The sequence below is a fragment of the Micromonospora sp. NPDC049101 genome (assembly GCF_040648675.1).
Classification (GTDB): domain Bacteria; phylum Actinomycetota; class Actinomycetes; order Mycobacteriales; family Micromonosporaceae; genus Micromonospora.
The window spans coordinates 224,122-273,773 of sequence record NZ_JBEZED010000007.1 but is presented as its reverse complement, the minus strand read 5'-3'; the positions used below and the strand labels follow the sequence as shown (position 1 = coordinate 273,773).

Annotated in this window: 45 protein-coding genes (1 of these 45 running past the window's edge); 19 read left to right on the top strand and 26 right to left on the bottom strand. The window is 72.3% G+C overall.

The features are described from left to right. The first annotated feature begins 326 nt into the window (after window positions 1-326). On the top strand, window positions 327-1,052 hold the full coding sequence (locus AB0B57_RS12700) for a methyltransferase domain-containing protein (RefSeq protein ID WP_357068363.1): 726 nt from the start codon (window positions 327-329) through the stop codon (window positions 1,050-1,052). A gap of 107 nt (window positions 1,053-1,159) precedes the next feature. On the opposite strand, the gene AB0B57_RS12695 is transcribed toward AB0B57_RS12700, so the two are convergent. Further along, window positions 1,160-2,773 carry an amino acid permease gene (locus AB0B57_RS12695; protein ID WP_357068361.1) on the bottom strand — a complete coding sequence of 538 codons (1,614 nt, stop codon included), beginning with the start codon at window positions 2,771-2,773 and terminating at the stop codon, window positions 1,160-1,162. 200 nt (window positions 2,774-2,973) lie between these two features. Here AB0B57_RS12695 and AB0B57_RS12690 point away from each other — a divergent pair, with 200 nt between their 5' ends. Together AB0B57_RS12690 and AB0B57_RS12685 are read left to right on the top strand one after the other, a co-directional pair. Next, window positions 2,974-4,629 carry a family 10 glycosylhydrolase gene (locus AB0B57_RS12690; RefSeq protein WP_357068359.1) on the top strand — a complete coding sequence of 552 codons (1,656 nt, stop codon included), beginning with the start codon at window positions 2,974-2,976 and terminating at the stop codon, window positions 4,627-4,629. Between the two features lie 181 nt (window positions 4,630-4,810). Continuing rightward, window positions 4,811-5,344, top strand: a complete 534-nt coding sequence (locus AB0B57_RS12685; RefSeq protein ID WP_357068357.1) for a phospholipase — start codon at window positions 4,811-4,813, stop codon at window positions 5,342-5,344. Between the two features lie 152 nt (window positions 5,345-5,496). On the opposite strand, the gene AB0B57_RS12680 is transcribed toward AB0B57_RS12685, so the two are convergent. Next, window positions 5,497-8,337 (bottom strand): adenylate/guanylate cyclase domain-containing protein, encoded by a 2,841-nt coding sequence (locus tag AB0B57_RS12680; protein WP_357068355.1) that lies wholly within the window; start codon window positions 8,335-8,337, stop codon window positions 5,497-5,499. A 152-nt stretch (window positions 8,338-8,489) separates the two neighbouring features. After that, window positions 8,490-8,702, bottom strand: a complete 213-nt coding sequence (locus tag AB0B57_RS12675) for a zinc ribbon domain-containing protein (RefSeq protein ID WP_357068353.1) — start codon at window positions 8,700-8,702, stop codon at window positions 8,490-8,492. A 54-nt stretch (window positions 8,703-8,756) separates the two neighbouring features. Between AB0B57_RS12675 and AB0B57_RS12670 the strand changes: the two genes are divergently transcribed. The 3 genes from AB0B57_RS12670 to AB0B57_RS12660 all read left to right on the top strand — a co-directional run bounded on the left by AB0B57_RS12670 (window position 8,757) and on the right by AB0B57_RS12660 (window position 14,879). Continuing rightward, window positions 8,757-10,418, top strand: coding sequence for a lytic murein transglycosylase (locus AB0B57_RS12670; RefSeq protein WP_357068351.1), 1,662 nt, complete (start codon window positions 8,757-8,759; stop codon window positions 10,416-10,418). A gap of 72 nt (window positions 10,419-10,490) precedes the next feature. Beyond that, entirely contained in the window at window positions 10,491-11,507 is a 1,017-nt protein-coding gene (locus tag AB0B57_RS12665; RefSeq protein ID WP_357068459.1) for a GNAT family N-acetyltransferase, read from the top strand. A 93-nt stretch (window positions 11,508-11,600) separates the two neighbouring features. Continuing rightward, entirely contained in the window at window positions 11,601-14,879 is a 3,279-nt protein-coding gene (locus AB0B57_RS12660) for a lamin tail domain-containing protein (protein WP_357068349.1), read from the top strand. A 69-nt stretch (window positions 14,880-14,948) separates the two neighbouring features. Here AB0B57_RS12660 and AB0B57_RS12655 read toward each other — a convergent pair whose 3' ends face one another. Both AB0B57_RS12655 and AB0B57_RS12650 read right to left on the bottom strand, forming a co-directional pair. Further along, the gene (locus AB0B57_RS12655; RefSeq protein ID WP_357068347.1) at window positions 14,949-15,524 is read right to left on the bottom strand and encodes a helix-turn-helix transcriptional regulator; all 576 of its coding nucleotides are present in this window, start codon (window positions 15,522-15,524) and stop codon (window positions 14,949-14,951) included. A gap of 407 nt (window positions 15,525-15,931) precedes the next feature. Then, on the bottom strand, window positions 15,932-16,279 hold the full coding sequence (locus tag AB0B57_RS12650) for a MerR family transcriptional regulator (RefSeq protein ID WP_357068345.1): 348 nt from the start codon (window positions 16,277-16,279) through the stop codon (window positions 15,932-15,934). 57 nt (window positions 16,280-16,336) lie between these two features. On the opposite strand from AB0B57_RS12650, the gene AB0B57_RS12645 reads away from it, so the two are divergent. Further along, window positions 16,337-16,912 (top strand): NAD(P)H-dependent oxidoreductase, encoded by a 576-nt coding sequence (locus AB0B57_RS12645; RefSeq protein WP_357068343.1) that lies wholly within the window; start codon window positions 16,337-16,339, stop codon window positions 16,910-16,912. An 8-nt stretch (window positions 16,913-16,920) separates the two neighbouring features. Next, window positions 16,921-18,447 (top strand): DHA2 family efflux MFS transporter permease subunit, encoded by a 1,527-nt coding sequence (locus tag AB0B57_RS12640; protein ID WP_357068341.1) that lies wholly within the window; start codon window positions 16,921-16,923, stop codon window positions 18,445-18,447. On the opposite strand, the gene hemB is transcribed toward AB0B57_RS12640, so the two are convergent. The 5 genes from hemB to AB0B57_RS12615 are packed head-to-tail and all read right to left on the bottom strand — an operon-like array spanning window position 18,398 to window position 24,109. Beyond that, on the bottom strand, window positions 18,398-19,381 hold the full coding sequence (gene hemB / locus AB0B57_RS12635; RefSeq protein ID WP_357068339.1) for a porphobilinogen synthase: 984 nt from the start codon (window positions 19,379-19,381) through the stop codon (window positions 18,398-18,400). The genes AB0B57_RS12640 and hemB overlap by 50 nt on opposite strands. Window positions 19,382-19,402: 21 nt before the next feature. Further along, window positions 19,403-20,983: a uroporphyrinogen-III synthase gene (locus tag AB0B57_RS12630; protein WP_357068337.1), complete on the bottom strand. Its 1,581-nt coding sequence runs from the start codon at window positions 20,981-20,983 to the stop codon at window positions 19,403-19,405. Then, window positions 20,980-21,948 (bottom strand): hydroxymethylbilane synthase, encoded by a 969-nt coding sequence (gene hemC / locus AB0B57_RS12625; RefSeq protein ID WP_357068335.1) that lies wholly within the window; start codon window positions 21,946-21,948, stop codon window positions 20,980-20,982. Before hemC ends, AB0B57_RS12630 begins: the two co-directional genes overlap by 4 nt. Then, complete coding sequence (locus tag AB0B57_RS12620; RefSeq protein WP_357068333.1) at window positions 21,945-23,342, bottom strand: glutamyl-tRNA reductase; 1,398 nt, start codon at window positions 23,340-23,342, stop codon at window positions 21,945-21,947. Before AB0B57_RS12620 ends, hemC begins: the two co-directional genes overlap by 4 nt. Beyond that, window positions 23,339-24,109 carry a redox-sensing transcriptional repressor Rex gene (locus tag AB0B57_RS12615; protein ID WP_357068331.1) on the bottom strand — a complete coding sequence of 257 codons (771 nt, stop codon included), beginning with the start codon at window positions 24,107-24,109 and terminating at the stop codon, window positions 23,339-23,341. Before AB0B57_RS12615 ends, AB0B57_RS12620 begins: the two co-directional genes overlap by 4 nt. 358 nt (window positions 24,110-24,467) lie before the next feature. On the opposite strand from AB0B57_RS12615, the gene AB0B57_RS12610 reads away from it, so the two are divergent. Both AB0B57_RS12610 and AB0B57_RS12605 read left to right on the top strand, forming a co-directional pair. Further along, on the top strand, window positions 24,468-25,769 hold the full coding sequence (locus tag AB0B57_RS12610) for a sensor domain-containing protein (RefSeq protein WP_357068329.1): 1,302 nt from the start codon (window positions 24,468-24,470) through the stop codon (window positions 25,767-25,769). A 58-nt stretch (window positions 25,770-25,827) separates the two neighbouring features. Then, window positions 25,828-26,478 (top strand): response regulator transcription factor, encoded by a 651-nt coding sequence (locus tag AB0B57_RS12605; RefSeq protein WP_357068327.1) that lies wholly within the window; start codon window positions 25,828-25,830, stop codon window positions 26,476-26,478. On the opposite strand, the gene AB0B57_RS12600 is transcribed toward AB0B57_RS12605, so the two are convergent. Then, window positions 26,459-27,121, bottom strand: a complete 663-nt coding sequence (locus AB0B57_RS12600; protein WP_357068325.1) for an HAD hydrolase-like protein — start codon at window positions 27,119-27,121, stop codon at window positions 26,459-26,461. The genes AB0B57_RS12605 and AB0B57_RS12600 overlap by 20 nt on opposite strands. Before the next feature lie 20 nt (window positions 27,122-27,141). Further along, window positions 27,142-27,396: a glutaredoxin family protein gene (locus AB0B57_RS12595; protein ID WP_357068457.1), complete on the bottom strand. Its 255-nt coding sequence runs from the start codon at window positions 27,394-27,396 to the stop codon at window positions 27,142-27,144. Between the two features lie 714 nt (window positions 27,397-28,110). Between AB0B57_RS12595 and AB0B57_RS12590 the strand changes: the two genes are divergently transcribed. From AB0B57_RS12590 to AB0B57_RS12580, 3 genes are all read left to right on the top strand, one after another. Then, window positions 28,111-29,067 (top strand): ECF subfamily RNA polymerase sigma factor, BldN family, encoded by a 957-nt coding sequence (locus AB0B57_RS12590; RefSeq protein ID WP_357068323.1) that lies wholly within the window; start codon window positions 28,111-28,113, stop codon window positions 29,065-29,067. A 281-nt stretch (window positions 29,068-29,348) separates the two neighbouring features. Then, a complete protein-coding gene (locus tag AB0B57_RS12585) occupies window positions 29,349-30,221 on the top strand; it encodes a DUF5667 domain-containing protein (RefSeq protein ID WP_357068455.1) in 873 nt (290 codons plus the stop codon). A gap of 127 nt (window positions 30,222-30,348) precedes the next feature. Continuing rightward, the gene (locus AB0B57_RS12580; RefSeq protein ID WP_357068321.1) at window positions 30,349-31,224 is read left to right on the top strand and encodes an HAD-IB family hydrolase; all 876 of its coding nucleotides are present in this window, start codon (window positions 30,349-30,351) and stop codon (window positions 31,222-31,224) included. 27 nt (window positions 31,225-31,251) lie between these two features. Here the strand turns inward: AB0B57_RS12580 and AB0B57_RS12575 are convergent, their stop codons facing one another. The 9 genes from AB0B57_RS12575 to AB0B57_RS12535 form a co-directional block, all read right to left on the bottom strand. Beyond that, on the bottom strand, window positions 31,252-32,109 hold the full coding sequence (locus AB0B57_RS12575) for a lysophospholipid acyltransferase family protein (protein WP_357068453.1): 858 nt from the start codon (window positions 32,107-32,109) through the stop codon (window positions 31,252-31,254). A gap of 224 nt (window positions 32,110-32,333) precedes the next feature. Continuing rightward, window positions 32,334-33,410, bottom strand: a complete 1,077-nt coding sequence (locus AB0B57_RS12570; RefSeq protein WP_357068319.1) for an NAD-dependent epimerase/dehydratase family protein — start codon at window positions 33,408-33,410, stop codon at window positions 32,334-32,336. 115 nt (window positions 33,411-33,525) lie between these two features. Continuing rightward, a complete protein-coding gene (locus AB0B57_RS12565) occupies window positions 33,526-33,627 on the bottom strand; it encodes an AURKAIP1/COX24 domain-containing protein (RefSeq protein WP_007465623.1) in 102 nt (33 codons plus the stop codon). Between the two features lie 215 nt (window positions 33,628-33,842). After that, on the bottom strand, window positions 33,843-34,052 hold the full coding sequence (locus AB0B57_RS12560; RefSeq protein WP_110563213.1) for a helix-turn-helix domain-containing protein: 210 nt from the start codon (window positions 34,050-34,052) through the stop codon (window positions 33,843-33,845). Window positions 34,053-34,282: 230 nt separating this feature from the next. Next, window positions 34,283-35,467: an ABC transporter permease gene (locus tag AB0B57_RS12555; protein ID WP_357068317.1), complete on the bottom strand. Its 1,185-nt coding sequence runs from the start codon at window positions 35,465-35,467 to the stop codon at window positions 34,283-34,285. Further along, window positions 35,464-36,390 (bottom strand): ABC transporter ATP-binding protein, encoded by a 927-nt coding sequence (locus tag AB0B57_RS12550; protein ID WP_357068315.1) that lies wholly within the window; start codon window positions 36,388-36,390, stop codon window positions 35,464-35,466. Before AB0B57_RS12550 ends, AB0B57_RS12555 begins: the two co-directional genes overlap by 4 nt. Next, window positions 36,387-37,778: an efflux RND transporter periplasmic adaptor subunit gene (locus AB0B57_RS12545; RefSeq protein WP_357068313.1), complete on the bottom strand. Its 1,392-nt coding sequence runs from the start codon at window positions 37,776-37,778 to the stop codon at window positions 36,387-36,389. Before AB0B57_RS12545 ends, AB0B57_RS12550 begins: the two co-directional genes overlap by 4 nt. Before the next feature lie 42 nt (window positions 37,779-37,820). Next, complete coding sequence (locus tag AB0B57_RS12540) at window positions 37,821-39,113, bottom strand: hypothetical protein (RefSeq protein WP_357068311.1); 1,293 nt, start codon at window positions 39,111-39,113, stop codon at window positions 37,821-37,823. Between the two features lie 101 nt (window positions 39,114-39,214). Further along, window positions 39,215-40,135 (bottom strand): proline dehydrogenase family protein, encoded by a 921-nt coding sequence (locus AB0B57_RS12535; protein WP_357068309.1) that lies wholly within the window; start codon window positions 40,133-40,135, stop codon window positions 39,215-39,217. Between the two features lie 107 nt (window positions 40,136-40,242). Between AB0B57_RS12535 and AB0B57_RS12530 the strand changes: the two genes are divergently transcribed. Genes AB0B57_RS12530 through AB0B57_RS12520 form a run of 3 tightly spaced genes read left to right on the top strand, consistent with a single transcriptional unit; the run spans window position 40,243 to window position 42,290 of the window. Next, window positions 40,243-40,515 carry a hypothetical protein gene (locus AB0B57_RS12530; RefSeq protein WP_357068307.1) on the top strand — a complete coding sequence of 91 codons (273 nt, stop codon included), beginning with the start codon at window positions 40,243-40,245 and terminating at the stop codon, window positions 40,513-40,515. 1 nt (window position 40,516) lies between these two features. Next, window positions 40,517-41,683 (top strand): glutathionylspermidine synthase family protein, encoded by a 1,167-nt coding sequence (locus AB0B57_RS12525; RefSeq protein WP_357068305.1) that lies wholly within the window; start codon window positions 40,517-40,519, stop codon window positions 41,681-41,683. 19 nt (window positions 41,684-41,702) lie between these two features. Beyond that, window positions 41,703-42,290 carry a CGNR zinc finger domain-containing protein gene (locus AB0B57_RS12520; RefSeq protein ID WP_357068303.1) on the top strand — a complete coding sequence of 196 codons (588 nt, stop codon included), beginning with the start codon at window positions 41,703-41,705 and terminating at the stop codon, window positions 42,288-42,290. Between the two features lie 31 nt (window positions 42,291-42,321). On the opposite strand, the gene AB0B57_RS12515 is transcribed toward AB0B57_RS12520, so the two are convergent. Both AB0B57_RS12515 and AB0B57_RS12510 read right to left on the bottom strand, forming a co-directional pair. After that, entirely contained in the window at window positions 42,322-43,128 is an 807-nt protein-coding gene (locus tag AB0B57_RS12515) for a sugar phosphate isomerase/epimerase (RefSeq protein ID WP_357068301.1), read from the bottom strand. A 75-nt stretch (window positions 43,129-43,203) separates the two neighbouring features. Next, a complete protein-coding gene (locus AB0B57_RS12510; protein ID WP_357068299.1) occupies window positions 43,204-44,148 on the bottom strand; it encodes a Ppx/GppA phosphatase family protein in 945 nt (314 codons plus the stop codon). Window positions 44,149-44,228: 80 nt separating this feature from the next. Here AB0B57_RS12510 and AB0B57_RS12505 point away from each other — a divergent pair, with 80 nt between their 5' ends. After that, window positions 44,229-45,026 carry a hypothetical protein gene (locus AB0B57_RS12505; protein WP_357068451.1) on the top strand — a complete coding sequence of 266 codons (798 nt, stop codon included), beginning with the start codon at window positions 44,229-44,231 and terminating at the stop codon, window positions 45,024-45,026. A 107-nt stretch (window positions 45,027-45,133) separates the two neighbouring features. On the opposite strand, the gene AB0B57_RS12500 is transcribed toward AB0B57_RS12505, so the two are convergent. Both AB0B57_RS12500 and AB0B57_RS12495 read right to left on the bottom strand, forming a co-directional pair. Continuing rightward, the gene (locus tag AB0B57_RS12500; protein WP_039906992.1) at window positions 45,134-45,817 is read right to left on the bottom strand and encodes a response regulator transcription factor; all 684 of its coding nucleotides are present in this window, start codon (window positions 45,815-45,817) and stop codon (window positions 45,134-45,136) included. A 23-nt stretch (window positions 45,818-45,840) separates the two neighbouring features. Continuing rightward, on the bottom strand, window positions 45,841-47,124 hold the full coding sequence (locus AB0B57_RS12495; protein ID WP_357068296.1) for an ATP-binding protein: 1,284 nt from the start codon (window positions 47,122-47,124) through the stop codon (window positions 45,841-45,843). Between the two features lie 206 nt (window positions 47,125-47,330). Between AB0B57_RS12495 and phoU the strand changes: the two genes are divergently transcribed. Beyond that, entirely contained in the window at window positions 47,331-47,984 is a 654-nt protein-coding gene (phoU, locus tag AB0B57_RS12490; protein WP_357068294.1) for a phosphate signaling complex protein PhoU, read from the top strand. 51 nt (window positions 47,985-48,035) lie between these two features. On the opposite strand, the gene AB0B57_RS12485 is transcribed toward phoU, so the two are convergent. After that, a complete protein-coding gene (locus tag AB0B57_RS12485; protein WP_357068292.1) occupies window positions 48,036-48,803 on the bottom strand; it encodes a phosphoglyceromutase in 768 nt (255 codons plus the stop codon). A gap of 152 nt (window positions 48,804-48,955) precedes the next feature. On the opposite strand from AB0B57_RS12485, the gene AB0B57_RS12480 reads away from it, so the two are divergent. Next, a protein-coding gene (locus AB0B57_RS12480) for an MFS transporter (RefSeq protein ID WP_357068290.1) crosses the window boundary here: on the top strand, window positions 48,956-49,652 show its 5' portion. Its footprint extends 581 nt past the window's final position; only the first 697 of its 1,278 coding nucleotides appear in the window; it begins with the start codon at window positions 48,956-48,958; the stop codon falls past the right edge of the window.

Sequence of the window (49,652 nt, the reverse complement as noted above, 5' to 3'; positions counted from 1 at the left end):
CACGGCGCGGCCCGGTGCCCGGCGCGGCCCGGTGCCCGGCGCGGCCCGGTGCCCGGCGCGGCCCGGTGCCCGGCGCGGCCCGGTGCCCGGCGCGGCCCGGTGCCCGGCGCGGCCCGTCGGTCGCGGTTCGGCTCGTGACGGCGGTGTCTCCTGCGAGCGTGATGCCCCTGAGTCATCTTGATGCCTGTGTGGCATCAAGACGATTGCCCTCCTGCCCCGCATCCTGCGACACGCCCAAGGGCCGCCGCGCCGGAGCAGGCGACGACGCGGACGAGCGGGGCATACCGGGCGCGATTGCGGGTAACGCGCGGCGGGAGGTGGCCCGAATGGTCGCTTTGGCACAGACTCCGCCCTCGGCCGACCGGCTGCGGGCGATCGACGAATCCCTCACCCAGGCATGGGCGGACCAGGCTCGACACGATGACCGGCTGCGGGGCTTGGCGGTCGAGGTGCGGTTCGACCGGGGGGTGGCCCATCTCAGCGGAGACGTGGCCGAGCCGGCCGAGCTGCGGTTGGTGCGTGACCTGGTGGGCCGGCTGGCCGGCGTCTACGGCGTCTGGTGCCGGGTCGGCATCGGCGGGCGGGCACCGGTGGTCGTGGACCTCGGCTGTGGTCCGACCAAGCAGTGGTCGAGCAACCTGGGGCTGGACATCTATCCGGCGCCCGGGGTGGACGCGGTCGCGGATCTTTCCGGTTCGCTGCCGCTGGCCGACAACTCGGTGGACGTCCTCTTCGCGGTGCACATCCTGGAACACCTGATCGACTTCCTGCCGCTGGTGGACGAGTGCCACCGCGTACTCCGTCCGGGTGGTGTGCTGCACGTAATGAGCCCCTGGTGGGGGCACGTGAACGCGGTGGCCGACCCGACGCACGTCCGGTTGATGGACGTGCAGACGTTCAAAGGAATCTGCCAGCTCCGGCCGCCGGGCGCCCCACGGTGGTACCCACTGCACGCGGGCTGCGACGGCGCCTCGATCTTCGCCGACCTGACCCCCCTCCCCGAAACCGCCGACCCAGCCCCCCACTCCCACCTAGCCCGCTTCTTCGACTAACCCCCCCTCCCACCCCACCCCACCCCCACCCCCACCCCACCCCCACCCCGCGTTGATCATGGAGTTATAGCGGCGACACACCGTCATCCATGGCAATAACTCCATGATCAACGAGGAGGTCGGGGGAGGGGCCGGGGGGCCGGGGGGCGGGGGGCCGGGGGCGGGGGGGCTGGGGCGGGGGGACTGGGGGCGGGAAGGGGGGCGTGGGGCGGGGGAGGGTTAGCTTTCGGTGGTTGGGGTGCGGGGGTTGGGGTGACCGCTGGTTCGTGTTGGGCCAGGCGGTTGCGGCGGTAGCCGTAGCCGAAGTAGATGATCGCGCCGAGCAGCATCCAGGCCAGGAACCGCAGCCAGGTCTCCACCGACAGGTTGAGCATCAGGTAGAAGCAGGCCAGCGCCGAGACGATCGGCAGCACCGGGGAGAACGGCACCCGGAACGGGCGCTCCAGGTCCGGGCGCTTGCGGCGCAGGATCGGCACCGCGATCGACACCAGCACGAACGCGCAGAGCGCGCCGATGCTGACCAGGTCGGCGAGCGCGGACAGCGGCAGGAAGCCGGCCAGCAACGCGACTGCCACCGTCATGATCGCCGAGATCCGGTACGGGGTGCCCCAGCGCGGGTGAACCGCCGCGATCGACGGTGGGATCAGCCCGTCCCGGGCGATGGCGAAGCCGATCCGGCCCATCGCCACCAGGTCGACCAGGATGACGCTGGTCAGGCCGGCGACGGCGGCGATGGAGACCAGCACCGCCGCCCAGCCCGCGCCGACCGCCTCGAACGCCGACGCGATCGGGGCACCCCTGTCGATCTCGGTGTACGGCACCATTCCGACCACCACCAGCGAGACGCCGATGTAGAGCAGGGTGGAGATCAGCAACGTGCCGAGCAGGCCCAGGGTGAGGTCCCGCTTGGGCTTCTTCGTCTCCTCACCCAGGTTCGCGACGGCCTCGAAGCCGGTGTACGCGAAGAAAACCACAGCGGCGGCGCTGAGCACCCCGACGAAGCCGAAGACCGACGGTTCCAGCCCGAAGAGCGCCTGCGTGACAGGTTGCTTGATGCCGTCGTCGCCGCCGCCCGCGGGCTCGGCCGGCGGGATGAACGGGCTGAGGTTGGTGGCCTTGACGAAGAACAGACCGGCCACCACCACGAACACGCAGATGGCGACCTTGACCAGCACCAGCAGGTTGGTGATCCGGGAGGACTCCCGGATGCCGACGATCGCCACGACACCCAGGATCAGCACGATGGCGATGGCGCCGATGTTGACGGTGCTGCCCTCCTCGCCGAACCAGCGGGTCGGCAGGTCGAGCAGTTCGGCCAGGTAGCCGGACCAGCCTCGGGCCACCACGGCGGCGCCGAGCGCGAACTCCAGCAGCAGGTCCCAGCCGATGATCCAGGCGACGATCTCGCCCATCGTCGCGTACGCGTAGGTGTAGGCGCTGCCGGCGGTCGGCACGCTGGAGGCCAACTCGGCGTAGCAGAGCGCGGCGAGCAGGGCGACCACGCCGGCGATGGCGAAGGAGATCACCACGCCCGGGCCGGCGCTGTCCCGCGCCTCGATGCCGGTGAGCGTGAAGATGCCGGTGCCGATCACGATGCCGATGCCGAAGCCGGTGAGGTCGACGGCGCCAAGCCGTCTCTTCAGCCCGAGCGTGCCGTCACTGCCGTCCGCCTCACCCTGGGCTATCACGTCCTTGATTGGTTTTGTGCGCAGCACGGACACCCGGTCACCCCTCCCGCCGTGCGACCACCTTCGTGGCGGTCGGTAACCGGCGTTGCTACCCAGCGGCGCGATTGGTCAACCACGAACCCTTGCGGCAACGGCCAGACTGTGAAAATTTCCTACCAGCAACGCGGACATCCAAGGCGATTCTTGCCGTGTGCCGCGAACCATCCGGGAGCCCCAACGGAGGGACACACCGCATGAGAGCCACCCGACTCGGAGTCGTTGGGCTGGTCGCAGCCCTGCTCGGCACGTCTGTCACCGCCACCCCCGCGAGCGCCGCGACCGATGCCGCCGCTCCCACCACCACCTGCGTCACCGACCCGGCCACGCCGAAGCGTCAGTTCCGGGCCATGTGGATCTCGTCGGTGGTCAACATCGACTGGCCCAGCAAGGCGTCCCAGAGCAGCCCGGACCGGGTCGCCACCCAGCAGGCGGAGTACCGGGAGCTGCTCGACCTCGCCGAACGGCTGCACCACAACGCCGTCGTGGTGCAGATCCGGCCCACCGCCGACGCGCTCTGGCCCTCACCACACGAGCCCTGGTCGGAGTACCTGACCGGCGTACGTGGCCAGGACCCCGGCTGGGACCCACTGGCCTTCCTGGTGGACGAGTCGCACCGGCGCAACCTCGAGTTCCACGCCTGGTTCAACCCGTACCGCGTCTCCATGCCGGCCCCCGGCGGCGCCGGCGCCGACCCGACCCAGCTCGCCCCGGGCCACCCGGCCCGGCAGCACCCCGACTGGACCTTCGCCTACCCGCCGGCCGGCGTCGCCGGCAGCCGGCTCTACTACAACCCCGGCATTCCCGAGGTACGCGAGTTCGTGCAGACCGCGATGATGGACGCGGTCAGCCGGTACGACATCGACGGCGTGCACTTCGACGACTACTTCTACCCGTATCCCAGCGGCACCTACCAGGTGCCCGACGATGCCACCTTCGCCACGTACCACCGGGGCTTCACCGACCGGGCCGACTGGCGGCGGGACAACATCAACCTGTTGATCCAGGAGATGAGCACGAAGATCAAGGCGGCGAAGCCGTGGGTGAAGTTCGGCGTGAGCCCGTTCGGCATCTGGCGCAACAGGGCCGTCGACCCGCTCGGCTCGGACACCACCGGCAGCCAGTCGTACGACATCATCTCCGCGGACACCCGCACGTGGATCAAGCAGGAGTGGATCGACTACGTGGTGCCGCAGCTCTACTGGTACATCGGCCAGTACCCGGCCGCCGACTACGCGCGCCTGGTGCCGTGGTGGGCCGAGACGGTGCGCGGCACCCGCGTGCAGCTCTACATCGGTCAGGCCGACTACAAGAGCGGCGACCCGGCGTACGGGCCGTACTGGCAGAAACCACGGGAGCTGTCCGACCACCTGACGCTCAACCGGTCGTACCCGGAGGTGCAGGGCAATGTGCACTTCTCGGCCGTCCAGGTGCGGGCCAACCGGCTCGGTGCCACCGACAACTACGCGGCCGAGCACTACTCGCGCCCGGCGCTGGTGCCGGCCATGCCGCACCTGCCGGCCAGGCCGCTGCTCTTTCCGGTGGTCACCGCGGCGGCCCGACAGACTGACGGGGTACGGCTCACCTGGCGTCAGCCCGCCGACGGCGTCGGCCCACTCGGCACCGCCACCTCGTACGCGATCTACCGGTTCGACGGCACCACGCTGCCCGGCCGGTGCGCCACGGCCGACGCCGCGCACCTGGTCGACACCGTCCGGGCCACGCCCGGCGGCACCCAGTCCTGGGTGGACACCTCGGCCGAGCCCGGCCAGCGCTACACCTACCAGCTGACCGCCCTGGACCGGTCGGCCAACGAGAGCCCCACCAGCCCGCCGGTGTTCGTCCTGCGCTGACCCGCTCTCGTCGAATGCCCCGGGTGCCCCTGGCAGCCGGGGCATTCGCCTGTTTCGACACATGTCACCAATAGTTTGCGAGGCGCATTCCCGCTGGTCGACCCCTTGATCGAAACTTATCGACATCCGGTAACCCGCCGGTAACTTCCGGCCCACCCGCTCACCCCCGCGGAGGTAACCCGTGCCCCGACGTCTCGCCACCCTGCTCGCCTCGGGCGCGTTAGCGCTGCTCGCCACCCTCACCATCGCCTCCCCCGCCGCCGCCGTCACCCCCGCCCAACGGCTCTCCGTGCTGTCCAGTTGGACCCAGACAAGCGCATCCAGCTACAACTCGTGGAACAGCGCCCGGCTCAACCGGGCACCCTGGGCCGAGTACAACTTCACCTGGTCCACCGACTACTGCTCGTCCAGCCCGGACAACCCGCTCGGCTTCACCTTCAACCTGGGCTGCTACCGGCACGACTTCGGCTACCGCAACTACAAGGCGGTTGGCCAGTTCTCCGCCAACAAGTCCCGCCTCGACAGCGCCTTTTACGAGGACCTGAAGCGCGTCTGCACCACGTACAACTCGGTCGTCCGGCCGGCCTGCTACAGCCTGGCCTGGACCTACTACCAGGCGGTCAGCATCTTCGGTTCGGTAGCGGCCGTCCAGCAGGCCGACATCGACCGCGCCGCCCGAATGAAGGCCCAAGCCGAAGCCCAAGCCCGCACCTAACCCCCTCTCCCCCACCCCACCCACCCCACCCCCCACCCCACCCCCCACCCCCCTCTCGCCCGTTGATCATGGGGTTATTGCCCGTCCGCCCGGCGTGTCGCAGCTATAACCTCATGATCAACCGCGGTGGGGGTGGGGGTTCGGGGGTTTGGTTAGGCGCGTTCGGTGCGGGTTGCTGGGTGGCGGTCGGGGTCCAGCGGGCGGCGGGGGGTGGGCTGGGACAGGCCGGTGCTGAAGCGGGTCGAATCCGCTGCCAGGTCCGGATGTTCCACGTCCAGTGCCAGCGCTGCCGCCTCGTCCAACCCCAACTCGGCGCCCTCGCCGTACGCGTCGTCGAAGACCGTGTCGCCCAACACCGCGCGCAACTCCGCCTGCTGTTCGGCCCAGTAGCCGCCGAAGATGCCCGGGGTCGCACGCATGCTCGCCCGGGTGGCCTGCGCTGCTCCGAACAGGCGCGCCGCAGTCAGCCGGTCCCCGCCGATCGCACAGCGCACCGCGATGGCGTTCAACGTGTCGCAGGCGCGGCCGTGGTAGCCGTGACCCATCCGCGAACGCAGCGCCACCAGCAGGTGCTCGTGTGCCGCGATCACGTCGCCCCGGGCCAGCGCGACCATCCCGAGCAGCATGTCCACCGACCGCCGGCCCCGCTCCACCGGGCGGGCCGCCTCCACCGGACGCACCGCCCCCAGCAGGTCCGCCGCCTCCTCCAGGGCACCGCGCCGCCAGAGCAACTCGGCCAGGCTGAACACCGCCAACAGCGCCTCGCCGACCACGTCCTGCCCGTGCGCCCAGTCGATGACCTCCCGGCACACCCGCTCGGCCTCGACGAACTGCCCCATGTCGACAAGCGGTGCGGCTCTGCCGGCGAGCACCCGGGCCAGCAGCCCGGCATCACCGGCCTGTCGGGCGGCGGCCTCGGCCCGCTGGGAGTAGCGCAGCTCCTCGGCGAACTCACCGTCCGCGCCGGCATGCAACGAGTGCATGTGGTAGACCGCCGCCAGCTCCGCCTCCGGGATCCGCTCACCCGTCTCGGCGATCCGCCCGTACAGCCGGAACAGCCACAGCCGCCCCTCCCGGGCCAGGCCCCGCTCGAGCCACCACTGGTCCAGGCCGCCGGCCAGACCGAGACCGGCACGGGCACTGCCGCCGGTGGCGCACCACCGCAGCGCGGCGCGTACCTCCCCGGCCAGGGGGTCGAGGGCGTACAGCGACAGGGTCACCGGGCGGCCGTCCTGGCCCAGGTGCGCCCGGTCCACCGCATGGGCCGACCAGGCCACGTGCCGGTCCCGGGCGGCCTGTGCCTCACCCGCCTCGGCCAGCCGCCGCGCCGCGTACGCCCGGATGGGGTCGAGCATCCGGTAGGTGCTGCCGGTGGCTCGCGGCTCGGCCAACACCATCGACTTGTCCACGAGCACCGAGAGCGGATCCAGCGGGTCGTCACCCAGCAGCCACTCCACAGTCGCCAGGTCCACCGGCCCGGCGAAGACCGACAGCCACCGCAGCAGGCGGGCGGCCCGGGGCCCCAGCGTCCGGTACGACCAGGTGACGGTGGCCTGCATGGTCAGGTGCCGCTCGGTGGCCGAGCGCTGCACCGCCCTGCTCGCCGGAGTGGGCGGCGACGCCCCGGACGCCGCGGCCACCAGGTCCACGGTGTCCTGCTGGTTGCCCGACCACCCGCGCTCCACCGGCGGCGGGTCCGGGTCCTGACGACCGGCGTCCAAGGTGCCGAGAACGTCGTCCAGGCGCTCCGCGAGCTGGCCGACGGAGAGCACCCGCAGCCGGGCGGCGGCCAACTCGATGGCGAGCGGCAACCCGTCCAGGCGCTGCACCACCCGGCGGAGGTCGGCCGACTCGGCTGGGTCCGGTCGTCGGCCGCCGCGCGCCGCCGCCGTACGGTCCAGCAGCAGCGCCACCGCGTCGCTCTCCGTGCCGTCCGCCCGTGGGTCGACCGAGAGCGGCGGGATCCGCCACACCACCTCGCCCGGCAGGCTGAACGACTCACGGCTGGTCGCCAGCACCCGCACGCCACTCCCGCCGGACAGCAACCGCGCGATCACCTCCGCGCAGGCGGCCGGCTGGGTGTCACAGGTGTCCAGGACGACAAGCATGCGGCGGGCCGCCGCGTACTCGACGAGGGTGTCCAGCATCGGCCGGCCCGGCTCGGGTCGCAGGCCGAGCACCGCGGCGATTGCGAACGCCACCAGACCCGGGTCGGTCACCGCGGCGATGTCGACGAACCAAACCCCATCCGGGTACGCCTCGACGACCCCGCTGGCCAACTCCACCGCGAGCCGGGTCTTGCCCGCCCCGCCCGCGCCCAGCACCGTGATCAGGCGATGCTGCTTGACCAGCAGGCCCAACTCGACGCGCTCGGCCTGCCGGCCGACGAACGACGTCACCTGGGTCGGCAGGTTGTGCGCCACCGCGTCCGCGGTGCGGGGCCGGGGGAACTGCCGCTCCAGGCCCGGCGCGACCAGTTGGAAGAGTCGTTCCCGGTCGTCGAAGCCACGCAACCGGTGCAGGCCCAGGTCGAGCAGGGTCGCACCGGGCGGCAACGGCTCGGCGCGACGGGCGGTGGACGCCGAGCAGAGCACCTGCCCACCGTGCGCGGCGGCGGCCACCCGGGCGGCCCGATGCACCTCGGGGCTGGCGTAGTCGCCGTCGCGCGGCTCGGCGTAACCGGTGTGCAGGCCCATGCGTACCCGGGGTGCGGCTTCGGCGGTGGGCCAGTCGTGGTTGGACAGCGCCCGCTGGGCGGTCAGGCAGGCGGTCAGCGCCGAGGCCGCGTCCTCGAAGGCGAGGAAGAACGAGTCGCCCTCGGTCAGCAACTCCGCGCCACCCGTGCTGGCCAGCGTCCGACGCAGCAGCCGTCGGTGCTCGGCGAGCACCGGCCGGTAGTCCGGGCCGAGCAACTGGGCCAGCCGGGTCGAGCCCTCGATGTCGGTGAACACGAAGGTCACCCAACCGCTCGGGAGCTGGATCCGTGGCGACATGCGTGGAACCTCCGCCCGTAACGTCGGGTTCATGCTGCCTGAGTCCGAGCGGTAACGCATCGTGAGAACGGCCGGGCAGATGCCGCCTCAAAGTGCCACTCGAACCCGCTCACGGCAAGGCCAGCCCACCAGGTGGCGGAGAATGGGTCCGATCAGCAGCCGCAAGCGCCGCCGCAACACCCGCCACCGGCGGACGTCGGAGCACTGCCGGCCCCACCCCGGCCGGTGACCGCGACCGCGGAGAGCAGCTTGACCGTGTCGGCGTGCCCCTCTGGGCAGGTGGCCGGGTCAGCGGCCGCCGCCATCGAACGGTTGACCTCGAAAGTGTCGCCGCAGGCGCGGCAGCGGAACTCGTACCGGGGCATGTGCCCAGGGTACGTGGATCTGACGTTCGGCGGAGGATGGGTGATACTCGACGGGTGGTGGACGGCGAGGACGACACGCGTGTGCAACCGTTACGACCGGCCGCGCCGCTGGACGGGCCACTTGAGGGCTCCGGGGCCGCGCCCGACCCGGTGCCCGCGGTGCCCCGCCCCCGCCGGCCCTGGCTGAATGGCCGGATCGGGGGTACCCCGACCACACCCCCCACCAAGGCCAGCCCCGCCGACCCCACCGGGTCCAGCCCGACCGCGAGCGCCACCGGGTCCAGCCCGGACGCGAGCGTCACCGCTCCGGGCGCGAAGCCGTCGGCCGCGTCCGATCCGGTCGCCGACGGCAACGCCGACAGGCAGGTCGAGGCACTCAAGTCCGAAGCGAAGGCCGAAGGGTCGAAAGGCGAAGACCCGACGGCCGCCAGCTCGGAAACCGGAGGCCCGGAGGCGACCGGTGGCGCCGGTGACCCGACCGCGTCGAAGTCCGCCACCGAGCCGAAGACCGACAGCGCGAAGACCAACGCGCCGGCCGACAGCGCGAAGACCGACGTGCCCGCCAACAGCGCGAAGACCGAGGCGCTGGCCGACGGCGCGAAGACCGACGTGCCCGCCGACAGCGCGAAGACCGACGCCTCGGCCGACGGCGCGAAGGCCGTGACCGTGGTTGGCGCCGGGGATCCGGCGAAGACCAGTGTGGACGAGTTGCCCGTCGTGGCGGCCTCCGGCACCGCCCGGCGACGGCGGGTGCCGTTCGCGCACGCGGTACGGCTGCCACCGCGCCAGGCGGCAGCCTCCGCCGCCCGTGCGACCCGAGCCTGGGCTCGCCGGCCGAGTGGTCGGCTCACACTGCCTGGCCTCTTCCTGCTGGCGCTTGTGGGCGCGACCGCTGCGGCGGGCGCCCTGCTCGTGCCGGCCACGATCCGCGCACCCCGTCCGGTCGCGGCCGACGCTTCCGGCACACCCACCGTGCCGCCGGGGGCCCCGTCCGGCCTGCCCACCGGGCTGGTCCCGACCGGCCCCGGCCTGCCCGGAGGCGGACTGCCCAGCGGCGGGCTACCGAGCGGCGGACTACCGAGTGGCGGGCTGCCGAGCGGCGGGCTGCCCAGCGGGCCCGCCATCGGGCCGGGGGTCGGCGGGCGTCCGTCGGACGCCCTGGCGGGCTGGGCGCAGCAGATCGCCGGCAAGGTGGGCATTCCGGCCGTGGCCATGCAGGCGTACGGCTACGCCGAGCTGATGCTCGCCCAGACCAACCGCAGCTGCGCGCTGAGCTGGACCACGCTGGCCGCGATCGGTCAGGTCGAGTCGGGGCACGGCTCGGCCAACGGTGCCCGGCTGGGGCAGGACGGCAAGGCGCTGCCGAAGATCATCGGGTTGCCGTTGGACGGTAACGGCGGTCGGATGCGGATCATCGACACCGACCGTGGGGTGCTCGACGGGGACCTGACCCTCGACCGCGCCATCGGGCCGATGCAGTTCATCCCGACCACCTGGCAGGAGATCGGCGCGGACGCCGACAACGACGGGGTCAAGGATCCGCACGACCTGGACGACGCGGCGCTGGCGGCGGGCAACTACCTCTGTAAGGGTGGTCGCAACCTGAGCATCCCCGGCGACTGGTGGAACGCGATCCTCTCCTACAACGACGTACGGCGGTACGCCCAGGACGTCTACGACACCGCCAACCGGTACGGACGGGCCAGTCGCCTGTGAAGTGATCGTCTCGATACGTTGGAGAACTGGACACTTCCCCCCGGCCTCTGTTAGCGGCAAGCTAGACAGGTGATGGTGCGCGAGTGGGACCCCAGGACCGCGTCGTCCGCCGAGATCGCGTCGCTGCTGGTCACGCTGAACGCGGTGCTGGCGGCCGATCTTCCGCAGGACCCGCCGTGGCGGGAGACCTCACTGCGGGAATACCTCGCCGAGGTGATGCCCGGCGAACGGCGGATCTCGTGGATCGCCCAGGCCGAGCCGACCGGCCCCGATGACCCGGGCGCGGTGCTCGGCCAGGTCCACGTGCTGCTCCTCGGTGACATCGGTGTGCTCGAGGTGCTGGTGCACCCGTCCGTGCGACGCGGCGGCCTCGGTCGTGACCTGGTGTTGCGTGCCGCCCGCCGGGTCTACCAGGAGGGTTTCCAGTCGATCGGGGTCGAGGTGGTCGGCGACACGCCCGCGGTCGGGTTCTTCGAGTCGCTCGGCTTCACCCGGGAGTACGTGGAGACGCGCAGCGTGCTCGACCTGACCGCGGTCGACTGGGCCGAGCTGGCCGAGATGGCCACCGGCGTCGCCGCGGGCTACCACCTGGAGTTCTTCCCCGGCGGGCCACCGGACGACCTGATCGAGGCGTACGCGCGGGCGAAGGCCGAGGTCCGCGACGTCGACGACGGTGAGCTGCGCCCCAGCTCCTACGATCCGGAGCGGCTGCGCGACAGCATCGACACCCTGCACCGGCGAGGCATGAAACCGTACATCGTGCTCGCTCGGCACGAGCAGAGCGGCGAGGTGGCCGGCCTGACCGAGGTGGTGGTCCCCGCACAGCACCCCACCCGTGCCGACCAGTACGACACGATCGTCGCGCAGGACCACCGGGGCTACGGCATCGACCGGGCGATCAAGGCCCGGATGCTGCTGGAGCTGCGCTCCGCCGAGCCGGAGCTGATCGAGGTGCAGACCTGGAACGCGCAGGCCAACGAGGCGATGCTGAAGGTCAACGCGGAGCTGGGCTACCGGACCGACCGGGACTGGTGCGAATACAGCGTCGACGTCGCCGAGCTGGTGCACCGACTCGATCCGCCGCGCTGAGGGAATTCACGCAACTGTCCACTAGGGGATGGACGGTGGACAGTCGGGCACCTTAACGTGCGTTGACTCTCATCCACCCATCGTGGAGGCCCTATGCGCCCGCGCCGCTCGTTCGCCGCGCTCGCGACCGCCACCGCCGCCGTGACGGTGGCGGCGCTCGGCGTCGTACCCACCGCGGCCAGCGCCGCGCCCACCGACCTGTTCATCTCGGAGTACGTCGAGGGCTCGTCGAACAACAAGGCGATCGAGCTGTTCAACGGCACCGGCGCCCCGGTCGACCTCACCGCCGGCGGCTACCAGCTCCAGCTCTCCTTCAACGGCTCCACCACGGCCACCACGATCGCGCTGGCCGGAACGGTGGCTGCCGGAGACACGTTCGTGTTCGCCAGCGCCTCGGCCGGGGCCGCCATCCTCGCCCAGGCCGACCAGACCACCGGGGCCAGCCTGTTCAACGGCGACGACGCGATCGTGTTGCGCCGGGGCACCACCGTGCTCGACTCGATCGGGCAGGTGGGCGTCGACCCGGGCACCGAGTGGGGTGCCGGTGCCACCAGCACCGCGGACAACACCCTGCGCCGGTTGTCGACAGTCACCACCGGCGACACCGATCCGACCGACGCGTTCGACCCCGCCACACAGTGGGCCGGTTTCCCGGTCGACACCTTCGACGGCCTCGGCACGCACACGGTCGACGGCGGCGGCCCGGTCGACGTCCCGGCCACGCTGACCTGTGGCGCCCCGCTGGTCACCAGCGCGGGCACGGCGGCGAGCCGGGAGGTCACCGCCACCGACCCCGATGACACGATCGTCGACCTGACGGTGGGCTCGGTCAGCCCGACGCCGTCGGCCGGTTCGATCACCCGCACCGCGTTCACTCCCGCCGAGGGCCTGGGCGGCACCGCCCGCGCCACGATCGGCGCGAGCGCCGACCTCGCCGCCGGGGCGTACACCGTCGCAGTGACCGCGACCGACGCGGGCGGTGGCACCGCCACCTGCGCGCTGGCCGTGCAGGTGACCCGGGAGTTGACCGTCGGCGAGGTGCAGGGCCCGACCACCGACGCCGAGTCCGGCCCCGCCGACCGGTCACCGCTCGCACCGGCGAGCGGCAACGGCACGAGCAGCACGCTGTACGACGTGCGCGGCGTGATCACCCAGTTGACCCTCGCCCGCACCTCGGCCGGCGCGGAGCAGCACGGGTTCTTCCTGCAGAGCCGTGTCGGGGACACCGACGGTGATCCGACCAGCTCCGACGGCATCTTCGTGTTCATGGGCGCGTTCACGTCGCTGATCGGCGGCTACGTGCCGACCGTCGGCGACGAGGTCGTGCTGCGGGCCCGGGTGTCGGAGTACTACAGCTTCACCCAGCTCTCCGGTGCCTCGCTGGTCCGTCGGATCGCCGGTGGCCTGGCCGTGGACAGCGCGGTCGCGGTGACCGACGCGGTGCCACCGGCCGAGCTGACCGACGCGCAGCGCTTCTGGGAGCGCCACGAGGGTTCCCGGATGCGGGTCCGCGCCGGCAGTGGCGCGGTGAGCGGCCGGGACGTCTTCTCCTCCACCGCCGACGCCGAGTTGTGGGTGGTCGACCGCGACGACCCGCTGCTGGACCGCGCCGACCCGTACTCCCGGCGGGTCTTCCGCGACTCGCACCCGCTGGACAACGACCCGACCCGCCGCTTCGACGACGGCAACGGCCAACGGACGCTGCTCGGCAGCATGGGCGTGAAGGCGACCGCCGGGGACAGCGCCGCGCTGCTCCCACCGGCGCACACCTTCGACACGCTGCGCGCCGACGCGGTGGGCGGGGTCTACTACTCGTTCGAGAAGTACGGCGTCCAGGTCGAGCGGGCGGAGTTCGACGCCGGGGCCGACCCGTCGAAGAACAACCCGCCCACGCCGGCCGACCGGTCGCAGGAGGTGGCCGTGGCCACCTACAACGTGGAGAACCTGTACGACTACCGCGACGACCCGTTCGACGGCTGCGACTTCACCGGTAACACCGGCTGCCCGGGTGTCGACCCGCCGTTCGACTACGTGCCGAGCAGCGAGGCGGACTACCGCGAGCAGTTGGCCGCGCTCGCCGACCAGATCGTGAAGGATCTGCACGCACCGGACCTGATCCTGGTGCAGGAGGCCGAGGACCAGGACATCTGCACGGTCTCCGGCGCCGCGCTGAGCTGCGGTGACACCAACAACGCCGACGGCGCTCCGGACAGCATCCAGGAGTTGGCGCTCAGCGTGGCGGCAGCGGGCGGGCCCGCGTACGCCGCCGCCTATGACCGCACCGGCGCGGACGCCCGCGGCATCACCGCGGCGTTCCTGTACCGCACGGACCGGTTGTCGTTGGCTGCCGCGACGGCGGACGACCCGCTGCTCGGCTCGGCACCGACCGTCCAGTACCGGGCTGCCGGGCTGCCGGCCAACGCCGACGTGCAGAACCCGAAGGCGCTCAACGCGGTGCTGCCGCCGGATGTGGACACCTCGACCGGTCGGGACGGCACCAACGTCTTCACCCGTGCTCCGCAGTTGGGCAAGTTCAGCGTGGCCGCGGCACCCGGCGCGTCCGAGCGGTTCACCCTGTACGCGCTCAGCAACCACTACTCCTCCGGCCCGGACGGCCGGGTCGGGCAGCGGCGGGAGCAGGCACGGTACGGTGCGGCCATCGTCACCGCGATCGAGGCGGCCGACCGGAGCGCCCGGGTGGTCTACGGCGGGGACCTGAACGTGTTCCCCCGCCCGGACGATCCCATCGCCACTGGCGACCAGCCCACGCCGTCGGATCAGCTCGCGCCGCTCTACGAGGCTGGTCTGCACAACCTGTGGGACAACCTGGTCGCGGACGTGCCGTCCTCCGCCTACTCGTACAGCTTCGAGGGGCACGCGCAGACACTCGACCACCTGTTCGTCAACGACGCGCTCTACGGCGATCTGGTACGGGTGCGGGCGGCGCACATCAACGCCGACTGGCCGGCCGAGTTCACCGGCGACGGGTCGCGCGGTTCCAGCGACCACGATCCGCAGGTGGCGAGGTTCCGGTCCCGGGCGTCGCTGACCGTGGCCGACACGACGGTTGTCGAGGGCAGCCAGGGCACCCGTCAGCTCGCCTTCACCGCCACGGTGTCCCGGCCGCTGTCACAGCCGGTGTTGCTGTGCGCCGCCGCCGTCGGCCTCACCGCGCAGGTGGGCTCGGACTTCGATCCGTACGCCGGCTGCCGGGTGCTGGCCGCCGGGCAGACGTCTGTGGCGTTCCCGGTGACCGTTCGGGGTGACCGCAGGCGGGAGGCGGACGAGAGGCTGACGCTGCTGGTGGCCGGTGTGCCCGGCCTGCGGCTGGCCGACCCGCTCGCAGTCGGCACGATCACCGACGACGACTGATCCCGGAGTCTGGTCGATGATGGCCCGCCACCCCCGAGTGGGGTCGGCGGGCCGTCGTCGATCGAGGCGTCAGCGGTATCGCCAGAGCTGTGGCGGTGGCGGATCGCCCCGGTGCTGAGCTACCCGCACCTCCCACTGGCTGCGCCGACGCATCGCGTCCCGAACCTCCCGATTGCGGTAGAACGTCTCGGGCGGGCGGGCCAGCCCGTAGATGTCCGCCCACCACTCCCCCGGCTCGGGGTCGAGGATGGTGTCCAGGTGCGACGGATAGCGGCGACCCGCACCGTCGCGCGTGTCGTCCCAGTCCCGCATCGGTCTGAGCACCCGGCCGAACTCGTCGACGACGGCCAGCCGACACCCGACGACCGCGAGGATCCGGCGGAGCAGGTCGATGCTCGGAACAGTCCGACCGGCCTCGATGCGGCCGATGGTCGCATGGTGCACCCCCGCCCACCGGGCCAGCTCACGTTGGCTCAGGTCGGCGTGCCGACGGATCGCCCGGACGATGCCAACGACCGGCCATGGTGTGTCGGAGGGCTCGCTGAGTATGACTTTCCGGTGCGCGGTGCTGGGGCTCGTGCCGTTGGGAATCCCACTGTCGGCGCTGGCTGCTCCCGCATCCGGAGGTATCGGTGAGTCGTCCATGCCGCCACCGTTCCGGCTCGCGCCGTTCCTCGCAGCCCTGTTCGGTGAGCCTGTGGACAACGAAGGGACCTGTGGATAACCGGGCGCTCATTGCGGCACGGAGGTGGCTCCCGCCCGACCGGCGAACCCGTGAACCGCGAACTGCGTGTCCTCGCCGCCAAGGGGCAGGGACCGACCCCCACCCTCCCCTTCTCCTCCCTTTGCTCTGCACCCCAATATGCGCCGGTCACGGACCGTAGCCGTCGCATCCGCGGGTGCAGAGCAAAGGCCGGCATGGAGACGTCGGGGGCCGGGGGCCGGCACGCCCGGTCGATCCAGCCGTTCGCGGCAGCGGCTGGCACCTTCGAGCCACGGCGCTGCCTGGCCGGCATGAAGGTGTCAGGGGCCCGGGACCCGCGCGGGCGGCGTCAGAGGTCGCAGAGGCGGCGACCGGAGCGGATGTCGTCAAGTGCCGCGTGCAGGTCGCGGATGCGCCGCTCGGCCTCGGCGGTCAGCCGATCGTGCAGACCCTCCCAGTCGGTCAGCTCGGGGTCGGGCGGCAGGGACGCGAGCAGGTCCCGGATGTCGTTGACGGTCAGGCCGATGCGCTGGGCCACTCGCGCCACCCTGATCCGGCAGGCCGCGTCGGAGTCGAAGCGCCGCTGGTTGCCGCCGGTGCGGGCAGCCGAAATCAGGCCCTGCCGCTCGTAGAAGCGCACGGCTGAGCCGCTGACCCCACTCTCCCGGGCCACCTCGCCGACCGTCAACGTGCCCATCGCCACTCCCCCGTCGCCATTGACTTCACCATTACTTCAAGTCCTAGCGTCCGGGGCATGACTATGCAAGAGGACACCGCTCCGCCGACCGTCGCCGTGCTCGTCGGGAGCGTCCGTCAGCCTCGGGTGGGCCGCTCGATCGCCGACTGGTTCGTCGCCCACGCGGGCCGCCGCGCGGACCTCGGCCTGGACCTCGTCGACCTCGCCGAGGTGCCGCTGCCCTTCGCCGACACCCCGCCCGGGGGCAATGCGGCCAGCCCGATCAGTGCCCGGTTGGCCGCCGCCGACGCGTTCGTGGTGGTGACACCCGAGTACAACCACAGCTTCCCGGCCGCGCTGAAGAATGCCATCGACTGGCACTACCGGGAGTGGGCCCGCAAGCCGGTGGCCTTCGTGTCGTACGGCGCCGGTTCCGGCGGCATCCGCGCGGTCGAGCAGCTCCGGCTGGTCTTCGCCGAGGTGCAGGCCGCCACGACCCGTTCCGGGGTGGTGCTGCGGGCACCCTGGGAGCGGCTCGACGACACCGGTCGGCTGGTCGACGACGAGCCGCTGCGGCAGGCTGCCGACGCCACGCTGAGCGAGCTGGCCTGGTGGGCCGAGGCGCTGCGCGCCGCCCGCCGGGCCCGGCCCTGAGCCGCCACATGGACGCGTCCGCGCGGCGACTCGGCTGGTATCTCACCCTGGGTGGTCTGCTCGCGGTGATCGACACCACGGTCACCGTGGTGGCCCTGCCGAAACTGGTCGACGACCTCGACACCAACCTCACCACGATCGGCTGGGTCACCAGCGGCTACGCGCTCGCCCTGGTCGCGGTGATGCCCACCGCCGCCTGGGCGGTCGGCCGCTTCGGTGCCCGTCGCACCTACCTGACCGCGCTGCTGTTGTTCACCGCCGGCTCCGTGCTGGCCGGGGCCGCCTGGAACGTCGGGTCGCTGATCGCGTTCCGGGTGCTCCAGGGGCTGGGTGGCGGGCTGCTCAACCCGGTCGGGATGGCCGTCGCGCTCGCCGCGGTGCCACCGGGGCGGCGCGGACGGATGATGAGCCTGCTCGGCCTTCCGGTGCTGGTCGGGCCCCTGATCGGGCCGGTGCTGGGCGGGCTGCTGCTCGATCACGCGTCCTGGCGGTGGATCTTCTGGATCAACCTGCCGGTGGGGTTGTTGGCGGTGTTGCTCGGTCGGTCGGTGCTGCCCGCCGCCGACCTGCGACGGCCACCGGTCCGGCTGGACGTCGTCGGGCTGCTGCTGCTCTGCCCCGGCCTGGCGCTGGCGGTCTACGGGCTCAGCGTCACCGGCGAGCGGGGCGGAGTCGGCACCGCTGCCGTGCTGCTGCCGCTCGCGCTCGGCGCCATGCTGGTGGTCACCTTCGCGTGGCGGGCCGGCCGGATCCGGCAGCCACTGCTGAACCTGGCCGTGCTGCGCGCGCCGGGAATGGCTCCAGGCGCCGCGACGGTGGCGTTCTTCGCCGCCGGATACTTCGGCTCGTTCCTGATCATCCCGGCCTACGTGCAGGTGGTACGCGGTGACTCGGCCACCCTGGCCGGGGTGATCGGCATCCCACAGGCGCTGACCACCGGGCTGATGCTCCAGGTCGCGACCCGGCTCGTCGACCACGTCTCCGCGCGGCGGGTCGTCGGGCTCGGCATCGCCACCGCGGTGGCCGGCACGGTGGCCCGGGTACTGGTGCTCGACGCCGACACGTCGTACCCGCTGCTGGCCGCGCTGGGTGCGGTCATCGGCCTGGGCATGGGCGCGACGCTGATGCCGACGATGACCGCGGCCAGCCGGTCGCTCCCGCCCGACGACCTGCCCGCCGGCTCCACGCTGCTCACCACGGTGTCGCACACCTCGGTCGCGGCCGGCACCGCGCTGATCGCCGCCGCGCTGTCCTGGCTGGCGGGCCGGCTCGCCCCGGGCCTGGGCGGCGGGGGCATCACGGCCGCCAACCGACTCGACCCGCTGAGCCGGCTGGACCTCGCGCCGGAACTGGCGCAGGCCACCCGGCTCGCGCTGGCGGTATCGGCCGTGCTGTTGGCGCTCGCCTGGCTGACCAGCCGGCGACTTCCGGCCGCCGCCGCGGGTGCCGACGAGGTGGCCACCCCGGCGGAACCCGGGGAGTCGGTCAGTAGCGCTGGCGCAGCAGCCCGGCGGCCTCGACCGCCCAGTAGGTGAGGATGACCTGCGCACCGGCCCGCTTGATCGAGGTGAGCGTCTCCAGCATCACACGCTCCCGGTCGATCCAGCCGTTCGCGGCGGCGGCCTCGACCATCGCGTACTCACCGGAGACCTGGTAGGCGGCGACCGGGACGTCCACCGCGGCCCGCACCGCCGACACCACGTCGAGGTAGGGCAGCGCCGGCTTGACCATCACCAGGTCGGCACCCTCGGCGACGTCGAGCGCCACCTCCCGCAGCGACTCCCGCAGGTTGGCCGGGTCCTGCTGGTAGGTGCGCCGGTCCCCCTCCAGCGCCGACTCCACGGCGTCGCGGAACGGGCCGAAGAACGCCGAAGCGTACTTCACGGCGTACGCCAGCACGGCCACGTCCTGGTGCCCGGCGGCGTCGAGGGCCCGGCGTACCACGCCGACCTGGCCGTCCATCATCCCGGACGGCCCGACCATGCCGACCCCGGCGGCGGCCTGGGCCACCGCCATCTCGGCGTACGCGGCCAGGGTGGCGTCGTTGTCGACCTCGCCGTCTCCGGTGAGCAGCCCGCAGTGCCCGTGCGAGGTGAACTCGTCCAGGCACAGGTCGCTCATCACCACCGTGGCGTCGCCCACCTCGGCGACCACGTCGCGGATGGCGACGTTCAGGATGCCGTTCGGGTCGATGCCGGCGGAGCCGGTCGGGTCCCGCCGTTCCGGCACACCGAAGAGCATGATCCCGCCGACCCCGGCCTGGACCGCCTCGGCGGCGGCCTTGCGCAGCGAGTCCCGGGAGTGCTGGAGCACCCCCGGCATCGACGCGATGGCGCGCGGCTCGGTCAGCCCCTCTTTGACGAACATCGGCACGACCAGCTCGGCCGGGTCGACGCGGGTCTCGGAGACCAGCCGCCGCACGGCCGCGTTACGGCGCAGCCGGCGGGGCCGGATCTCGGGGTACGACATGAGGGGCCTCCTCGGAGACGACTACCGGAAGCGGAGGGCGGTCGGCCCCTGCACCTTCGAGCCGCGGCGCTGCTTGGCCGGCATGGCGGCCAGCTTCTCGCGCAGCTCGACGGCGTAGGCGGCGAGCGCCTCCACCAGGTCGGGCACCGAGGCGTGCGGTGGCTGCACGTCGACCCGCAGGCCGAACTCCGTCGCGGTCTCCGCCGTCTTGGGCCCGATGACGGCAACAACGGTACGCGCGTGCGGCTTCCCGGCGATGCCGACCAGGTTCCGGACGGTGGAGGATGACGTGAACAGGACAGCGTCGAACCCGCCCGACTTGATCGCGTCCCGGATCTCGGCGGGCGGCGGCGCGGCCCGCACCGTCCGGTACGCGGTCACGTCGTCGACCTCCCAGCCGCGCTCGGTGAGCCCGGCGGCGAGCGTCTCGGTGGCGATGTCGGCACGCGGCAGCAGCACCCGGCCCACCGGGTCGAGGATCTCGTCGTGCGGGGAGAACTCGGCCAGCAGCCCCTCGGACGACTGCTCCCCGGCGGGGATCAGCTCCGGCTGGATGCCGAACGCGCGGACCGCGTCCGCGGTCGCCTCACCGATGCAGGCGATCTTGACGCCGCCGAAGTGCCGGGCGTCCAGCCCGTGCTCGGCGAACTTCTCCCACACCGCGCGGACCGCGTTGACCGACGTGAAGATCACCCAGGCGTACCGGCCGTCGACCAGGCCCTTGACGGCCCGCTCCATCTGCGCCGGAGTGCGCGGCGGCTCGACCGCGATCGTCGGCACCTCGCACGGGATCGCCCCGTACGCGCGCAGCCGCGCGCTCATCGCGCCGGCCTGCTCCTTGGTGCGGGGTACGAGCACCTTCCAGCCGTACAGCGGGCGGTTTTCCCACCAGCTCAGCTTGTCGCGCTGGCCCACCCCGACGCCGACGGTGAGCACCACCCGGCCGGTGAAGCCGAGCGCGGCGGCCACGAAGCTGTCCACGGTCGACGTGGTCGTGTACTGGGTCTCGCCGGTGCCGTCGCCGGTCACACCGACGCCGGTGGTGCCGTCGACCCCGGCGGCGAGCAGCCCGTCCCGGACGGCGGCGAGGTCACCGGCGTCCACGGCGAGCGCGAGCGAACCCCGGCCGACGGCCGCGGCCAACGCCTCGAAGTCCAGGGCACTGACGTCCTCGACGTCCGCGGCGGTACGCACGCCCGGCAGCGGAACACCCGCGTAGGTGGCCACACCCTCGGCCTGGCCGACACCGGGCACCACCTCGAAGTGCGCGGCGGTACGGGCCACCGCCTGCACCTCCTTGACCACCGAGTCGTGGCCGAACGGGTCGCCGGCGACCAGGTGCACCGCGTTCAGCCCGGAGCGGGCCGCGGAGATCAGCACCTTCGCCACGTCCCCGGGCGCGCCTTCGGCGGGGGTGAACTCGGCATCGTCGGAGGCCTCGGCGCGTACGACGGCGAGCAACGACTCCGGGACTCCCCGGTCGTAGATCACCTGGTCGGCGTCGACCAGGGCGTCGTGGGCCCGACGGGTCAGCAGGCCCGGGTCACCGGGGCCAGCCCCGACGAACGCGATACGGCCGACGGGCTTACGGGTGCGGGTCATTCTGTGCTCCCAAATTGCTGGGTCCCCGGGCCGGTGTGTCCTTCGTGGCCGAGGATCGAGTCGGCGCCGAGGTCGAGGAGTTCGGCGGCGAGTGCCTTACCGATCTCCGCCGCGTCGGCGGGCGTTCCGGTGCGGGACAGCCGGAGGTCACGAGTGCCGTCCGGGCTGATCACCGCCCCGCGCAGGTAGATCTCATCGCCGTCGTCGCCCTCGGCGAGTTCGGCATAGGCGGCGACGGGTGCGGTGCACCCGGCCTCCAGGGTTGCCAGCAACGCGCGTTCCGCGGTGACCGCGGCGCGCGACGGTGCATGGTCCAGCACCGTGAGCAGCTCGACCAGGTCCTGGTCGTCGACCCGGCACTCCACAGCCAGCGCACCCTGAGCGGGCGCGGGCAGCATCAGCATCGGGTCCAGTGCCTCGGTGACGACGTCGAGCCGGCCGAGCCGGGCCAGCCCGGCCCGGGCGACGACGACGGCGTCGAGGTCGGCGTCGGGGCCGAGCACCCGCGCCAGGCGGGTGTCCACGTTGCCGCGGATCGGGGTGACCTCCAACTGCAGGCCGAGGGCGTGCAGTTGGGCGATACGGCGCAGCGCGCCGGTGCCCACGGTGGCACCGGGCGGCAACTCGGCGAGCGTCCGGCCACCTCGGGCGATCAGCGCGTCGCGCGGGTCCTGCCGGGGCGGCACCGCCGCGATGTGCAGCCCGCCGGCGGCAGCCGTGGGCAGATCCTTGTAGGAGTGCACCGCGAAGTCGATCGTCCCGGCGGTCAGCGCGTCGCGCAGCGCGGAGACGAACACCCCGACGCCGAGCCGGTGCACCGGCGCGTGGGAGCGGTCGCCAGCGGTGACCACCTCGACCAACTCGACCGGGCGGCCGGTGGCGGCGGTCAACGCCTCGGCGATCTGGCCGGACTGGGCCATCGCCAGGGCGCTGCCCCGGGTGCCGAGACGCAGGGGGGCGGTCATCGCGCTCCTCCAGTGGGTGGGGTCGGCTCGACGGTGTCGGCACCGGACACCGGGTCGATGCCGGGGAACGCCATGCCGAGGTCGGGGGCCAGCACCTCCGGGACGGTGTCCACCGGAGAGGTCTGCGGCACCTCGAGGTCGAACAGCTCGCGCAGCAGGGCCGCGTACTGGTCGCCGCCCGGCTCCGCGGCCAACTGGCGGACCTTGACCGTGGGCTGGTGCAGCAGCCGCTGCACGACCCGGTGCACCGTACGGGCCACCTCGGCACGCAGGTCGTCGCCGAGGTCGGGGCGACGTTGAGCCAGCCGGCGCAGCTCGGCGGTGACCACGTCGTCGGCCCGGCCGCGCAGCGCGGCCACGGTGGGTGCCACGTCGGCGCCGCGCAGCCAGGTGAGGAAGCCCTCCACCTCGCCCAGCACGATCCGTTCGACGGCGGCGGCGTCCGCGGCGGCCGGACCGTCGGCGAGCAGCGCCGCCATCCGGTCGATGTCGATCACCTCGACGCCGGGAAGCTCCGCGACGCCATCCTCGACGTCGCGGGGGACGGCCAGGTCGAGCAGGACCAGCGGGCCCCGGACCGGGTCCCGGTCGGCCAGGGCCGCGCCGACCACCGCCCGGGTGAGGACCGGTTCGGTGGACGCGGTGGCGGCCACTACGATGTCCACTGTGGAGAGGGTGTCGGCCAGCTCGGTCATCGGCGCGGCACTCGCCCCGTACGACTCGGCCAGCCGGACGGCCCGGTCGGCGCCCCGGTTGCTGACGGTGAGCGGGCCGGCGCCCAGTCGGGAGAGCGTGGCCACCCCGAGCGAGCCCATCGCGCCGGCACCGACCACCAGGGCCGGGTGGCCGGCGAGCTCGCCGTCGAGGTGCCCGGCGGCCAACTCCAGCGCGGCGGTGACGACACTCTGGCCGGCCCGGTCGATGCCGGTCTCGGCGTGGGCCCGCTTGCCGACCCGCAGCGCCTGCTGCATCAGCTCGTGCAGCAGCCGGCCGGCCGAGTCGGCGCCGGTGGCCCAGTGGTACGCGTCGCGCAGCTGGCCGAGGATCTGCGCCTCGCCGACCACCATCGAGTCCAGACCGGTGGCGACCCGGAACACGTGGTCCACGGCGGCGGTGTCGTAGTGCACGTACAGGTGGCTGGCGAGCGCCGCCGGCGAGCTGCCGGCCTGCTCGGCCAGGACGGCGCAGACGTCACCGAGCCCACCGTGGAAACCGGACACGGCGGCGTAGACCTCCACCCGGTTGCAGGTGGAGACGATCACTGCCTCGGCCACGTACGGCTGGGCGACCAGGCGGTCCAGGGTGCGGGTCAGGTCGGCGGGAGGGACGGCCAGTTGCTCCAGCGTGGCGACCGGGGCGGTCCGATAGGACGCGCCGACGACGAGCAGTTTCACGTGCCTATCGCCTCCTGGGTGTCGGTGGCCGCGAACCCGCCCGGCAGGGCGGTGAGAGCGGACCCGCCGGTGGCGGGCAGCGCGGTCAGCGACGCCTTGCGGTGCTCGTGGAAGGACAGAATCTGCAGCTCGATGGCGAGATCGACCTTGCGCACGTCGACCCCCTCCGGAACCGAGAGTACGCACGGCGCAAAGTTGAGGATGCTCGTCACGCCGACGGCGACCAGTTGGTCGGCGACCTGCTGGGCGGCGGCGGCCGGGGTGGCGATCATGCCGATCGCGAGGGATTCCTCCGCGGCGACCGTGGGGAGATCGTCGACATGCCTGACCACCAGGCCGTTGATCTCTTCGCCGACCCGGGAGGGATCGGCGTCGAGTAGTGCGGCGATCCGGAAGCCCCGACCGGCGAAGCCGTCGTAGCCGGCCAGAGCGTGACCGAGATTACCCACGCCGACCAGGGCGACCGCCCGGCGCTGGGTGAGCCCGAGCACATTCTCGATCTGCTCGATCAGCAGCGTGACGTCGTAGCCGACGCCCCGGGTGCCGTACGAGCCGAGGTGGGACAGGTCCTTGCGGAGCTTGGCGGAGTTGACGCCGGCGGCGGCGGAGAGGCCCTCGCTGGACACCGTCTCGTGCCCGGCGTCGGCGAGGTTGTGCAGCGCGCGCAGGTATTCCGGAAGCCGAGCGACGGTGGCCTCGGGCAGATCCGGGAGCGCTGGTACGGCACCGGCGCGGCCGGGCGCGCCTGGGTGACGGTGCTGACTCATGAGACTCCGTGCGGTGCGATCCTCGGCCAACTCCGCTGGTGGGCCGCTTATGGACTCCCGCTGGCGACCGAGGTTGGCGGCTGTGCTAGCAGGGCGCGTCGGAGTCACAGAGTAGGCGCTTGTGAAGACGTGCACAAATCGCGATCTTGCCGCTGCGCGCCGCGACTCCACAGGCACCTCCATTCCACAAGATCGATTTAGCGGCGCGTTACCCACGCCGCCCGGGCGATTATTGCTCAATCCCGACTTCTCTGACCAATCCCGCGCCGAGCCTGGTCGGGGTGGTAGGGACAGCACTACGGGGGAGAGGCGGGGCTTCGGGATGGGGACACCGGGCCAAGTTGCCTAGCCTCTTCCCATGACCGCCGTTGCCGCCACCAGCGACCAACAGATGCTGGCACCGAGCATCCCCCGCCAACTCTTCGTCGACTCCGGGTACGTGCTGCTCGGGCTGCCCCTGGCGGTGGCCAGCTTCGTCGTCCTCGTGGCCGGTTTCGCGGTCGGCCTCGGCCTGGTGGTCACGGTGATCGGCCTGCCGATCCTCAGCGGCACCCTGTACGCCGCCCGCGGGCTGGCCGACATCGAGCGGCTGCGGCTGCCGGCCGTGCTCCGGCAGCCCCGGATCCGACCGCACTACCGGCTGCCCGAGCCGGGCGCGAACACCTGGCGGCGGATCTTCGTGCCGATGCGGGATGCCCAGTCCTGGCTCGATCTGGCGCACGGCATCCTGCGGCTGATCGCGGCGGCGGCCACCTTCCTGGTGACCGTGATCTGGTGGGCCGCCGCGATCGCCGGCTCGCTCTACTGGGTGTACGACTGGGCGCTGCCCCGACCGACCGGCGAGGACCAGGACCTGGCGCAGCTGCTCGGCCTGGGCGACTCGACCACCGCCCGGATCGGCCTGAACACCGCACTCGGGGTGTTCTTCCTGATCACGCTGCCGATCGTGGTGCGGGGTTGCGCGCTGCTGCAGGCCAGCTTCGCCAAGGCCATGCTGACCGGGGTGGCCGAGATGCGCGATCGGATCACGGTGCTGGAGGAGCAGAAGCGGGCCGCCGTCTCGGCCGAGGCGTCCGCACTACGCCGGTTGGAACGCGACATCCACGACGGCCCCCAGCAGCGCCTGGTCCGCCTGGCGATGGACCTCAGTCGGGCTCGGATACAGCTCGCCTCCGACCCGGAGGCCGCCGGCCAGACCATCGACGAGGCGGTCACCCAGACCCGGGACACGCTCGCCGAGCTGCGGGCCCTGTCCCGGGGGATCGCCCCGCCGATCCTCGTCGACCGGGGCCTGCCCAGCGCCCTGGCCGCGATCGCCGGGCGCGGGCTGATCCCGATCGAGCTCCAGGTGGACCCGCAGCTGGGCACCCCGGCGGGGCGGCTCGACCCGGCGGTGGAGAACACCGCGTACTTCGTGGTGTCCGAAGCGCTGACGAACGTCGCCAAGCACAGCCGGGCGACCGAGGCCGTGGTGACGGTGACCCGGCAGGGCACCCACCTTCAGGTGGGGGTGGGCGACGACGGGCAGGGCGGCGCGCACCTGGCCAAGGGCCACGGGCTGGCCGGCATCGCCGACCGGGTGCGGGCCGCCGGCGGTGAGCTGATGGTGGTCAGCCCGGCCGGTGGCCCCACCGAGATCCGCGCGGAGCTACCGCTGTGAGCGGTCCGGCACTCCGCGGCGCCCCCGAGGCGGCCCGGACGTGGTAGACAACACAGCCATGCGGATCGTGATCGCCGATGACGCCGTCCTGCTCCGGGAGGGGCTGGTCCGGCTGCTGACCGAGAGTGGGCACCAGGTGGTGGCCGCCGTCGGGGACGGCGACGCGCTCGTCAGGGCGGTGGTGGAGCACCAACCGGACGTGTCGATCGTCGACGTCCGGATGCCCCCGTCGCACACCGACGAGGGGCTGCGGGCGGCGGTGGAGGCGCGGCGACTGGTGCCGCGTACCCCGATCCTGGTGCTCTCCCAGTACGTCGAGGTCTCGTACGCCGATGATCTGCTGGCCACCGGCGGTGCCGGCGGCGGCATCGGCTACCTGCTCAAGGACCGGGTGGCCGCGATCGACGAGTTCCTGGACGCGCTGCGCCGGGTGGCGGCCGGCGGCACGGTGCTCGACCCGGAGGTGGTGGGTCAGCTCTTCGCCCGACGCCGCCGCGACGACCCCCTGCGGGAGCTGACCCCGCGCGAGCGTGAGGTGCTCGCGCTGATGGCCGAGGGCCGCTCGAACACCGCCATCGCCCGCGCCCTGGTGGTCAGCGACGGCGCGGTGGAGAAGCACGTGCGCAACATCTTCACCAAGCTCACCCTTCCGCCGGACACCGAGCAGCACCGGCGGGTGCTGGCCGTCCTCACCTATCTGCGGAACTGACCTCCCGGGCCAGGGCCACCGCGTCGGTGAGGGTATCGGCCACCGGGTGACCGGAGGCGCGCAGCCGGCCCGGGTCGGTGAACCCGCCGGTGTAGAGCACGGCCCGGCCGCCCACCGCGAGCGCCGCGTCCGCGTCGTCGATGGAGTCGCCGATCAGCACCACCGAGGTGCCGTCCACGCCCAGTTCGGCCAGGTGCAGTTTGAGCGACTCGGCCTTGCGGTCGCCGCCGACCGCGGCCCGCAGCCCGTCGACCCGGGTGAAGTGGCCGGTCAGCCCGTACGTCCGCACGGTCGGCACCAACTCCTCGTGGAACCACATGGAGAGCAGACTCTGGTTGCCCGGCCAGGCCGCCATCGCGGCGCGTGCGTCGGCGGCCAGCTCACAGGTGGTCAACCCGGTGCGGTACGCCTCGTGGAAGATCCGGTCCAGTCGGCCGAACTCGTCGTCGTCCACGGCCTGCCCGAGCACCTCGGCGTAGTACTCGGCGACCGGCCGGCGGAACCGCACCCGGTGCTCGTCGAGGGTGACCGTCGGCCCACCGAGGCTCGTGAACACGACGTTGGTGGCGGACACCACCAGGCTGAGGTCGTTGAGCAGGGTGCCGTTCCAGTCCCACACGAGGTGGGGGTGCGCGGTGTCCATCACCGCACCCTAGGCACCGCTCAGAGCTGCGGCGTGGTCAGGTCCCGCAGCAGCCGGTCCTCCTCGACCCGCCAGTAGCCGTGCTCCTTGCCGTCGAGCAGCACCACCGGCAGCCGGTCTCCGTACTCCCGCTCCAGACCCTCGTCGCCGGTGACGTCCCACTCGACCCACTTGTCACCGGTGACCGCCACCACCCGGTCGAGTGCCGTCTTGGCGTCGTCGCAGAGGTGGCAGCCGGGTCGGGTGATCAGGGCGAGCCGGGCGTCAGTGGACATCGGTACCTCCGTCAGGGTGTCGGCGATCACCGGCAGCGTCACCTGTCGCACCGGCGCCGCCGTCGCGTACGCCCGCACAGTCTCGCCGGTTCGCGGGTGCCGCACACCCGGTACCGCCGACTCGGCCGGCACGGTGATCGAGTCTGGCACGGCGGGCGGCGACCGGCCACGACCGACGGTGCGAACCCGGGTGCGGTGGCACATCGGACCGTCCCGTGTACGGGACGGTCCGATGTGCCACTGACGAGCCGATCAAGTCCCGCCGATGGGATGCGCGGCGCCGTCCGCGGGCGTTTCAGCCACGCCCGCGCGCCACCCGAGGCGATAGGGTCAACCGAACGGGCGAGGGGGCCCGACCTGGGCATCCATCCAGGAACAGCCGGTCAACGGAAAGTCAAACGCACACGACGGACAACCGGTCCGCCGGTGGTGCGACGGAGCGGGAATACTTCCGCCTTGTGTAACGGACTTGCCACGCGCGGGTGACGTTGGCCCTATCATCACTCGGGTCGGCTCACCCCATTTGCCGTGAGTCGACACCCCTCAGCCCGAGGAGGCCCCCGTGCCTGTTAGCGCATTGGACCAGCACCTCCAGGGGATTTGCCGCCCGTCGGCAAGCCCCGCGACCGTCCTGCCCGACCGGCTTCCCGGTCGGTCCGCCCCGACACGACACAGACCGGCCCGTCCGGCGACCCACGGGACGGGGGCAACCCGGTGACCACTTTCGGTTACGCGGAACGCCCGGCAGGCCTGACCGGTCAACCGGCACGCTCCCACGTCAACGAGCGACCGACGGCCCGCCCCCCGATGGACGAACCACCCGGCGCCGCTGCACGCGGCGACGGCGCGGCGCAACGGATCCGCAGCCGGCCACATCACAACGAGCCACCGCCGCGGCCCGCGGTGCCCGGCGGGAACGCGCGACCAACCGGCGGCCGGGTCGCCGTTCCGGCCCGACCGACAATGCCCGCGCAGGGTCGCCGGGTCAGCGAGACGCCGACGGTGACCACCGACCCGGCGGCGGGCGAGACGGCGGTGATCCCGGCCGTGCCGGCCACCACCGCCACCACCCCGACCGGCTTTCCGAGCCGCCCGGACCCGTCCGACCCGGCCACCGAGGTCTGGACGCTGATCGAGCGCGCCCAGGCCGGTGAGTCCGAGGCGTTCGGTCTGATCTACGACCGGTACGTGGACACCGTGTTCCGGTTCATCTACTTCCGGGTCGGCAACCGCCAACTCGCCGAGGACCTCACCTCGGACACCTTCCTGCGCGCGCTCAAGCGGATCGGCAGCTTCACCTGGCAGGGCCGTGACCTGGGCGCCTGGCTGGTGACGATCGCCCGCAACCTGGTCGCGGACCACTTCAAGTCGGGCCGGTACCGGCTGGAGGTCACCACCGGTGACGTGCTCGACGCCGATCGGGAGGACCGGGGCCCGGAGGGCAGCCCGGAGGCTGCCGTGGTGGAGCACATCACCAACGTCGCGCTGCTCACCGCCGTGAAACAGCTCAACCCGGAGCAGCAGGAGTGCATCGTGCTCCGCTTCCTCCAGGGCTTCTCGGTCGCCGAGACGGCCCGTGCGATGGGCAAGAACGAGGGTGCCATCAAGGCCCTCCAGTACCGGGCCGTTCGTGCCCTGGCCCGGCTCCTGCCCGACGGCTTCCAGCCGTAGTTCGCGGCGGCGGGACCGATGGACGTCGATCGACGTCCGTGCAGCTCAGAGTCGGTCCCGCCCGGTGATGACGATCACTTTGTGTAATTTCCGCTCCGCCCGGCCCGTAACCCGTGCCAGGTCCGCCGCGTTTCTCCGGGTGCGACCGGTGGTTGTCCCGGCAGGGCCGGGTCACCGAGGTCCGACCGGCAGGCCGGCGGCACCTCACCTCCGTGGTGTCACACTGCCGCCCGGTCGTCGGCAACGACGGCGGCCGACCGGCCGTGACCAGCGAGAGAGAGGTGCCTGCGGTGGACGACATCCTCTTCTCCCGCCGGCGCGCCGAGCGCTTCGCGCAGCTTCTCGACGAGGCCAACGGCGCTCGGCGACACCACGTGCGATCCCGGATGGACGCGCAACTCGCGCCCGTCGTCGCGGTGGGCCAACGACTCAGCACCGACCCCCCGACCGTCGAGGTGGACCAGGACTTCCGTACCGGCCTGCGGGCGATGCTGCTCGCCACCGCCGAACGGGAGGGGCTGGGCACCACACCGGCGGCCACCGAGCCGGCCACGACCGCCCGTGGGTGGCTGCTGCCGGCGGTCACCGCCCGGCGGGCCCGAGCCCGGGGTGCGATCCTGGTCGGCATCGCCGCCGGCGCCATCGCCGTCTCCGGCATCTCCACCGCCAGCGAGAACGCGGTGCCCGGCGACGCGCTGTACGGCATGAAGCGCTCGACCGAACGGGCGCAACTCGCCCTGGCCAGCTCCGACATCAGCCGCGGTCAGCTCTTCCTGGACTTCGCCCGGACCAGACTGGGCGAGGCCGCCGAGCTGCGCGGCGACCGGATCGGCTACAGCGCCGTCCTCGACGACATGGACGCCGACACCCGGCAGGGTGTCCGCCTGCTGACCACCGCCGCGGCCGAGCGGGCAGAGCCGGGCAGCCTGGACACGCTCAACGCGTTCGTCACCGGCCAACGTCGGGCGGTGAGCGGTCTGCTCGACGGGAGCAGCCGCCTCGACCGGGAACGCACCCAGCGGTCCCTGCGCCTGCTGGACAACATCCGGGAACGCTCGGACGCGCTGCGCGCGGCGATCGCCTGCGGTCTGCCGGTCCCGACCGCCAGCGACACCCTCGGCCCCGACCCGAACACCTGCCCCGGGGCTCGCTGACGGTACGCCCCCTATACCGCACCTCCGACCGGCCGCGCCGCAGTTCACGCTGTGCTCGGCCGGTCGACCGTGCGCGGCGGCTACCCTCGCTGGAGGCATCCGTCGTACCGGTGAGGAAGGGAGTCGCGTGGCGCGCAGCCGTAAGGTGACGGTCAGCACCGACGCCGCGGGACACACCGCGGGCTGGGCGGAGACCGACCTGGCCCCGGCCGTCGCCCCCGCTCCGGACCCGACCGCCGCGGCCTTCTTCGACGTGGACAACACGATGATGCAGGGCGCGTCGATCTACTGGTTCGCCCGTGGGCTCGCCTCCCGCAACTACTTCACCACGACCGACCTGGCCCGGTTCGCCTGGCAGCAGCTCCGGTTCCGGCTGTTGGCCCGGGAGCACGCCGGTGACATGTCCCTGGCCAAGGAGGCCGCGCTGGCCTTCGTCGAGGGTTGGCGGGTCGACGACGTGGAGCGCCTCGCGGAGGAGATCTTCGACGAGATGATGGCTCCCCGGATCTGGGCCGGCACCCACCAACTCGCCCAACGGCACCTGGCCGCCGGTCAGCGGGTGTGGCTGGTCAGCGCCGCCCCGGTGGAGATCGGCCGGGTGATCGCCACCCGACTCGGCCTGACCGGTGCCATCGGCACGGTGGCCGAGGTCGTGGACGGGGCGTACACCGGGCGGTTGGTGGGTGAGCTGATGCACGGGCCGGCGAAGGCCGAGGCGGTCACCCAGCTCGCCGCGGTGGAAGGGCTCGACCTGGCCCGCTGCGCGGCCTACAGCGACTCGGCAAACGACCTGCCGCTGCTCTCCGCCGTGGGCCGGGCCGTGGCGGTCAACCCGGACGGCACCCTGCTGCGGCAGGCCCGTCAGCACGGCTGGGAGGTACGGGACTTCCGCACCGGCCGGCGGGCGGTCAAGATCGCCGTACCGTCCACGGCGGCGGCCGGGCTGGTCGTCGGCGCGGTCACCGCCGGGCTGGCACTACAGCGCCGCCGCCGCGCCGGCTAGGGCGTGTGACACACGCCCTACGACGCGTTACGGGCCGAACGGGTCGGGCCGTCGCTCCAACAGCGTGTGCACGGTCTGCTGGATCGTCTCCCGCACCTGGTCGGCGAGGTTGAAGACCACCAGCGGGTCGTCCGCCGAGTCGGTCAGGTGCGTGGTGGGGATCGGCGGACAGAACTCGATGAGCCACTTGCTGGGCAGCGGCACCATCCCCAGCGGCCCGAGCCACGGGAAGGTCGGCGTGACCGGGAAGTAGGGCAGCTTGAGCAGCCGCGCCAGGGGCTTGATGTCGGCGAGCATCGGGTAGATCTCCTCGCCGCCGACAATCGCGACCGGCACGATCGGGGTGCCGGTGCGCAGTGCCGCCGAGACGAAGCCGCCCCGCCCGAACCGTTGCAGCTTGTACCTGTCGGCGTAGAGCTTGCCGATGCCCTTGAAACCCTCGGGGAACACCCCGACGAGGTCGCCGCGGCCGAGCAGCCGCTCGGCGTCCGGGTTGCAGGCCACCGTGCCGCCGGTCTTGCGGGCGATCTCGGACACCACCGGCATCCGGAAGACCAGGTCGGCGCCGAGCAGCCGAAGATACCGGTGCGCGGGGTGCTTGTCGTGCAACGCCGCCGAGAGGATCAACGCGTCCAGCGCCACAGTCCCCGAGTGGTTGCCGACCACCAGGGCCGGCCCGTCGACGGGCACATGCTCGAGGCCGCTGACCTCGGTGCGGAACCAGTCCCGGTAGAGCAGCCGCAGCAGGGGGTGGAAGACCGCGTCGGTCAGCTCCGAGTCGAACCCGAACTCGTCGACCTCGTAGTCGCCGGACAGCCGCCGGCGCAGAAAGGCCAGACCGTTCGCGACCTTGCGGTCCCAGTGGTCCCCCGGCCGGTCCGGCACCGCCGGCCCGGTGCCACCACCCGGCGCATCGACCCGGCCACCCGCGACCGCGGGCTCGTCGGTGGCCGCGGTGTCGACCTCGTCGGTCGGCGTCGGCGTCGGCGCGACCTGGGCAGCCGGTCGATGTCCGTTACGCCGCGCCGGCTCCACGTCCACCACGGGCGGCTGCTGCGGTACGTCGAAACGCCCGACCCCCCGCGGGTCGCGCCCCTCCGCCGGCCCGGTCACGATGACCGTTCCCGGACCGCGGAACGGATCTGCCGGATGCCGTCCAGGACGAGTTGCTCGGCGGCGGCCAACTGCCCCCGCGTGACCACCACCCCACCGTGGTGGGCGCGAATGAAGTCCTCGAACGCCTCGGCGGTGGAGCGGGGCGTGAAGTCGTACTCCTGCTCCAGTCGGGTGGTGTCGACCACCCGGCCGTGCACGAAGAGGTCGACCTGGTCCAGGCCGTAGCGGCCGAAACCCATCGTGCGGGCCAGCGCGGCGGCCCCGGAGAGACTCGGCTCCAACACCGGCACGGCGACCCGGCCGGCCCGCCGGATCGCCTGGGACAGCGACAGCACTCCCGGGCCGGCGACGTTGTAGGTGCCGGGGTGGTCCTCCACGATCGACCGGTGCAGCACCTCCAACGCGTCGTCGAAGTGCAGGAACTGCAGACGAGGGTCGCGGCCGAAGACGGTCGGCACGAACGGCTGCGCGAAGTAGCGGGTCAACGTGGTGTCGGCGGTCGAACCGATGAACGGTGCGAAGCGCAGCACCGTCGCGGTGACGTCGGACCGGCGGCGCCGGAACCCACGGACGTACCCCTCAAGGTCGAGGATGTCGCGGCCGAAACCGCCACGCGGCACCTCGCGGGGCTCGGTCTCCTCGGTGAAGACCGCCGGATCCCGGAACGACACCCCGTACGCGGCGGTCGACGAACGGACCACGAGCTTGCGCAGCCGGGGTGCCCGTTGGCAGGCGGCGAGCATCTGCATGCTGCCGATGACGTTCTGGTCCTTCATCGCGGACCGGCCGCCGTGCTGCGGGTCGGGGGAACTGACCAGGGCGAGGTGCACGACGGCGTCGACGTCCAGGTCGGCGAGGAGGCCACCGAGCGAACCGGTGTCGACGCGGATGCGTTCGACCCGGTCCAGGAGGTCCGTGAACTCGGTGCCGGAGTCCGGTGCGTCGACCCCGATGACCCGTTCGATCCGCGGGTCGGCGGCCAGTCGGGCCGCCACGTGGGCACCCAGGTAGCGACTCACTCCGGTGACGAGGACGACCCCCGGGGCACCTGAGGTGCCACCGGGGGTCATCTGACGCACCTACCCTGGCAGGAAGGACCGAGCCGGGACGACCACGGCCTGATCACCTGAGCCTCCGGGGGTCGACAGTTTGGCAGGTGACGCCGGGCTCAGCGCCCGGCGGCGATCACTTGCCGAGACGGCGACGCTGGACGCGGGTCTTGCGCAGCAGCTTGCGGTGCTTCTTCTTAGCCATGCGCTTACGGCGCTTCTTGACCACCGAGCCCATACGACAGCCTTTCGATACAACGTGCGGGGCGGACCGGATGACACCACGCAGGTGGCGACGGCGACCGCTTGCGGACAACGGACCGGACCAGTCTGGGCGGCAGGACGCCCCGGTGGGGTCTCGGTCGGGCTCCAGGGTAGCCGCAGGGCCGCAGCCGGACCAACGCGCCCCCGTCGATGCCGGTTAGGGCGGCACCGGGAGGGCGGAACGGTGGCTCAGGCGGTCTCTTGGAAAGCGCCCCGGAGATATTCGTGCACCGCATGCTCGGGCACCCGGAACGACCGGCCGACCCGGACGGCGGTGAGCTCACCGCTGTGCACCAGGCGATAGACAGTCATCTTCGACACCCGCATCACCGTCGCCACCTCCGCGACGGTCAGGAACCTGACCTCCGACAGCCGCCCGTCGGACTGTGACCCGGCCATGGCTCACCAACCCATCCCATGCCCGGCGCGTGCCAACCCGACGGATGCTCCGGGTCGGGCGGCGACGCGCGTGTTACCAGTACGGTAGCGGGACGGCTGTGACCGGCGCGATCCCTTCGTACAACTGATCATGTTTCTCCTCGCCGTTCACCCGATCCACGCTCCCGAAATCGCCAGGCCCGCGCCCGCCGTCCGGATCCGCACCGGCGCCCGGTTGCTCCCGACGCCGCTCACTCGGCGCGGAGCGCGACCACCGGGTCGAGTCGGCCGGCGCGCTGCGCGGGGACGACTCCGAAGACGATGCCCACCACCGCGGACACGCCGAAGGCGAGCGCCAGCGACCACCAGGTGATCGCTGCGGGGATCGGCGACAGCGCGTCGATCAGCAGGGCGGAGCCCACACCCAGCGCCATCCCGGCCAGCCCACCGATGGTGGTGAGCAGCACCGCCTCCAGCAGGAACTGCACGCCGATGTCGCGCGGGCGGGCCCCGACGGCCTTGCGCAGCCCGATCTCCCGGGTTCTCTCCCGAACGCTGACCAGCATGATGTTGGAGACACCGACCCCGCCGACGAGCAGGGAGATGCCGGCGATGGCCGCCAGCACACCGGTGAGGATGCCGAGGATGTCGCCGAGCACGCCGAGGATCTGCTGCTGGGTGACCGCGCTGAACTCGGTGTCCGGGTGCCGGCGGTTCAGCTCGGCGACGATCCGCTCGCCCAGCTCGTCGATCCGTTCCCGGTCCGGAGCCTTCACGGCGATGCCGTCCACCCGCTGGGTGCCCCAGAGCCGCTGCGCGGCGGTCACCGGCACGTGCACCTCGTCGTCCCGGTCGACGCCGAGGCTCTGCCCGAGGGGCGCGAAGATGCCGATCACCCGGAACCGCACCCCGGCCAGCGTCACCTGCTGGCCGAGCGGGTCCCGGTCGGGAAAGAGCGTGCGGGCCACCGAGTCGCCGAGCACCGCCACCCGCCGGCTGGTGTCCACGTCGGTGCCGGTGAGGTAGCGGCCCCGGGCCAGCGACCGCGTGAACACCGTCGGGGTGGTCTCCAGCACCCCCTGGACGGTGGTGAAGTCGGAACGGGCACCGGCTCGCGCGGTCGCTCCGGAGGCGACGGTGACCGCCACCAGGTCGGGGTCGCCGACCACCCGGCTGACGGCGTCGACGTCCTTGAGGGTCAGCGGTGAGACCACCGGCGCGTTGCCCACCTCGATCCGGCCGGGGACGACAAGCAACAGGTTGGAGCCGAGGCCCTCGACCTGCTGTTCGACCTTCTGTTTGGTGCCGGTGCCGATGGCTACCAGCAGGACCACCGAGGCGACCCCGATGATCACCCCGAGCATGGTCAGCGCGCTGCGCAGCCGGTTGGCCCGCAGGGCGTCCAGCGCGACCCGCCACGCCTCGGCGACCCTCACGCCGCGCCTCCCGGCCGCTCGACCTCGACCGCACCCGAAGCGGCGTCGCGCGGAACGGCGTCGCGCGGAACGGCGTCGCGCGGAAGGCGCCCGGTGGCTCCGGCGGCGCCACCGGAGCCACCGGACGGGTGCCCCGGGCCGCTTCCGGACGCGGACCGAGGCTCCGCGCTGGGAGCGGAGACCAGTGTCGCAGGTCGACCGAGATCGACGGACGGCGGTCGATCATGAGGGGTGTCGCTGTCCGCGACGACCACCCCGTCGCGCATCGTGATCCGGCGCTGAGCTCGGGCCGCCACCTCCTGGTCGTGGGTGACCATCACCAGCGCCACCCCGGACTCCGCGTTCAACTGCTCCAACAGCTCCAACACCGCCGCGCCGGTGACGCTGTCCAGGTTGCCGGTCGGTTCGTCGGCCAGCAGCACCGTCGGCTCGGTGACAAGCGCGCGGGCGATCGCCACCCGTTGCTGCTCACCGCCGGACATCTGGTTGGGCCGGTGGTCCAGGCGGTGCCCGAGGCCGACGCGGCCGAGCATCGCCGCCGCCCGCGCCCGACGCTGCCGCGCCGGCACACCCCGGTAAACCAGCGGCAGGGCCACGTTCTCCACGGCCGAGGTACGCGGCAGCAGGTGGAACGCCTGGAAGACGAAGCCGATCGTCTCGTTGCGCAGGGCGGCCATGTCCGGCGGGGCGAGGGTGTTGACGTCCCGTCCGCCGATCACCAACCGGCCACCGGTCGGCCGGTCCAACCCACCGAGGAGGTGCATGAGAGTCGACTTGCCCGAGCCGGACGGGCCGACCAGTGCCACGTAGTCCCCCGGTTGCACGACCAGCGACACCCCGCGCAACGCCTCGACGGACACCCCGTCGAGGTGGTACGTCCGGGACACCTCCACCGCCTCGATCGCCGGCGGGGTGCCGGTCACCGCACCTCCTGGCCGTCGCGCACCTGGTCGGTGCCGCGCACCACGATCCGGTCGCCGGGCTGCACGCCGTTGAGGATCTGCACCAGATCCGACCCCTGGACGCCCACGGTGACCGCCGCCCGGTCGGCCCTGCCGTCGCGGACCACCCAGACCGCGTCCCGGCCGTCGGCGGAGAACACCGCCGAGGCGGGTACGGTCACCGCGTCGGCGGCCTCGCGTACCCGTAGGTGCACGATCGCGTTCATGCCCGGCCGGGGGCTCGGTGCCGGCTCGCCCTCGGCCAGCTTCCCGGCACCCAGCGCGAGGCGCACCCGGTAGCTCACCCCACCCTGGGCGGAGTTGGTGGGCAGCACGTCCACCGAGCGGACCGTCGCGTCGTAGCTGGCGCCGCTGACGGCGTCCAACTCGACGGTGGCGGTCACGCCGGCCCGCACCAGCAGCACATCGGTCTCGTCCACCTCGGCGAGCAGCCCCAACTGCCCGATGTCCACCACGGTCAGCACCGGTGTGCCGGCGGTGACCTGGGCGCCGACCGTGACCGCGTCGTCCACCCCGGCGGGCGGGCCGCCCTGGCCGGGCGTCAGCACGGACGGGTCGATGCCAGCCGCCTGGGCGCCACCGGCCTGCTCCAACAGCCCGGCGAGGCCGCCGGTCGAGCCACCGCCGGCCCGGGTGCCACCCGGCTGCACGACACCGGCGATCGGGGTGCGCAGGGTCAGCGCGTCGACTGTCGCCTTCGCCAGGTCGTACGCCTGCTGGGCCTGGAGCCGTTGCGCGGCGGACAGCGCGCCGACGGCGGAGCTCAGCCCGTTGATCCCCCGCTGCACCGCGCGGACGGCCTGGTCGGCGCTGCGCGCGGCGGCGGAGTACTGCCGCTGCGCGGACGTCACCTGGGTCCGCAGAGCGTCCCGCACCTGCGGGTCGGCGATCTTCTCGGCGGCCTTGCGGGCGGCGTCGAACGCCTCGTCGGCCGCCTTGTCGGTGCCGCGTCGACTGCTGGTCAGGTCACCCGTGGAGGCACCCCGACCGGCGCGCTTCGCGGCGGTCAGCGCCTCCTTCGCCTGCCGCAGCCGTTGCTGGGCCGAGGGCGAGTCGACCACGGCGAGGACCTGGCCACGCCTGACCCGCTGCCCGGGCTGGACGCGCAGGCTGGCCAGCGTGCCGTCGGCGGGAGCGGTGAGCGTGGCGGCGGCCCGGGCGGTCACCGTCGCCGGGGCGTCGATCACCTCGCTGACCTGGTTGCGGGCGGCCGAGGCGAGCGCCAGGTCGGGGTCTTCGTCGCCACAGGACGCGGCGGTGGTGGTGATCAGGACGGCGACGGCGGTCAGGGCGACGAGCAGGCGAGGCCGGATGGTGCGGCCCGGCCGAGGTGACTGAGGGCGGTGCACCCATCGATGGTACGGCGGACCGGCACACCACCCGCGGACCCGTCAGGCGGCGGCGGCGCGCACGTACGCGACGCACTCGTCGTGCAGCGTCGACCACTGCTCGCCGAACGCCTCCTCGGCGGCCACCTCCAGGGTCTTGCGCTCGTGCACCACGGCCTTGAAGAAGGTGAGCAACCGCTGCGGCCCGTACCTGTCGACGAGGTGCCGGACGGCCAGGTAGCCGACGCCGTAGCTGCCGCTGACCTGCTCGGCGGACGCGTCGTCGGCCGGGTTGACGCCGGACAACTGACCGTCCCATTTGGCCTTGACCAGTTTGCGCACCTCGGCGAGCCCCTCGTACCTGTCGACCGCCTGGCCGCCGGTGCCGGCGAACTCGGCCAGCCCTTCCACCAACCACCAGGTGGTCTTGCCCGGGTAGCCGCGCTCCGGCAGTGAGGCCGCGTGGGTCAGCTCGTGCCGGAGCAGGTCGTCGGTGCCGCTGCTGGGCAGCCCGTCGGCGTTGAGCACCACCTCGTGGTGGCCGCCGCCCACGGTCACCGCGTAACCGCCGGTCCACTGTGGTCGGTCACCGCCGTACCAGCGCTTCCACTCGGCACGGCCGGCGTAGAAGATCCGGTAGCGGTCCGGCGGCGACGCCCCGGCGACCACGTACCCGTCGGCGATCCTGGCGGCCGCCTCGGCCTGGGCCAGCAGCCCGGGCAGCTTGCCCCGCAGCGCAGGTGTGGTGGCGACGATGGTCCGCGCGCCGATCGCCACGACCAGGTCACTGACCTCCCACGGTCGGGTGCCGGTCTCCACCGACTTGGACTCCTCCAGGGCGATCAACCGGGGCTGGTCGCCGTACTCCCGCCAGCGGGTGCCGATCAGCACCGGGCTGGGTCGGCAGTTCGGTGCGACGAAGCAGTACTGGAAGCGCACCAGGAGCCGCCACTCCCCCGGCTTGCCGACGATCGGCGCGGGCAGGCCACTCGGCTCGGCCCGCCAGACGGTCACCTTGAGCTCGCGCAGCGCGGCGAAGCGTCGGCGCAGATCGGCGTGCGCGGCGGGGTCGGCGATGGCGAGAAAAGCAGCGCGGTCGCCGCCGAGCAGCGCCGTGGACTGCCGGTCGAGCTGGGCGGTCATCCGGTCGGCCAACCCTCGGGCCAGCGCGGTGGCCGGGTCGTCAGCCGTCGAGGCACCGGCCCGACTGATCGTGGACCGGGCGCCGTTCTCCCGGACCACGCCGGCGACGAGCAACGCCGGCAGGCCGCAGCCCAGCAGCAGGACGACCACCACGAGCACCGTCCACAGCGGCCAGAGCCGCCGTGGTGCTGGCTGCTGCACCCCGTCAGTCACCCGCCGAAGGGTACGACCACCCGGTGGATGGGGCGAGGCCGCCCCCGGGCCGGCGGTGACCCCGGAAGATCACCGCCGGCCCGTCGGCCGAACCGGAGCTGTTACTTCTTGGAGATCAGGGCACGGCCGAAGAAGACCAGGTTGGCCGGGCGCTCGGCGAGCCGGCGCATCAGGTAGCCGTACCACTCGTCGCCGTACGGGACGTAGGTGCGCACGGTGTAACCCTCGGCGGCCAGGCGGGCCTGCTCCTCCGGGCGGATGCCGTAGAGCATCTGGAACTCGAAGCGCTCCGGCCCCCGGTCGAACCAGCGGGCCCGGTCCTCGCCGATCGCGATCATCCGTGGGTCGTGGGTGGCCAGCATCGGGTAGCCGTCGCCGGACATCAGGATGTTCAGGCAGCGCACGTACGACTTGTCGACCTCACGAGCCGACTGGTACGCCACCGACTCCGGCTCCTTGTACGCACCCTTGCACAGCCGCACCCGCGACCCGGCCGAGGACAGCTCCCGGCAGTCCGACTCGGTCCGGCGCAGGTACGCCTGGAGCACCGCACCTGTCGACGGGAAGTCCTTGCGCAGCTTGCCCAGCACCTCCAGCGTCGAGTCGGTGGTGGTGTGGTCCTCCATGTCCAGGGTGACAGTGGCGCCCGCCGCGTCGGCCGCCGTGCAGATCGCCCGGGCGTTGTCGTACGCCAACTGCTCGTCGAACATCTGGCCGAGGGCGGAGAGCTTCACGCTCACCTCGGCGGCCGGGGTGAGCCCGGCGGCACCGAGCAGCTTCAGCAACTTCAGGTATTCGTCGCGGGTGGCGACGGCCTGTTCGGGGGTGACGGTGTCCTCACCGAGGTGGTCGAGGGTGACCGCGAGACCGTCGTCGACGAGCCCGCGGGTCGCGCGCAACGCGTCGTCGGTGGTGGCGCCGGCGACGAACCGGCGAACGACGTCCCGGGTGTACGGGGCGGTCGCGACGAGCCGCTCGACCTGGGTTGACCGGGAGGCGGCGAGGATGACGGAACGGAGCATGAGCCGAGCGTATCGCCCCTGCCAGGGGCCCCGCCGAGGGGCGGGGAGGACCGCCTCTCGGTGGGGGCGGGGCGGCGGTGGTGGCGCCGATCGGCTACAACGATGCCGTGGACCCACGCCCCCGCCGCCGGCTACGGTCGGCCTCCGTGCAGCTCGGCGCGCTCACCGCTCTCGCGCTCGCCCTCTCCGGCTGCAACATGACCTCGGACGACGACGATGACGACGACTGTGCCCTCGGGCCGGTCGGCGGCGGCGACACTGTCGCGCTGGCGATGCGGGTCCCCGACCCGGCCGCCGGCCGTGCCGCCCCCGAGCCGACCACTGCCGCCCTGCCCGATCGTGGCGGGTTCGGCACCCACCTCGCCTCCTGCGGCGGCTGAGGTGCGCCGCGAGACGGTCACGCCCCGACCCGACTGGGACACCACCATCCGGGAGCAGGGGCTCGTCTACGTCGACACCGAGCTGCCCGACGGCGAGATCATGTCGTACTGGGACGAGACCGGCGCGTACGCCTTCGACCTCGACGAGGTGCTGCGGCTGGAGGAGGCCACCGAGGAGCTGCACCGGATGTCGGTGGCCGCCGCCGAACACGTGGTGGCACAGCGCCGCTACGCCGAGTTCGGCATCCCGGACTGGGCGGCCGAGGCGGTGGCCCGGTCGCTGCGGGAGACGCCACCCACCCTCTACGGGCGCTTCGACCTGGCGTACGACGGCACCTGGCCGCCGAAGATGCTGGAGTACAACGCGGACACCCCGACCGCCCTGGTCGAGGCGAGCATCATCCAGTGGTACTGGCTGGAGCAGACCCGGCCGGAGCTGGACCAGTGGAACAGCCTGCACGAGCGGCTGGTTGGCGCCTGGGCCAAGATCGCGGCCGGGCTGCACGACCCCCGGGTGCACGTGCTCTGGTCGAACGAGGAGGAGTCCGGCGAGGATCACATGACCGCCGGCTACCTGGCCGAGACCGCCCGACAGGCCGGCCTGGACATCGCGTTGCAGCCCATCCAGAAGATCGGCTGGGACGGCCGGCGCTTCCTCGACGCCGCCGACCGACCGGTGACCACCTGCTTCAAGCTCTACCCGTGGGAGTGGATGCTGGCCGAGCCGTACGGGCCGGCGGCCCTGGCCCCGGGCACCCCGACCACCTGGATCGAGCCGGCCTGGAAGCTGCTGCTGTCCAACAAGGCGCTGCTCGCCGTCCTGTGGGAGCTCTACCCCGACCACGAGTACCTGCTCCCGGCGTACCTCGACTCGCCGCGCGGCATGACGGAGTACGTGGCCAAGCCGCTGCTCGGCCGGGAGGGCGGTTCGGTACGCATCGTCACCGCCGAGCAGGAGATCACCAACCCGGGGATCTACGGCGACGAGGGCTGGTGCTACCAGGAGTTCCGGGCGTTGCCGCAGTTCGCCGGCAACCACGTGGTGCTGGGGAGCTGGATCGTCGACGGCGAGTCGGCCGGCGTGGGTGTGCGGGAGAGCGCAAGTCTGATCACCGACGGCTACGCGCGCTTCCTGCCGCACTACATCGACGCGCCGCGCACCCCGTGAGTCGTCTACCGTTGGGGGCGTGAACTTCGACGCGTACGCCCGGACCGGCGTTGACCTGGTCAACGCCCGCCTGGACGACCTCGACGACCTGCGGGCCCTCTTCCCCGACGACAACGCCTGGATGCGCGACGAGGTCGCGGACCGGGACGTCGCGATCTTCCGGCGGGCCCAGAAACGGTTGCGCGACGTCTTCGAGTACGGCACCTCGGGGCGCGACGGGCAGGCGGTGACCGAGCTGAACGCGCTGCTCGAGGCGTTTCCGGTGCAGCCGCGCATCTCTGGGCACGACTCCAGCGACTGGCACATGCACGTGACCAGCCGGGGCGCCTCGGTGAGCGCGGAATACCTGGCCGGCGCGGTCTGGGGGCTGTCGGTCTGGCTCTGCGAGTACGGCAGTGCCCGGTTCGGGGTGTGCGCCGACGAGCGGTGCGGCAACGTCTACCTGGACACGTCGTCCAACTGCTGCCGGCGGTTCTGCTCGGAACGCTGTGCCACCCGCTCGCACGTGGCGGCACACCGGGCCCGCAAGCGGGCGGCCGTCGGTGAGCAGGTGACGGTCGCCGCACAGCCGACCGTGGGCGCCGACTCGCTCTCGCCGGTGAGCTGACCCCGCCACCGCCCGGTCGCGGGCGGACGGGTCAGGCGTCGACCGGGGACGGCGCGGTCAGGTGCTGACGGGCAAACTCCAACGCGGCGCGCAGGTCGGCCTCGCGCACCGCGCGGCTCTTCGCGCCCCGGGTGGCGACCTCCACCGCCACCGCCCCGGTGAAGCCGCGCCCGGCCAGCGAGGAGAGCAGCTCCCCGCAGGGCTGGGTGCCGCGCCCGGGCACCAGGTGCTCGTCGCGGCCCTCGCCGGTGCCGTCACCGAGGTGCACGTGCGCCAGCCCGGCGCCCATCCGGTCGGCCATCTCCAGCGGGTCGCTGTGCGAGGCCGCGCAGTGCGACAGATCCAGGGTGTACGACGGGTAGCCGGTCTCGGTGGGATCCCACCCCGGCACGTACGGGACGAACTGTCGACCCGCCATCCGCACCGGGTACATGTTCTCCACGGCGAACCGCAGCCCGCTGAACCGGTCGGCGACGGTGGCCAGCCCCTCGGTGAAGTTGCGCGCATAGTCGCGCTGCCAGGTGAACGGCGGGTGCACCACGACCGTCGGCGCCTCCAGCGTCTCGGCCAGCTCGGCGGCCCGGCGCAGCCGCTCCCACGGGTCCGGGCTCCACACCCGCTGGGTCACCAGCAGGCAGGGCGCGTGCACCGAGAGCACCGGCACCCCATAGTGCGCCGACAGGCCGCGCAGCGCGCCCGCGTCCTGGCTGACCACGTCGGTCCAGACCATCACCTCGACCCCGTCGTAGCCGAGCGCCGCGGCCAGTTGGAACGCCGCCGCGGTCGGCTCGGGAAAGACCGACGAGCTGGACAGGAGCACGGGAACGCGGGAAGTCACGTCAGCCAGCGTAGCCCGGCAGCGCCGGTGCCATCGTGACGAGTGCCAGCAAACGGGCCGAAACCGGCCGCCCGGTCAGATCGGTTCAAGTTGATCGAGTCGACGGAGGATGACGCCCTCGCGCAGCGCCCACGGGCAGATGTCCAGTGAGCCCAGATCCAGGCGGCGCATCGCCGCCTCGGCGACCACGGCGCCGGCCAGCAACTGGTGCGCCCGGCCGGCGCTGACCCCCTCCAGCTCCATCAGCTGGGCCGGTGGGATGTGCCGGATGAACCCGATGACCTGCCGCAGACCCGCCCGGGTCAGGCTGCGCCGTGCCCAGAGCCCGGCACCGGAGGGCGCGGCCCCGGCCAGCCGGGCCAGGGTGCGGAACGTCTTCGAGGTCGCGACCGCCCGCTCCCAGCCCACCTGGGTCATCTGGTCGATGATCTTGTCCAGCCGCCCGTCCACGTACTCCCGGAGCTTCTCGATGGTCTCCGCCGACGGCGGGGCCGCGCTGCCCGGATCGACCCGCAGCCGCTCCCGGGTCAGCCGACCGGCCCCGAGCGGCAGTGAGACCGCGACGTCCGGGTCCTCGTCGATGCCGGCGGCGATCTCCAGCGAGCCACCGCCGATGTCCAGCACCAGCAACCGCCCCGCCGACCAGCCGAACCACCGCCGCACGGCCAGGAACGTCGACCGCGCCTCGTCCGCACCGGAGAGCACCACCAGCTGTACGCCGGTCTCGTCCCGGACCCGGGCCAGCACCTCGGCCGCGTTGGTGGCGTCGCGCACCGCGGACGTGGCGAACGCGATCAGGTCGTCCGCCGCCAGGCCGGTGGCCGCCGCCTTGGCCATGCCGACGGCCTTGACCAGGCCGTCCGCACCCGCCTCGGTCAGCGCGCCGTCGGGGCCGATCTGCTCGGCCAGCCGGAGCACCACCTTCTCGGAGTGCGCCGGCCACGGGTGCGCGCCGTGGTGCGCGTCCACCACGAGGAGGTGCACCGTGTTGGATCCGACGTCGAGGACACCCAGTCGCATGATGAAGACCATAGGTGCAACGCGTTTGCGCGGCTCGCCGGCCTGCGGACGTCACCGCGCGTACGCTGGGCCGGGTGACGATGGAGCTCCGTGTGCTGGTGGACGACCCGGGTGATCCGCGCAGTCGCGAGGTGCCACTGGACTTTCCCCGGGAGTGGATCGAGTTCACCGATCCGGCCGACGAGACGCACCTGATCCGCGCCGACCTGACCTGGCTGCTGTCCCGCTGGACCTGCATCTTCGGCAAGGGCTGCCATGGCATCATCGCCGGCCGGGCCGCCGACGGTTGCTGCTCGCACGGGGCGTTCTTCACCGACTCCGACGACGAGAAGCGGGTCCGCAACGCCGTCAAGCGGCTCACCCCGTCGACCTGGCAGCACTTCCAGCGCGGCTTCAAGAACTGGACCGCCGAGGACACCATCGACGGCAAGAACCCGGCCCGCCGCACCGCCACCCAGGGCCCCGACGGTCCGTGCGTGTTCCTCAACGACGCCGACTTCGCCGGCGGGGGTGGCTGCGCCCTGCACGGCCAGGCGCTGCGCGACGGGGTGCACCCGCTGGAATACAAGCCGGACGTCTGCTGGCAGTTGCCGATCCGCCGCGATCAGGACTGGGTGAAGCGGCCGGACAACTCCAAGGTGTTGGTCTCCACCCTGTCCGAGTTCGATCGGCGCGGTTGGGGTGCCGGCGGGCACGACCTGGACTGGTGGTGCACCTCCTCGACGGACGCGCACGTCGGCACCGAGCCGATGTACCTGTCGTACGGGCCGGAGTTGACCGCGCTGATCGGCGCTGCCGCCTACGAGCGGCTGGCCGAGCTGTGCGCGGCGCGGGTCAAGCAGGGCATGGTCGCCCCGCACCCCGCCGACGAAATCTAACCGATCTTGGTAGCAATCTTGCTACAACCTCAAGGTCGTCCGCTGACCGAGCGCGAACAGGCCGAAGGGGGCCTACGCCGAGCGCAGACCCCATTCGGGTACGCCGATCACGGCTCGAACTTGTAGCCCAGGCCCCGGACGGTGACGATGAAGCGCGGCGCCGACGGCTCCGGTTCGATCTTGGAACGCAGCCGCTTGACGTGCACGTCCAATGTCTTGGTGTCACCGACGTAGTCGGCGCCCCAGACCCGGTCGATGAGCTGGCCGCGGGTGAGCACCCGGCCCGCGTTGCGCAGCAGCAGCTCCAGCAGCTCGAACTCCTTCAACGGCAGCTGCACGGCCCCGCCCTCGACGGTCACCACGTGCCGTTCGATGTCCATCCGCACCGGGCCGGCGGCCAGCGTCGGAGCGCCCGCCTCGGCCACCTCCGGGCTCTGCCGGCGCAGCACCGCCCGGATCCGGGCGACCAGCTCCCGTGGCGAGTACGGCTTGGTGACGTAGTCGTCGGCACCGATCTCCAGCCCGACCACCTTGTCGATCTCGCTGTCCCGGGCGGTGACCATGATGATCGGTACGGCCGACCGCTGCCGCAGTTGCCGGCAGACCTCGGTCCCCGACATCTCGGGCAACATCAGGTCGAGCAGCACGATGTCGGCGCCGGTTCGGTCGAACTCGGTGAGGGCATCGGTGCCGGTCGCCGCGACCGAAACCTCGAAGCCCTCCTTACGGAGCATGTACGACAAGGCGTCGGAGAACGACTCCTCGTCCTCGACCACCAGAACGCGGCTCAACGGGGATTTCCTTTCCATTGCTGTCAGACCTGCCGTAGCCCAGCCGGACCGGACTCGATCCCAACCGGCGGCAGTGTCGCCAGCAGGTCGTCCGGTGGGCTGGCGGGCAGCCGGAGGGTGAACGTCGATCCACCACCAAGAGTGCTCGACACCTCGACCCGTCCGCCATGGTTGCTCGCGATGTGTTTCACGATTGCCAGGCCGAGCCCGGTGCCGCCGGTGGCCCGCGAACGGGCCTGGTCGGCCCGGTAGAACCGCTCGAAGATCCGGTCCACGTCGGTGGGGGCGATGCCGATGCCCTGGTCAGCGACGGCGACCTCGACGTGCTCGTCGTCACCGCGCAGGGTCACCCGCACGGTGGTGTCCTCGCCCGAGTAGTTGATGGCGTTCTCGACCAGGTTCGCCACCGCCGTGGCGAGTTGGGAGTCGCTGCCGTAGGCGGTGAGGCCCCGTTGACCGTCCACGGTCACCTCGACACCCCGGGCGGAGGCCGTGGTGCGGGTCCGGTCGACCACCTCGGCGATCACCCAGTCCAGCGCTACCGGCTCGGGTGGCGGCTGTGGTTCGGCGCCCTGCAACCGGGTCAACTCCAGCAACTCCTGCACCAGCCGACCCAGTCGGGTCGACTCGTGCTGGATCCGCTCGGCGAACCGGCGGGCGGCCACCAGGTCCTCGGAGAGATCGGGCGCCGCCGCGTCGGCCGGCTCGGTCGCGTCCAGCAACGCCTCGGCGAGCAGCTGCAGCGCCCCGATCGGGGTCTTCAGCTCGTGGCTCACGTTGGCCACGAAGTCGCGTCGCACCCGGGTCAATCGGTGCGACTCGGTCACGTCGACCGCCTCCACCGCGATGAACCCGTTGCCCAGACCCATCGCCCGCAGGTGCACGCCGAGCGGGTTCTCCCCGGCGCTGTCGCGACCCCGGGGCAGGTCCAGCTCGATCTCGCGCCGCACCCCGGTGCGTCGCACCTGGCCGGCAAGGGTACGGATCAGCGGGTGCGCGGCGATCGAGCCGGGGGTGCTGCCGGTACGCAGAAGCCCCATCGCGCGGGCGGCCGGGTTGATCAGCACCGGCACGTCGTCGTTGTCCAGGACCACGACACCGGCCCGGAGCGAGTCGATCGTCCGGCGGCCGAGCCCAGCCTGCTGCTCGTCGGCTATCGCGGGCCTCCCCCTGCTCCAGCGGGGGCTCGCGCCGCCCGTCGACGTGGAGCGACCGTCCCGCGCGGGCAGGAACCGGGGCAGCAGGAGGCCGGCGGCCAACCCGGCCACCAACGCCACGGCCACCACGACCGCCACCGCCCACTCCACCCGGCGATCGTAGGGTCATTGTTAACCTGGCTACCACACAGAACGGGACGAACCACCCGCACTTCGAGAAGTGTTCACCCCCACGTCTGGCGTCGTTCACCGTGGTTCATCCGCGGTCCGCCCGCACCCCATACCGTTGGCGTCGCACCTGCTCAACCCCCCTGCGCCGGCACCCGTCGGCGGCGACCGAACCACAGGACGTGATGATGCGCGACGAGTTCCGGGCCGACCTCCAGATCGTCAGCCAACTGCTGGTGGACATGGCGGAGGGCGTCCGCGCCGCCATGCGCCAGGCCACCCGGGCCCTGCTCACCGCCGACCGGCAGGCCGCCGAGACGGTCATCGAGCGGGACGCCGAGATCGACGACCTCTACCGACACGTCGAGGAGCGCGTCTGTGACCTGCTCGCCCGACAGGCGCCGGTCGCCTCCGACCTCCGGGCGATGATCACCGCGCTGCACGTGGCCGCCGATCTGGAGCGGATGGGTGACCTCGCCGAGCACGTGGCGAAGACCGCGTTGCGCCGACACCCCTCCCCCGCCGTTCCGGCCGAGTTGCGGACGGTGTTCACCGAGATGTCCGAAATCGCCGACCGGATGGCCGTGAAGATCGGCTCGGTGCTGGCGAAGCCCGACGCCGACCTGGCCGGCGAGCTGGACCGCGACGACGACGCCATGGACGAGCTGCACAAGAACCTGTTCGCGGTGCTGCTCGGCGACGACTGGCCGTACGGGGTGGAGACGGCGATCGACGCCACTCTGCTGGGCCGCTTCTACGAGCGCTTCGCCGACCACGCGGTCAACGCCGGCGAGCACGTGATCTACCTGATCACCGGGCAGAGCACGCCCTCGGCGAGCTGATCCCCGGCACGACGAAGGCCCCCGGGAATCCCGGGGGCCTTCGTCGTCGGCTCAGCGGCCCTGGTTGGCGACCGCGGCGGCAGCTTCCTTCGCCGCCGTCGGGTCGAGGTAGGTGCCGCCCAGGGTGAGCGGGCGCAGCTGCGGGTCGAGGTCGTAGCGCAGCGGGATGCCGGTCGGGATGTTGAGCTTGGCGATCGCCTCGTCGGAGATCTGGTCGAGGTGCTTGACCAGGGCGCGCAGCGAGTTGCCGTGCGCGGCCACCAGCACCGTCCGGCCGGCCAGGATGTCCGGCACGATCGAGTCGTACCAGTAGGGCAGCATCCGCTCGACGACGTCCTTGAGGCATTCGGTACGCGGCATCAGCTCGGTCGGCAGCAGCGCGTAGCGGGGGTCGCCGACCTGCGACCACTCGTCGTTGTCGTCGATCGGCGGCGGCGGCGTGTCGTACGACCGGCGCCAGAGCATGAACTGCTCCTCGCCGTACTCGTCGAGGGTCTGCTTCTTGTTCTTGCCCTGCAGGGCGCCGTAGTGCCGCTCGTTGAGCCGCCACGACCGGCGCACGGCGATCCAGTGCCGGTCGGCGGCGTTGAGCGCCAGCTCGGCGGTGCGGATCGCACGGCGCATCACGCTGGTGTGCACGACGTCCGGCAGCAGGCTGTGCTCGCGCATCAACTCGCCGCCGCGCCGCGCCTCGCCCTCGCCCTTCTCGGTCAGGTCGACGTCCACCCAACCGGTGAAGAGGTTCTTGGCATTCCAGTCGCTCTCACCGTGTCGCAGCAGGACCAGCGTCCCGACGGTGGGCCCTTCGCTCGCAGTCATGCCGATCATCCTGCCTCAACCGCCGCGAGGACACGCGGGCAGCCGTCGTGACGACCACCACGTGAAAATGCGGATGACCAGCGGATCGCCCCGCCACTAGGGTTGTAAGGCACGACAGTCATAGCGGTCATTACTTGCAAGCGGGGCGCCAGATGCGGACGATGCGGAGTTGGTTCCGGGATACCACCGGCGGCCTGCCGGCCACCTTCTGGTACCTGTGGTCCGGCACCCTGATCAACCGGCTCGGCTCGTTCGTCCTCGTCTTCCTCGCCATCTACCTCACCCAGGAACGCGGCTTCTCGGCGTCCCAGGCCGGCCTGGTGATCGGCCTGTGGGGGGTCGGCGGCGCGTTCGGCACCACAGTGGGCGGCACCCTCGCGGACCGGTGGGGCCGCCGGCCGACGTTGCTCACCGCGCACGTCGGCGCGGCCGCCATGATGCTCGGCCTCGGGCTGGCCCGGGACCTCTGGGCGGTGGCGCTGGGCGCCCTGCTGCTCGGCATGTTCGCCGAGGCGGCCCGGCCCGCGTTCGGGGCCATGATGATCGACGTGGTGCCGGCGAAGGACCGACTGCGCGCCTTCTCGCTCAACTACTGGGCGATCAATCTGGGCTTCGCCTGCGCCGCGGTCCTCGCTGGCCTCGCCGCGCAGGCCGACTACCTGCTGCTCTTCGTGGTCGACGCCGGGACCATGCTGGTCACCGCGCTGATCATCTTCACCCGGGTGCCGGAGACACGGCAGGCCCGTTCGGCCGCCGCCACCGCCACTCCCCGCGGCGCCCTGCGCACGATCCTCACCGACCGCGTCTACCTCGGCTTCGTGGCACTCAACCTGTTCGCCGCGCTGGTCT

Bases quoted from the DNA above. Each gene is read 5' to 3' on its own strand.
- phoU (WP_357068294.1), top strand. From the start codon at position 47,331: ATGCGCGACGAGTTCCGGGCCGACCTCCAGATCGTCAGCCAACTGCTG.
- hemC (WP_357068335.1), bottom strand. From the start codon at position 21,948: ATGACCGCCCCCCTGCGTCTCGGCACCCGGGGCAGCGCCCTGGCGATG.
- AB0B57_RS12605 (WP_357068327.1), top strand. From the start codon at position 25,828: ATGCGGATCGTGATCGCCGATGACGCCGTCCTGCTCCGGGAGGGGCTG.
- AB0B57_RS12600 (WP_357068325.1), bottom strand. From the start codon at position 27,121: ATGGACACCGCGCACCCCCACCTCGTGTGGGACTGGAACGGCACCCTG.
- AB0B57_RS12650 (WP_357068345.1), bottom strand. From the start codon at position 16,279: ATGGGCACGTTGACGGTCGGCGAGGTGGCCCGGGAGAGTGGGGTCAGC.
- AB0B57_RS12595 (WP_357068457.1), bottom strand. From the start codon at position 27,396: ATGTCCACTGACGCCCGGCTCGCCCTGATCACCCGACCCGGCTGCCAC.
- AB0B57_RS12565 (WP_007465623.1), bottom strand. From the start codon at position 33,627: ATGGGCTCGGTGGTCAAGAAGCGCCGTAAGCGCATGGCTAAGAAGAAG.
- AB0B57_RS12535 (WP_357068309.1), bottom strand. From the start codon at position 40,135: ATGCTCCGTTCCGTCATCCTCGCCGCCTCCCGGTCAACCCAGGTCGAG.
- AB0B57_RS12700 (WP_357068363.1), top strand. From the start codon at position 327: ATGGTCGCTTTGGCACAGACTCCGCCCTCGGCCGACCGGCTGCGGGCG.
- hemB (WP_357068339.1), bottom strand. From the start codon at position 19,381: ATGTCGTACCCCGAGATCCGGCCCCGCCGGCTGCGCCGTAACGCGGCC.
- AB0B57_RS12675 (WP_357068353.1), bottom strand. From the start codon at position 8,702: ATGCCCCGGTACGAGTTCCGCTGCCGCGCCTGCGGCGACACTTTCGAG.
- AB0B57_RS12680 (WP_357068355.1), bottom strand. From the start codon at position 8,337: ATGTCGCCACGGATCCAGCTCCCGAGCGGTTGGGTGACCTTCGTGTTC.
- AB0B57_RS12660 (WP_357068349.1), top strand. From the start codon at position 11,601: ATGCGCCCGCGCCGCTCGTTCGCCGCGCTCGCGACCGCCACCGCCGCC.
- AB0B57_RS12610 (WP_357068329.1), top strand. From the start codon at position 24,468: ATGACCGCCGTTGCCGCCACCAGCGACCAACAGATGCTGGCACCGAGC.
- AB0B57_RS12505 (WP_357068451.1), top strand. From the start codon at position 44,229: ATGGAGCTCCGTGTGCTGGTGGACGACCCGGGTGATCCGCGCAGTCGC.
- AB0B57_RS12655 (WP_357068347.1), bottom strand. From the start codon at position 15,524: ATGGACGACTCACCGATACCTCCGGATGCGGGAGCAGCCAGCGCCGAC.
- AB0B57_RS12485 (WP_357068292.1), bottom strand. From the start codon at position 48,803: ATGACTGCGAGCGAAGGGCCCACCGTCGGGACGCTGGTCCTGCTGCGA.
- AB0B57_RS12570 (WP_357068319.1), bottom strand. From the start codon at position 33,410: ATGACCCCCGGTGGCACCTCAGGTGCCCCGGGGGTCGTCCTCGTCACC.
- AB0B57_RS12630 (WP_357068337.1), bottom strand. From the start codon at position 20,983: ATGACCCGCACCCGTAAGCCCGTCGGCCGTATCGCGTTCGTCGGGGCT.
- AB0B57_RS12640 (WP_357068341.1), top strand. From the start codon at position 16,921: ATGGACGCGTCCGCGCGGCGACTCGGCTGGTATCTCACCCTGGGTGGT.
- AB0B57_RS12510 (WP_357068299.1), bottom strand. From the start codon at position 44,148: ATGCGACTGGGTGTCCTCGACGTCGGATCCAACACGGTGCACCTCCTC.
- AB0B57_RS12665 (WP_357068459.1), top strand. From the start codon at position 10,491: ATGGTGCGCGAGTGGGACCCCAGGACCGCGTCGTCCGCCGAGATCGCG.
- AB0B57_RS12645 (WP_357068343.1), top strand. From the start codon at position 16,337: ATGACTATGCAAGAGGACACCGCTCCGCCGACCGTCGCCGTGCTCGTC.
- AB0B57_RS12615 (WP_357068331.1), bottom strand. From the start codon at position 24,109: ATGAGTCAGCACCGTCACCCAGGCGCGCCCGGCCGCGCCGGTGCCGTA.
- AB0B57_RS12560 (WP_110563213.1), bottom strand. From the start codon at position 34,052: ATGGCCGGGTCACAGTCCGACGGGCGGCTGTCGGAGGTCAGGTTCCTG.
- AB0B57_RS12690 (WP_357068359.1), top strand. From the start codon at position 2,974: ATGAGAGCCACCCGACTCGGAGTCGTTGGGCTGGTCGCAGCCCTGCTC.